The 57,671-nt window shown below is 72.0% G+C and carries 44 protein-coding genes (1 of these 44 running past the window's edge); 21 read left to right on the forward strand and 23 right to left on the reverse strand.

Annotation, left to right across the window (positions count from 1 at the left end; genetic code table 11):
* Positions 1-324: 324 nt before the first annotated feature.
* Genes ACTMTJ_RS33435 through ACTMTJ_RS33455 form a run of 5 tightly spaced genes read left to right on the forward strand, consistent with a single transcriptional unit; the run spans position 325 to position 7,095 of the window.
* Complete coding sequence (locus ACTMTJ_RS33435; protein ID WP_441222652.1) at positions 325-3,093, forward strand: exo-alpha-sialidase; 2,769 nt, start codon at positions 325-327, stop codon at positions 3,091-3,093.
* Between the two features lie 9 nt (positions 3,094-3,102).
* Positions 3,103-3,915 carry a carbohydrate ABC transporter permease gene (locus tag ACTMTJ_RS33440; protein WP_441222653.1) on the forward strand — a complete coding sequence of 271 codons (813 nt, stop codon included), beginning with the start codon at positions 3,103-3,105 and terminating at the stop codon, positions 3,913-3,915.
* Positions 3,915-5,231 (forward strand): ABC transporter substrate-binding protein, encoded by a 1,317-nt coding sequence (locus ACTMTJ_RS33445; protein ID WP_441222654.1) that lies wholly within the window; start codon positions 3,915-3,917, stop codon positions 5,229-5,231. The genes ACTMTJ_RS33440 and ACTMTJ_RS33445 overlap by 1 nt, the downstream gene beginning before the upstream one ends.
* Positions 5,228-6,220: an ABC transporter ATP-binding protein gene (locus ACTMTJ_RS33450; RefSeq protein WP_441222655.1), complete on the forward strand. Its 993-nt coding sequence runs from the start codon at positions 5,228-5,230 to the stop codon at positions 6,218-6,220. The genes ACTMTJ_RS33445 and ACTMTJ_RS33450 overlap by 4 nt, the downstream gene beginning before the upstream one ends.
* A gap of 20 nt (positions 6,221-6,240) precedes the next feature.
* Complete coding sequence (locus tag ACTMTJ_RS33455) at positions 6,241-7,095, forward strand: carbohydrate ABC transporter permease (protein WP_441222816.1); 855 nt, start codon at positions 6,241-6,243, stop codon at positions 7,093-7,095.
* Here ACTMTJ_RS33455 and ACTMTJ_RS33460 read toward each other — a convergent pair.
* Positions 7,058-9,970 carry a tetratricopeptide repeat protein gene (locus tag ACTMTJ_RS33460; protein ID WP_441222656.1) on the reverse strand — a complete coding sequence of 971 codons (2,913 nt, stop codon included), beginning with the start codon at positions 9,968-9,970 and terminating at the stop codon, positions 7,058-7,060. The two genes, ACTMTJ_RS33455 and ACTMTJ_RS33460, sit on opposite strands and share 38 nt — an antisense overlap.
* 214 nt (positions 9,971-10,184) lie before the next feature.
* Here ACTMTJ_RS33460 and ACTMTJ_RS33465 point away from each other — a divergent pair, with 214 nt between their 5' ends.
* Positions 10,185-10,808 (forward strand): LysE family transporter, encoded by a 624-nt coding sequence (locus ACTMTJ_RS33465; protein WP_441222657.1) that lies wholly within the window; start codon positions 10,185-10,187, stop codon positions 10,806-10,808.
* A 68-nt stretch (positions 10,809-10,876) separates the two neighbouring features.
* Here the strand turns inward: ACTMTJ_RS33465 and ACTMTJ_RS33470 are convergent, their stop codons facing one another.
* On the reverse strand, positions 10,877-14,005 hold the full coding sequence (locus ACTMTJ_RS33470; RefSeq protein ID WP_441222658.1) for a penicillin acylase family protein: 3,129 nt from the start codon (positions 14,003-14,005) through the stop codon (positions 10,877-10,879).
* A 61-nt stretch (positions 14,006-14,066) separates the two neighbouring features.
* A complete protein-coding gene (locus ACTMTJ_RS33475; protein ID WP_441222659.1) occupies positions 14,067-14,741 on the reverse strand; it encodes a DNA alkylation repair protein in 675 nt (224 codons plus the stop codon).
* A gap of 28 nt (positions 14,742-14,769) precedes the next feature.
* On the opposite strand from ACTMTJ_RS33475, the gene ACTMTJ_RS33480 reads away from it, so the two are divergent.
* Positions 14,770-15,411, forward strand: coding sequence for an acVLRF1 family peptidyl-tRNA hydrolase (locus ACTMTJ_RS33480; RefSeq protein ID WP_441222660.1), 642 nt, complete (start codon positions 14,770-14,772; stop codon positions 15,409-15,411).
* Here ACTMTJ_RS33480 and ACTMTJ_RS33485 read toward each other — a convergent pair.
* From ACTMTJ_RS33485 to ACTMTJ_RS33500, 4 genes are all read right to left on the reverse strand, one after another.
* Positions 15,401-16,618 (reverse strand): cytochrome P450, encoded by a 1,218-nt coding sequence (locus ACTMTJ_RS33485; protein WP_441222661.1) that lies wholly within the window; start codon positions 16,616-16,618, stop codon positions 15,401-15,403. The two genes, ACTMTJ_RS33480 and ACTMTJ_RS33485, sit on opposite strands and share 11 nt — an antisense overlap.
* A gap of 420 nt (positions 16,619-17,038) precedes the next feature.
* Positions 17,039-18,061: a LacI family DNA-binding transcriptional regulator gene (locus ACTMTJ_RS33490; RefSeq protein ID WP_441222662.1), complete on the reverse strand. Its 1,023-nt coding sequence runs from the start codon at positions 18,059-18,061 to the stop codon at positions 17,039-17,041.
* A gap of 20 nt (positions 18,062-18,081) precedes the next feature.
* Entirely contained in the window at positions 18,082-19,242 is a 1,161-nt protein-coding gene (locus ACTMTJ_RS33495) for an MFS transporter (protein WP_441222663.1), read from the reverse strand.
* Complete coding sequence (locus ACTMTJ_RS33500; RefSeq protein WP_441222664.1) at positions 19,239-20,156, reverse strand: ABC transporter substrate-binding protein; 918 nt, start codon at positions 20,154-20,156, stop codon at positions 19,239-19,241. Before ACTMTJ_RS33500 ends, ACTMTJ_RS33495 begins: the two co-directional genes overlap by 4 nt.
* 187 nt (positions 20,157-20,343) lie before the next feature.
* Here ACTMTJ_RS33500 and ACTMTJ_RS33505 point away from each other — a divergent pair, with 187 nt between their 5' ends.
* From ACTMTJ_RS33505 to ACTMTJ_RS33530, 6 genes are read left to right on the forward strand one after another with little or no spacing between them, the layout of a single operon-like run.
* Positions 20,344-21,561 carry an ABC transporter substrate-binding protein gene (locus ACTMTJ_RS33505; protein ID WP_441222665.1) on the forward strand — a complete coding sequence of 406 codons (1,218 nt, stop codon included), beginning with the start codon at positions 20,344-20,346 and terminating at the stop codon, positions 21,559-21,561.
* The gene (locus ACTMTJ_RS33510) at positions 21,558-22,439 is read left to right on the forward strand and encodes a branched-chain amino acid ABC transporter permease (protein ID WP_441222666.1); all 882 of its coding nucleotides are present in this window, start codon (positions 21,558-21,560) and stop codon (positions 22,437-22,439) included. Before ACTMTJ_RS33505 ends, ACTMTJ_RS33510 begins: the two co-directional genes overlap by 4 nt.
* Positions 22,436-24,190 carry a branched-chain amino acid ABC transporter ATP-binding protein/permease gene (locus ACTMTJ_RS33515; RefSeq protein ID WP_441222667.1) on the forward strand — a complete coding sequence of 585 codons (1,755 nt, stop codon included), beginning with the start codon at positions 22,436-22,438 and terminating at the stop codon, positions 24,188-24,190. The genes ACTMTJ_RS33510 and ACTMTJ_RS33515 overlap by 4 nt, the downstream gene beginning before the upstream one ends.
* Positions 24,177-24,896 carry an ABC transporter ATP-binding protein gene (locus ACTMTJ_RS33520; protein ID WP_441222668.1) on the forward strand — a complete coding sequence of 240 codons (720 nt, stop codon included), beginning with the start codon at positions 24,177-24,179 and terminating at the stop codon, positions 24,894-24,896. Before ACTMTJ_RS33515 ends, ACTMTJ_RS33520 begins: the two co-directional genes overlap by 14 nt.
* Complete coding sequence (locus ACTMTJ_RS33525; protein WP_441222669.1) at positions 24,889-25,986, forward strand: alpha/beta hydrolase family protein; 1,098 nt, start codon at positions 24,889-24,891, stop codon at positions 25,984-25,986. The genes ACTMTJ_RS33520 and ACTMTJ_RS33525 overlap by 8 nt, the downstream gene beginning before the upstream one ends.
* Positions 25,920-26,900, forward strand: coding sequence for an NAD(P)-dependent oxidoreductase (locus tag ACTMTJ_RS33530; protein ID WP_441222817.1), 981 nt, complete (start codon positions 25,920-25,922; stop codon positions 26,898-26,900). Before ACTMTJ_RS33525 ends, ACTMTJ_RS33530 begins: the two co-directional genes overlap by 67 nt.
* On the opposite strand, the gene ACTMTJ_RS33535 is transcribed toward ACTMTJ_RS33530, so the two are convergent.
* From ACTMTJ_RS33535 to ypfJ (ACTMTJ_RS33550), 4 genes are all read right to left on the reverse strand, one after another.
* Positions 26,897-28,846 (reverse strand): molybdopterin cofactor-binding domain-containing protein, encoded by a 1,950-nt coding sequence (locus ACTMTJ_RS33535; RefSeq protein ID WP_441222670.1) that lies wholly within the window; start codon positions 28,844-28,846, stop codon positions 26,897-26,899. The genes ACTMTJ_RS33530 and ACTMTJ_RS33535 overlap by 4 nt on opposite strands.
* A complete protein-coding gene (locus ACTMTJ_RS33540; RefSeq protein ID WP_441222818.1) occupies positions 28,843-29,289 on the reverse strand; it encodes a (2Fe-2S)-binding protein in 447 nt (148 codons plus the stop codon). Before ACTMTJ_RS33540 ends, ACTMTJ_RS33535 begins: the two co-directional genes overlap by 4 nt.
* Before the next feature lie 9 nt (positions 29,290-29,298).
* Complete coding sequence (ypfJ, locus tag ACTMTJ_RS33545; RefSeq protein WP_441222671.1) at positions 29,299-30,300, reverse strand: KPN_02809 family neutral zinc metallopeptidase; 1,002 nt, start codon at positions 30,298-30,300, stop codon at positions 29,299-29,301.
* Positions 30,301-30,604: 304 nt separating this feature from the next.
* Positions 30,605-31,510, reverse strand: a complete 906-nt coding sequence (gene ypfJ, locus ACTMTJ_RS33550; protein WP_441222672.1) for a KPN_02809 family neutral zinc metallopeptidase — start codon at positions 31,508-31,510, stop codon at positions 30,605-30,607.
* Positions 31,511-31,691: 181 nt separating this feature from the next.
* On the opposite strand from ypfJ (ACTMTJ_RS33550), the gene ACTMTJ_RS33555 reads away from it, so the two are divergent.
* A complete protein-coding gene (locus ACTMTJ_RS33555) occupies positions 31,692-33,290 on the forward strand; it encodes an ABC-F family ATP-binding cassette domain-containing protein (protein ID WP_441222673.1) in 1,599 nt (532 codons plus the stop codon).
* A gap of 5 nt (positions 33,291-33,295) precedes the next feature.
* Here ACTMTJ_RS33555 and ACTMTJ_RS33560 read toward each other — a convergent pair whose 3' ends face one another.
* Positions 33,296-34,471: a hypothetical protein gene (locus ACTMTJ_RS33560; RefSeq protein ID WP_441222674.1), complete on the reverse strand. Its 1,176-nt coding sequence runs from the start codon at positions 34,469-34,471 to the stop codon at positions 33,296-33,298.
* 142 nt (positions 34,472-34,613) lie between these two features.
* On the opposite strand from ACTMTJ_RS33560, the gene ACTMTJ_RS33565 reads away from it, so the two are divergent.
* From ACTMTJ_RS33565 to ACTMTJ_RS33580, 4 genes are all read left to right on the forward strand, one after another.
* Positions 34,614-34,841, forward strand: coding sequence for a helix-turn-helix domain-containing protein (locus ACTMTJ_RS33565; protein ID WP_085066491.1), 228 nt, complete (start codon positions 34,614-34,616; stop codon positions 34,839-34,841).
* Between the two features lie 46 nt (positions 34,842-34,887).
* Positions 34,888-35,652 carry an enoyl-CoA hydratase/isomerase family protein gene (locus ACTMTJ_RS33570; RefSeq protein ID WP_441222819.1) on the forward strand — a complete coding sequence of 255 codons (765 nt, stop codon included), beginning with the start codon at positions 34,888-34,890 and terminating at the stop codon, positions 35,650-35,652.
* A 107-nt stretch (positions 35,653-35,759) separates the two neighbouring features.
* Positions 35,760-37,697 (forward strand): ABC transporter ATP-binding protein, encoded by a 1,938-nt coding sequence (locus tag ACTMTJ_RS33575; RefSeq protein ID WP_441222820.1) that lies wholly within the window; start codon positions 35,760-35,762, stop codon positions 37,695-37,697.
* A 20-nt stretch (positions 37,698-37,717) separates the two neighbouring features.
* Positions 37,718-37,906: a hypothetical protein gene (locus ACTMTJ_RS33580; RefSeq protein ID WP_441222675.1), complete on the forward strand. Its 189-nt coding sequence runs from the start codon at positions 37,718-37,720 to the stop codon at positions 37,904-37,906.
* 498 nt (positions 37,907-38,404) lie between these two features.
* On the opposite strand, the gene mug is transcribed toward ACTMTJ_RS33580, so the two are convergent.
* The 6 genes from mug to ACTMTJ_RS33610 all read right to left on the reverse strand — a co-directional run bounded on the left by mug (position 38,405) and on the right by ACTMTJ_RS33610 (position 42,657).
* Positions 38,405-38,950, reverse strand: coding sequence for a G/U mismatch-specific DNA glycosylase (mug, locus tag ACTMTJ_RS33585; protein WP_441222676.1), 546 nt, complete (start codon positions 38,948-38,950; stop codon positions 38,405-38,407).
* A gap of 5 nt (positions 38,951-38,955) precedes the next feature.
* Positions 38,956-39,717, reverse strand: a complete 762-nt coding sequence (locus ACTMTJ_RS33590; RefSeq protein ID WP_441222677.1) for an SDR family oxidoreductase — start codon at positions 39,715-39,717, stop codon at positions 38,956-38,958.
* A gap of 16 nt (positions 39,718-39,733) precedes the next feature.
* Positions 39,734-40,084, reverse strand: coding sequence for a hypothetical protein (locus ACTMTJ_RS33595; RefSeq protein ID WP_441222678.1), 351 nt, complete (start codon positions 40,082-40,084; stop codon positions 39,734-39,736).
* Complete coding sequence (locus ACTMTJ_RS33600; protein ID WP_441222821.1) at positions 40,081-40,926, reverse strand: DUF692 domain-containing protein; 846 nt, start codon at positions 40,924-40,926, stop codon at positions 40,081-40,083. The genes ACTMTJ_RS33595 and ACTMTJ_RS33600 overlap by 4 nt, the downstream gene beginning before the upstream one ends.
* Positions 40,927-41,126: 200 nt before the next feature.
* Entirely contained in the window at positions 41,127-42,062 is a 936-nt protein-coding gene (locus ACTMTJ_RS33605) for a TIGR04222 domain-containing membrane protein (RefSeq protein WP_441222679.1), read from the reverse strand.
* 22 nt (positions 42,063-42,084) lie between these two features.
* A complete protein-coding gene (locus ACTMTJ_RS33610) occupies positions 42,085-42,657 on the reverse strand; it encodes a TetR/AcrR family transcriptional regulator (protein ID WP_441222680.1) in 573 nt (190 codons plus the stop codon).
* A 59-nt stretch (positions 42,658-42,716) separates the two neighbouring features.
* Between ACTMTJ_RS33610 and ACTMTJ_RS33615 the strand changes: the two genes are divergently transcribed.
* Together ACTMTJ_RS33615 and ACTMTJ_RS33620 are read left to right on the forward strand one after the other, a co-directional pair.
* Positions 42,717-43,556, forward strand: coding sequence for a carbon-nitrogen hydrolase family protein (locus tag ACTMTJ_RS33615; RefSeq protein WP_441222681.1), 840 nt, complete (start codon positions 42,717-42,719; stop codon positions 43,554-43,556).
* A 157-nt stretch (positions 43,557-43,713) separates the two neighbouring features.
* Entirely contained in the window at positions 43,714-44,379 is a 666-nt protein-coding gene (locus ACTMTJ_RS33620; protein ID WP_441222682.1) for an HAD family hydrolase, read from the forward strand.
* A 3-nt stretch (positions 44,380-44,382) separates the two neighbouring features.
* On the opposite strand, the gene ACTMTJ_RS33625 is transcribed toward ACTMTJ_RS33620, so the two are convergent.
* From ACTMTJ_RS33625 to ACTMTJ_RS33645, 5 genes are all read right to left on the reverse strand, one after another.
* Positions 44,383-44,634, reverse strand: coding sequence for a DUF2630 family protein (locus ACTMTJ_RS33625; protein ID WP_441222683.1), 252 nt, complete (start codon positions 44,632-44,634; stop codon positions 44,383-44,385).
* Between the two features lie 33 nt (positions 44,635-44,667).
* A complete protein-coding gene (locus ACTMTJ_RS33630) occupies positions 44,668-47,184 on the reverse strand; it encodes an AAA family ATPase (RefSeq protein ID WP_441222684.1) in 2,517 nt (838 codons plus the stop codon).
* A gap of 2 nt (positions 47,185-47,186) precedes the next feature.
* Complete coding sequence (locus tag ACTMTJ_RS33635; RefSeq protein ID WP_441222685.1) at positions 47,187-47,846, reverse strand: hypothetical protein; 660 nt, start codon at positions 47,844-47,846, stop codon at positions 47,187-47,189.
* 145 nt (positions 47,847-47,991) lie between these two features.
* Positions 47,992-50,769, reverse strand: coding sequence for an aconitate hydratase (locus ACTMTJ_RS33640; RefSeq protein ID WP_441222686.1), 2,778 nt, complete (start codon positions 50,767-50,769; stop codon positions 47,992-47,994).
* A gap of 667 nt (positions 50,770-51,436) precedes the next feature.
* A complete protein-coding gene (locus ACTMTJ_RS33645; protein WP_441222687.1) occupies positions 51,437-52,351 on the reverse strand; it encodes a serine/threonine dehydratase in 915 nt (304 codons plus the stop codon).
* An 83-nt stretch (positions 52,352-52,434) separates the two neighbouring features.
* Between ACTMTJ_RS33645 and pulA the strand changes: the two genes are divergently transcribed.
* Positions 52,435-57,671, forward strand: the 5' portion of a protein-coding gene (gene pulA, locus ACTMTJ_RS33650) for a pullulanase-type alpha-1,6-glucosidase (RefSeq protein WP_441222688.1). It continues 58 nt past the right edge of the window; 5,237 of the gene's 5,295 nt are visible here — the first part of the coding sequence; its start codon is at positions 52,435-52,437; the stop codon falls past the right edge of the window.

The following is a 57,671-nucleotide window of genomic DNA, read 5'->3' on the forward strand; positions in this document are numbered from 1 at the left end:
GTACATCGCCCGCGAGCTCTACCAAATCATCACAACAAACGACCCTGACCCCGCCGCTTGACAACCATAGGAGCATCGTCGCGGTAGCCCAAAGGATCTCGGTCTTGGGTGGGTCGGGCTGGCTGAAGCGGCCTGGGCCGGTGGTGACTCGGGATCGTTACATCCCCATCCTTGTACCTCGTGGGTCTTCTCTGAAAGATTGCTGGATAGCGCTGCCAGCGACGGCCGACGATCTCTGCTGCTCGCTGCGCGGCGGCGGCAGCAGGGAAGGGGATCCCGGTGACCCGACGACGTCGTCAGTCTCTCGCAGCTTTCTCGGCCGGGGTGCTGGTCCTCTCGGCCGGCATCGTGGCTCTCCATTACGCCGGTGCGCCGGCCACGCCCGCCGCGGTGACGGGTGAGGCGGAGGCGCCCACCGCGCTCGCCAAGCATCTCGAGCAGCGCCGCCAGGCCATGCCCGGCAACAGTGGCATGGCCCTCGAAGGGCCGGGCTCGGCGGCGGCGGCGGAGTACCTCAAGCGGGCCTACCCCGACAGCGCGGTCGCGGTCACCGAGATCGACGGGGCCAAGCGCGCGTTCGTCACCTCGCACAACCGTGGCTTTCCGCGCGGCAAGGCGAAGAAGGGCACCTGGCTGCCGGTCGGGCCGAGCCAGGCGCTCTACCCGGACACGCCGCTGCGCGACTCCTTCAACTACGTGCCCAACGACTACGTGGCGGGTGGGCGCACCACCTCGATCGCCCTGAGTGACCGGTGCTGGCCGGGCAACTGCCGGGCGTACATCACGCCGGCCGGCGGCGGCATCTGGCGCACCGACGACATCCTGCGCCGGCAGCCGGAGTGGAAATACCTGGCCGGGCCGCTCGACATCAACACCGCGGGCGCGGTGACGATCGACAAGAACGACCCGAGCCGCAACACGGTCTGGCTCGGCACCGGCGAGGCCAACACCTGCGGCTCCGGCTGCGGCGCGGGCGTCGGCCTCTACAAGTCGACCAACGCGGGCCGCACCTGGATCGGGCCGCTGGGCAAGGCGGAGCTGGGCGGCAAGGGCGTCGGCGAGATCGTGATCAAGCCGGGCGACCCGCGCACCCTGTACGTCGCCACGACGACAGCGCTCACCGGCATGTCGAGCGTCTGCTGCACCGGCGTCACCCGGCCCACCCCCGGCGCGGCGAAGTGGGGGCTCTACAAGTCGACCGACGGCGGGCGCACGTTCGCGTTCATCCACAACGGGTCGGTCAACGCGGCCGACTGCACCGGCAGCGCGACCGAGTTCGCCAACGGCTCGACCTGCTCGCCGCGCGGCGTGCGCACCGTCGAGCTCGACCCGGCCAACTCCAACATCGTGTACGCCTCCTCGTACGCGCGGGGCATCTGGCGCTCCAACGACGCGGGCGCGACCTGGACGCAGATCAAGGAGTCGCTCAACCCGGCGATCATCCAGACCCGTCCGGCGTTCGACGTCACGCGGCTGGCCAACGGCAAGACCCGTATGTACGTCTACGAGGGCAACACCGGCACGCCGTACGCGCGGATGCTGCGCAGCGACGACGTGGCCACGGGCGCGCCCACCTTCACCGATCTGACCAGTGCCAACGTCGCCGACCCGGGCTACGCCTGGTACAACCTCTGCGGTGGGCAGTGCTGGTACGACGTGTTCATCCACACGCCCGACGGCCACCCCGACATCGTGTACGCGGGCGGGTCGTACTCGTACGGCGAGACGATCGCCAACAAGCGGGCGGTGGTGCTCTCCACCGACGCCGGCCTCACCGGCACCGACATGACGTTCGACGGCACCGACGAGCTGCACCCGAACGGCCTGCACCCGGACCAGCACGACATCGTCACCCATCCGCGCAACCCGTTCCAGTTCTTCGAGGCCAACGACGGCGGCGTGATGCGCTCCAGCGGCACGTTCGTCGACCGCTCGGCCTGGTGTGACAACCCGCGGCGCGAGCTGACCGCGCCTCAGCTGGTGCGGTGCCGGCAGATGCTCTCCCGCATCCCGTCCAGACTGGACGGCGTCAACTCCGGACTGTCCACATTGCAGTTTATGAGCCTGTCGGTCAGCCCGCACAACCCCGAGCTGCTCCAGGGCGGCACGCAGGACAACGGCACCTGGGAAAACTACGGCAACCGCCGGCTGTGGCTCAACACCATCATCGGTGACGGCGGGCAGTCCGGCTTCGACGTCAAGGTGAAGAACTTCCGGTTCCACACCTACAACGACACGACACCTGAAGTGAACTTCAACAACGGCGCGACGGCCGACTGGATCTACACGGCCGACCCGCTCGCCGGGCAGGCCGGCTCGCAGTTCTACTCGCCGGTGATCAGCGACCCGAAGGTGAGCGGCACGATGTTCGCCGGCACGGGCCGCACGGCGTACCGGACCAAGACGTTCGGGCTCGGCGACCGCAGCCTGGCCGAAGCCAACCGGATCTGCAACACCTGGACCGGCACCTTCGAGGAAGACTGCGGCGACTGGGCGGAGCTCGGGCCCAACCGGCTCGTCGACCCGTTCTGGGGTGACCGGGCCGGCGGGGCGGTCGCGGCGATCGAGCGGACGACGGCCAACACGTCGAGCGCCTGGGCCGCCACGACCACCGGGCGCGTCTTCGTCACGTCCAACGTGGACGCCGAGCCGGCGTCGGCGGTGACCTGGACCCGGGTCGACGACGACGCGCCGGCACCGGGCCGGTTCGTCAGCAGCATCTACGTCGACCCGAAGAACGGCAACCACGCCTGGATCTCGTACAGCGGCTACAACGTCAACACCACGACGACGCCGGGTCACGTCTTCGAGGTCACGTTCGATCCGACCGCGGGCACCTCCACGTGGGTCGACCGGTCGTACGACTTCGGCGACATCCCGGTCACCGACCTGGTGCGCGACGACGTCAACGGCGACCTCTACGCCTCCACCGACTTCGGCGTGCTGCGCAACGCGGCCGGCACGACGACGTGGACGAAGGCGGCGCCGGGGATGCCCAATGTGGAGGTCGCCGGCCTGACGATCCTCCCGGGCAAGCGGATCCTGTACGCGGCCACCCACGGCCTGTCCGCGTGGCGGCTCAACCTTGCCTGATCAGAAAGGATGAGGCTGCGCACCGTCGGGGCGGTAGCCGTCGTCGCGGTGTTCCTGCCGCCACTGCTCATGCTGGTGGCCGGGTCACTCCGCGAGCCGGGGCTGCCGCCCCCGCCGGGTCCGCAGCTCGTCCCCGATCCACTCTCCATGGAGGGGTATCGCCAGGCGATCGACCTCGGCGGCCTCGTGCGCGCCGGCCTCAACTCCGCGGTCGTGGCGGCGATCGCGGTGCCGGTCAGCGTGCTCGTGGCGTCGCTGGCCGGGTTTGCCATGACCCAGCTGCCGCGCCGGGTCACCACCGCCGTGGTAGTCGCCTCGCTCGCCGCCCTGGCGGCACCGGCCACCGCGCTGCTGGTGCCGCGCTTCGCGCTGTTTCGGGCGCTCGGCCTGACCGACACGCTCGCCCCGCTCGTCGCGCCCGCGCTACTGGCCACCTCGCCCCTCTACCCGCTCGTGTTCTACCTCGCCTTCCGGACGCTCCCGGCTGACCTGTACGACGTCTGCCGGCTGGAGGATCTGTCGCCGCTGCGCACCTGGTGGCGGGTGGGCATGCCGCTGGTGCGGCCGGTGACGGCGGCGGTCGCGGCGCTGACGTTCGTGCTCACCTGGTCCAACTTCCTCGACCCGCTCGTGTACGTCTACGACCGCGACCTCTTCACGCTGCCGCTCGCGCTCCGCTCATTGTCCACACTGGACCCGACGAACTTCCCGGTCTTCCTGGCCGGCGCGGTGCTCACCACGATCCCGCCGCTCGTGGTGTTCGCCCTGGTCCAGCGGCACGCTCTCCGCCACCTCCACGTCCACCAGTACCGGGAGACCTGATGCGAAAGCTCACCGCGCTACTCGCCGCGGCCGTCCTCCTCGCCGGGTGCGGTGGCGGCGAGACCGCGGACACCCCGCAGACCGTCCGGCTGCTGGTCTTCGGCGCCCCGGAGGAGCTACAGGCGTACCGCACGCTCGTCGACGCGTACGCCAAGGCGTCGTCCGGCGCGCGGGTGCAGCTCGTCGAGGCGAGCGACCGGGAAGACCTCGTCACCCGCCTCTCCACGTCGATCGCGGGCGGCTCCCCGCCGGACGTGTTCCTGATGAACTACCGGTTCTACGGCCAGTTCGCCGCGAAGAACGCGGTCGAGCCGCTCGACGACCGGTTGGCCAAGTCCACTGTGGTCAAGCTCGCCGACCTCTATCCTCAGGCGACCGAGGCGTTCCGGTGGCAGGGGCGCCAGCTGTGCCTGCCGCAGAACGTGTCGAGCCTCGCCGTGTACTACAACCGCACGCTGTTCCAGAAGTTCGGCGTCGCCGAGCCGAAGACCGGCTGGACCTGGAACGACCTGGTGACCACCGCCACCGCGATGACCCGCAACGCGAGCGGCGCGATCGTGCGCGGCACCGAGTCGGAGGGCGGCAGCGCCCGGGTCGCCGTGCATGGCCTGGGCGTCGAGCCCACGCTGATCCGGATCGCACCGCTCGTGTGGTCGGCCGGCGGCCAGATCGTCGACGACGAGCGCAAGCCGACCCGGTTCACGTTCGACGCCAGCCCGGCCAAGGACGCGCTCCGCGACTTCGTGGCGCTGCGCCTCGCGTACGGGGTGGTGCCGACCGACGAGGAGGTCGAGGCGGAAGACGACGAGACCCGCTTCAGCAACGGCCGGCTCGCGATGCTGCTGTCGTCCCGCCGGGTCACCACGACGTTCCGCACGGTCGAGAACTTCGAGTGGGACGTCGCGCCGATGCCGATGTACGGCAAGCAGCAGGCCGGCATCCTGCACTCCGACGCGTACTGCATCACGAGCGGCTCGAAGGCCAAGGACGCGGCCTGGCGGTTCCTGGAGTACGCGATCGGGCCGGAGGGGCAGCGGACCGTCGCCGCCACCGGGCGGACCGTGCCGTCGAACATCGCGGTCTCCAAGTCGCCAGCCTTCCTCGACCCGGCACAGCCCCCGCGCAACGCGCAGGTCTTCCTGGACGCGGTGCCGACCATCCGGCGGGTGCCGACCATCTCCACCTGGCCGGAGATCGAGGACGTCACGGGCGGCATCCTGGAAAACGCGCTCTATCGCGGTGACCGGCTCGACGACGTGATCCGCCAGCTGGACGAGGAGACCCGGCCCATCTTCGCCCGCGGCGTGGCGCCATGACGGTGGCGTTGGAGGGCGTGCGGGTGGCGCACGGCGCGCGGGAGGTGCTGCACGGCGTCGACCTCACGGTGGCCCGCGACGAGCTGCTCGTGGTGCTCGGCCCGTCCGGCGCCGGCAAGTCCACATTGCTGCGTGCGGTGGCCGGCCTGACGCCGGTGTCGGCCGGCCGGGTGGCGATCGGCGAGCGCGACGTCACCCGGCTGCGGCCGGGCCTGCGCAACGTGGCGATGGTGTTCCAGTCGTACGCGCTCTTCCCGCACCTGACCGCCGTGGAAAACATCGCCTTCGGCCTCGTCGTGCGGGACGTACCGAAGGCGGAGGCGGTCGAACGGGCCCGGCGGGCGGCGGACACCGTCGGCTGTGGACACCTGCTCGACCGCCGGCCGGGGCAGCTTTCCGGCGGCGAGCGGCAGCGGGTGGCGCTGGCGCGTGCGCTGGTGCGCGAGCCGGACGTCTTCCTGCTCGACGAGCCACTGTCCAATCTGGACGCCGAGCTGCGGGTCGAGATGCGCGCCGAGCTGAAGGCGCTGCACGCCCGGGTCGGCGGCGCCACGCTGCACGTCACCCACGACCAGGTCGAGGCGCTCGTGCTCGGCGACCGGATCGCGGTGCTCCGCGAGGGGCGGATCGAGCAGGTCGGCACGCCGGACGAGATCTGGGACGCGCCGGCGACGACGTTCGTGGCCCGCTTCGTCGGCTCGCCCGCGATGAACCTGCTGCCGTCCGACGGTCCGCTGCCCGGCCTCGCCCCGCCGGGCACCCTGATCGGGATCAGGCCAGGCGCGCTCCGCCTCGGCTCCTCCGGCGTCGAGGCACGGGTCGAGCGGATCGAGGTCGTCGGGGAGGACGCGCATGTCTACTTGAGACTGGGCGAGCACTCGGTCGTTGCCCGGGTCCCGGCGACGGAAAGGCCGGGCGGCGAAACGTTCGTCACCGTCAGAGAGGGAGCCGTCCACGTCTTCGACGCCGCCACCGGCATCCGCGTATGAGTCGTCGCCAGCTCGGCTTCATGCTCGCGCCGTACGCCATCGGGCTCGTCGCTCTCGTCCTGCTGCCGGCCGCCGTGACGGTCGCGCTGGCGTTCGCCGACTACGATCTCGTCCAGCCGCCGCGGTGGACCGGCACCGGAAACTTCACCGAGCTGGCCGGTGACGGCATCTTCCGCACCGCGCTGCTCAACTCGCTGGTGTTCGCGGCGGTGGCGGTACCCTTGCGGCTCCTCATCGCCCTGGGCCTGGCCCTGCTGCTGCACCGGCGGGCGCGCGGTGTCGGCACCGCCCGGACCGTGGCCGCCCTGCCCACGGCGGTGCCGGAGGTGGCGTACGGCCTGCTGTGGCTCTGGCTCTTCAACCCGCTCCACGGCCCCGTCAACCAGCTGCTGCGGGTCGGCGGCGAAAACGGCCTGACCGCGCTCGGCCGCACGCCGCCGCAGTGGCTGACCGACCCGACCGACGCCCGGGCCGCGATCATCATCATGAGCCTCTTCACCATCGGCGAGTCGTTTCTGGTGCTGCTCGCCGCGCGGCTGGTGCTGCCGCCCGAGGTGTACGAGCTCGCGGCGGTCGAGGACGCCACGCCCTGGGACGTCTTCCGCCGCGTCACGCTGCCACTCGTCGCGCCGGTGCTCGGGCTGCTCCTGGTGCGGGACACGATCCTGAGCTTCCAGGTGTCGTTCGTGCCGGCGCTGGTCGTCACCGACGGCGGCCCGCCACCGTACGCCACCACGTACCTGTCCCTGTTCGTCTACCGCAACGCCTTCGAGTACCTGCGCTACGGCTACGCCTCGGCGGCCACGGTGGTGATGCTGCTCCTGACCGTCGCGGCGGTCATCCTCCAATGGCGCCTGCTGCGCCGCTGGCGCTGAGCGTGGCGCGCACCTCGTCGGCCTCGGGGACACCGAGTGCCTCGAAGATGGCCAGCGCCCGCCGCCACGCCTCCCGCGCGGTCGAGTGCTCGCCGAGCTCCTCGTGGGTGATGCCCAGCTCGCGGAGGCAGACGGCCGCGCTGCGGCGTTCGTCCACCTTCTCGGCGAGCTCCAGCGCGGTGCCCAGGCGGTCGAGCGCCTCGGTGTGCCGGCCGCGCAGGCGGTGCACCCGGCCGAGCTGGGACAGCACGGTCGCCTGGCCGACCGCGACACCCAGGTCGACGAAGCCGGCGTAGCTCTCCTCGTAGCACGCCTGCGCCTCGGCGTACGCGCCCTGCCGCTCGTACACCTGAGCCAGGTTGCTCAGCACGGCCGCCTGGCTGCGCCGGTTTCCGGTGCCGCGGAAGATGTCGAGCGCCTCGCGCAGGCTATCCACCGCGCGGGCCCGCTCGTCGAGTCCACAGTAGACCTCGCCGAGGTTGTTGAGGCTGATCGCCGCGCTGTGCCGGTCGTCCAGGGCGCGGCTGATGGCGAGGCTCCGTTCCAGGCAGGTGGCCGCCTCGCCGAGCTGGCCGAGGCTGTCGTACACCGTGCCGAGCCCGTTGAGGCAGGCGGCTTCGCCGGGCCGGTCGCCGGCGGCGGCGTAGCGGTCCATGGCCTCGCGCAGGCTGTCCAGCGCCTTCGGGTACTCGCCGCGCACCTCGAACGCCGCTCCCAGGTCGCGGCTCGCGTGTGCCTCCGCGATCGGGTCGCCGGTGCGGCGGGCGACGGTGCGGGCCGCCTCGTTGACCTCGACCCAGTCGTTGAGGTAGCCGCGCACGTGGAAGAACGCGAACAGCGCGCGGGCCAGGCTCGTCGCCGCCGCCGCGGGCAGCGTGGGGGTTTCCGCGACCTGATGTACGGCCGCGAGCAGGTTCGCGCGTTCGGACTCCAGCCAGGCGAGGGCGGCCTCCACGTCGGGGAAGGACGTGCCGCCCTCGGCCCACTCGCCGGCGGTCGCCGGCCGCGCGTCGGCGGGGCGCAGCAGCCGGAACGCCTGCCAGGCCGTCGCCGAGTACCAGCGCAGGAGCCGGACCATCGCGGCCGCGTCCGGTTCGGCGACCGACCGGCCGAACAGCCGGAGCAGGTCGTGCAGGCGGAAGCGACCGGGCGCCGGGCTGGCGAGGAGCTGGCAGTCGACCAGCCGGTCGAGGATCCGCTCGGCCTCGACGAGCGGCAGGTCGAGGAGCGCGGCGGCCGCCGGCAGGCTCAGGTCGGCCGCGTCCGGGAGGGCGATGAGCGGAAACGCCCGGGCCGCCGCGCGGTCGTCCGCCTCCGCGCCGTCGCGCAGCAGCTCGTAGCTGACCTGGAAGCTGGAGCGCACGCCCAGCTCGCCGAAGCGCAGCTCGTCGAGGCGGCGCCGGGTGTCGGAGAGCCGGTCGGCCAGCTCGCGCACCGGCCAGGACGGGCGCGCGGCGAGCCGGGCGCCGGCGATCCGCAGGGCGAGGGGGAGGCAGCCGCACCAGGTGGCCACCCGCTGCGCGCCGCCCGGGTCGGCGGCCACCCGGTCGGCGCCCGCGAGGCGGCTCAGCAGCAGCATCGCCTCGGCCGGCGGCAGCACGTCGAGGTGTACGTGGGTCGCGTTGTCCAGAGTGGACAGCACCGGCCGGCTGGTCAGCAGGACGGCGGTGTGCGGGCCGGCGGGCAGCAGCGGGCGCACCTGCTCGGCGTCGTGTGCGTTGTCCAGCACGACGAGCAGCCGGCGCCCGGCCGCGGCCGCTCGGAAAGCGCCGCTCGCCTCGTCCACTGTGGTCATATCGGTGTCCCGGACACCGAGCGCGCGCAGGAAGCGGCCGAGCACCTCCAGCGGCGGCAGCGGCCGCAGCCCGGCGGTGGCGCCCTGGAGATCGACGTAGAGCTGGCCGTCCGAGAAGTGGTGGGCGAGCCGGTGCGCCAGGTACACCGCGAGGGCCGACTTGCCGATCCCGCCCGGCCCGGCGATCGCGACGAGCGGCGCGGGACGCAGCGGGGTGGCGGCGAGCCGGGAGCGGGCGGCGGTCACCTCGCGGTGCCGCCCGGTGAACGCGGCGATGTCCGGCGGCAGCTGTCGCGGTGCGACCGGTCCGGAGCTTGCGGCCCGGTTTTCCCCGGGCGGGTCGAGTGCCGGGTCGGCGGAGAGGATCTGGCGCTGGAGCCGTTGCAGCGCCTGGCCGGGCTCGACACCGAGGTCGGCCACGAGCCGCCGCCGCAGCTGGCGGAACGTCTCCAGTGCCTCCGCCTGCCGCCCGGACCGGTAGAGGGCGAGCATCGTCAGCTCGTGCAGCCGCTCGCGCAGCGGCTGCTCGGCGGCGGCCGCGGCGAGGGCGGGCAGCGTATCGGCGTGCTCGGCGAGCGCGAGGCGGGCCTGCGCCCAGTGCTCCAGCACGGTGAGCCGCCGCTCGCCGAGGTCGGCCAGGGTGGAGTCGGCCGCGGCGCCGAGCTCCAGCCCGTCGAGGGGGCGGCCGCGCCACAGGCTGAGCGCACGCTCCCACCGGTCGGCCGCGGTTGCCAGCTCGCCCCGGGCCGCCGCCCGGTGCCCTTCCCCGGCGAGCCGGTCGAAGAGCAGCATGTCCAGGTCGTACGGGTCGACCTGGATCTGGTACCCGGGCGGGCGCGCGGTCAGCCCGGTCAGGTGGAGCGAGGTGCGCAGGTTGGAGACGTGCGTGCGGAGCGCACCGGCGGCCGTCCGCGGGGGCTTGAGCGGCCAGAGCGCGTCGGTGAGCGTGCCCACGGCGACCGGCCGGTTGGCGTGGAGGAGCAGCAGGCCGAGCAGGGTGCGCGGCTTGGTAGCGGTGAGCGGCATGGGCCGGCCCTCCGCCCCCTCCACCTCCAGCGGACCGAGAATGCGGAACGTCACCATCCGGCTCCCCTTACCCCTCGACAGGATGCACGCGCGGGGGACGAGATGGTTCAGCGATCAACCATAAAAATTGGTAGCTCTCCGCCAGGAGGTTGACGCAGACTGGCGGCGTGATCGAGCCGAAAACCTTCCGCGTCCCTGTCAGTGCCGTCCTCGCCGGCACGCGACAGCAGCGCGGCGGGCCGCCGGCTGCGATCCCCCACCCACGATCATGACGGGCGCGTTCGTCGACGGCGTGATCGCCGGGTACGGCGTGGCCGTGCCGGTCGGCGCCATCGCGATCCTGATCATGGGGTTGGCGGCACGCACCTCGTTCCGCGTCGGTGCCGCCGCGGCCATGGGCGTGGCCACCGCTGACGGGCTCTACGCGGTCGTCGCCGTGGTGGGCGGGGCGGCCCTCGCCGGCGTGATCGAGCCGGCCGCGACGCCCATGCGCTGGGTGGCCGTGGTCGTGCTGCTCGGGCTCGCGGGGCGCACCGCCTACACGGCGGTGCGGCACCACCGCGACCCGGCCCGCGCGGCCCGGTCCGACGCCGGCCTCGCCTCACCGCTGCGGGCGTACGGCGGGCTGCTGGCGCTCACCCTCCTCAACCCGATGACGATCGTCTACTTCGGAGCGCTCGTGCTCGGCCGGCAGGCGTCCGACAGCCTGAGCGCCGGGGGAGAGGCGCTGTTCGCGGCGGGCGCGTTTCTCGCGTCGGCGAGCTGGCAACTCGTCATCGCCGGCGGCGGCACGCTCGTCGGGCGGTTGCTCACCGGGCCGCGCGGCCGGCTCGCAACCGCCCTGGCGTCGAGCGCGCTGATCGTCGCGCTGGCGGTAGGAACGGCCGCGTGAGCGAGCTTGCGAGCGAACCATCAGGCTCAGGGAAGTCACGCACGACGGCGGCCGCGCCACCAGACGGCCTAAGCAGAGTACACCTCCATCTCATAAAGCGAATAGCCGTAGGAGGTGGCCCGGTCCACGCCGACCATGCGCACGTACCGGGCGTTTCTCGGGGTGAAGGTGTCGTTGTCGGTGCCGCCGTTGCCGGCGGCGGTCGACCACGCCGTGGTCCAGGTGGCCCCGTCGGTCGAGGTTTCGACGCGGTACGCGGACGCGTACGCGGCCTCCCACCGCAGGATCACCCGGGCCACCGTCCTGGTCGATCCTAAGTCGACGGTCAGCGCCTGGTTGTCGGTCCAGGAGCTGGCCCACCGGCTGCCCGGGTCACCGTCGAACGCCCGCGCCGCCGCGTGTGGCGACTGCGTGCCGGTCGCGGTGGCCGGGCGCCCGGCGGCGAGGTTGCCGGCGCCCTGCCCCCGCCCGGTGGGGAACGACACCACCTGCTGGTAGGTGGGCCTGTTCTGCCAGGCGATGATGGGTGAGGTGATGCCGCCGAGCGGCGACTGCACGATCGCGTCCGCGCACCACTGGTCGCCGGCGGCGCAGTGCTCGTCGCCGGGGTACACGGTGGACGCCGGCTGGGCCGCCGCCGCGCGCAGCGTGTCGAGCAGCACCGTGCGGCAGGCGGCCAGGTCGCCGTTGCCGCAGTACGCCCGTCCGAGCCCGCCCTGCACCGGCTCGCCGAGCACCCGCCGGATGTCCTTGTCGACGTAGCCCCACCAGCCGTACTGGAACGAGGAGCCCTTGTGCGGCTGGGACCCCTTGTCGGAGGGCGCCTCATCGATCTGGAGGGTGTTGACCAGCGCTTGGTAAAGGTCGGGACCGAGCCCTGGCTTGAACTGTCCACTCACGAGCAGCGGCCACCACGCGTCGAAGACCCGGATCGCGGTCGCGTGCTGGTACGCCTTCGACCCGGCCGAGGTCTCCTTGCGGGTCGCGCCGGCCTGCTGCCACGCCTTGAGCTGGCTCACCGCGGTGGCGAGACCGGCGTCGGTCACCGGCTGGCTCTCGATGACCCGCAGCAGCTCGTCGAGCACCTCCTTGCCGCGCAGGTCCACTGTGGCCGCGTGCTCCACGAGCCGCACCACGCCCGCCCGGTCGAACTTCTGCCCGGCGTTCAGCGTCGCCTTCACCGGCGTGTCCAGCAGCTCGCCGCGGTGTACCGAGCCGAAGCTGAAGTTGCCGTCCGCCGCGCCGAAGTCGCGGGCCTGCTTGTTGTTCCACGAGACGTAGTAGTCCTGGTCGATCGACTGCGGGTGGGCGGAGGCCGGTGCGAAGCCGGTCCACTCGTACTGCGCGGCCATCGGCAGGTTGGGGTTGGAGTTGGCCGCGCGTATCGGGTTGCGGCCCGAGTTGAAGTACGCCGACTGGGTCGAGTTGACGTAGAACCAGTTGAACGCGTACTCCACGTTGGACGCCGCGGTGAGGAAGGCGTTCGCACTCCCCATCACGGCCGGGTCGTTGTACATCTGGAAGCCGATCGCCGACTGCGCCTCCCGCCCGTACGTGGAGCGGCGTTGGGTGAACGCGTACGGCTGCCCGCCGACGGTGCCCCGCCACGCGACGAGGCCGAGCGCCGTGCGCCAGGCGACAATGCGGTACGAGCCGGCCGGTGTGCTGTCGGCGACGGTCGGGTTCCAGGAGTTGACGTGCGACAGCTCCTCCATCGCCTTGCACTGTCCCTGGTGGAGGTACCGGTTGCTGGCGAGCGTCGGCGCCGAGCCGTCGGTGGTGCACAGCGGCAGCGCGTACGTGTCGGTGATGTCCTGGACGGACGACGTGGCGCTCCAGGCGTAGTCCTGGCCGCGGCCGAGCAGCACGTAGAGGCTGATGCCGGCGAACGCGACGCCCCGGGCGCTGATGCCCGGCCCTTGAAGCTCCTGCATGAGCAGCAGCTGCGGGGAGAAGTAGCCGGTCTGCGGCCCGAAGACCGCGATCGGGTGGCCGCTGGTGGAGTTGCGGCCCGAGATGACGACCGCGTTGGACATGCCGCGGTGCGCGCTGCCGATGGCCAGCTCGGAGAGGGCAACCGCGCCGTCGGTGGCCGAGCCGGTCTGGTCCCGCACCACCGGTTCGGGACGGGCGGAGCCGGCGTCGGGCGTCACCACGCTCGGCGCGTCGTCGGGTGCCGAGCCGTACGGGAAGCTCTGCCCGTCGTGGAGGGTCAGCACGGTCTCCGGGTCGTTCTGCGAGCGGAACGCCCGCCACACCGCGTCACCCTCGGTGGGGCCGTACTTGGCGCGCGCGGCGATGCGCACCAGCGCGGACTGCATCTCGTTGCCGCCGCCACCGCCGAAGAGCCCGCCGACGACACCGGCGATGGCGACGAGGTCGGTCATCGTGAAGCGCTCGGGGCCGCCCGCGTTGGTGATCGCGTCGAGGTGGCCGGTGAGTACGTACTCGCCGGGACAGTTGCGCCCGGCCATGCAGGCGCTGATGTACGCGTTGACGCCCGCGATGTACGCCTCGACGTCCAGGTAGAGCTGCTCGCCGCGGGCGCCCTGCTGGCGCAGCGCGGCGATCTGCGCCTGGAGGTCCGCCTCGGTGTACGGCGAGTTGCGCCAGACGCTCTGCTCCAGCGCGCGGTTGCCCGGCGCGCCACCGGCGAACGGGGTGAGCGTGCCGCGACCCACGTGCCGCAGCAGGTCCATGGTGAAGAGGCGGTCCTCGGCACCGGCGTACCCGGCCCCGAACATGGTGCCGGAGCGAGTGGTGCCGGTGATGTGCGGTGTGCCGGTGGCCTTGTCGCGCACGACCGTCACGTCGGCGCGCGGCTGGTACGTCCGCTCGGCCTGCCCCGCGGGTACCCCGAACGAGGCGTTGTTGAAGTAGGTGTTGATCTGGTCGTCGGTGAGCCCGGCGTAGTTGTAGACGAGGTTGGCGTACTCGTCGATCTGGTCGGCCGAGTGCGCGGGGCGGGTGCCGAGCGCCTGGTGGGCGAGGATCTCGACGAGTGTGGCGTTGCCGTTCTGTCCGGGCGGGAGGATGTCCGAGCACTGCTCGAGGCAGTAGTCGTCGGCCGCGAGGACAGCGGCTGCGGCCTGCGCTTTCGCGGCCGCCGGCACGGGGACGATGAGGGTGGTCGTCGCGGTGAGCAAGGTCGCGGCGAGGACCGGGAGAGTGGCGGGTCTGCGCATGGCGATCCTCATGACTGTTAATATGTGAGGAACATTCGTGTACCGGATAGTAACTTGCCGGACCCCGTCATGCCTAGAGGTTCTTCAATGCCTCTCGCGTGGAGAGCGGCGCCAGCCGGTGCGCGGCGACGTACGCGCGGACCGCGGCCGGGTCGGTCTTGGCGTACTCGCGGAGCGCCCACCCGATCGCCTTGCGGACGAAGAAGTCAGGGTGCCCGGCCTGCCGCGTGCAGTAGCGGAACAGCCGTGCCACGTCGGTCTGCTCCTTGTAGCGCAGCTGGTGCAGGATCGCGGTGCGCACCAGCCACATGTCCTCGTCGTCGATCCAGGCGTCCATCGTGGACACGAGCGCCGGATGCGCGGAGACGAGTGGCCCTACCAGATGCGCCGCGAGCGCGTCCACTGTGTCCCACCACGGCTTGGTCACGACGAGGAAGCGCGCCGTCTCCAGAAACCCGGCCGAGCACACCCGCGCGTGCCGGCGCAGCAGGCCGCAGGCGAAGTACTGGTACTCCCGCTCGGGCAGCGCCCAGCACCCCTCGGCCACGTCGCGCAGGTCGTCTTCGGCCGGCCGGTCGAGCCCGGCGAGCACCTGCCGCGCGAGCACCCGCTGCGCCGGCGACTGGATGCCGAGGAAGGGAAACTTGTCGCGCATGTACGCCGCCATCGCGGGCGCCCGCTCGGGGTCGCGCGCGCCGCCGAACACCCGGGTCAGGCGGCCCAGGACCTCGGTGGCGAGCGGCGTCATGGCCCGATCATGCCGTACCGTCGGGCCCATGGGCAGTCGACCGGCCGCGGGTGGTGGGCGCTGGGTCGACGTCGACCCCGAGCGCCTGACCAGGTGGGTCGACGGCTTCGCGGCCCGGCACGGCTCGATCGAGCCGGCGGTGACCGGTTACGGCGTCTCGCTACGCGCCGACGACGGCGAGACGGCCGAGCTGCACGCGCCGCCCGGCGTCACCGGCTACCGCAACCTCTCGACGTTCGTGGCCGCCGCGATCGCGCCGCGACGCGTGGGTTTGCTGCTGGCCCGCAAGGGCGCCGCCGCGCTCGGCATCGCGGTGGGTGACAAGCTGGAGACGTCCAAGGTGGACACTTCCTACGTGCAGAGCCGCACGGCCGCGGGCGGCTGGTCGCAGCAGCGCTTCGCCCGCCGCCGCGAAAACCAGGCCAAGGCGGCCGCCGGCGACGCCGCTGACCTGGCCGTGCGGCTGCTGCTGCCGGAGGCGGGCGCGCTGGCCGCGCTGGTCTGCGGCGGCGACCGCCGCACGGTCGACACGATCCTCGCCGACCGGAGGCTGGCCCCGCTGGCCGCCCTCCGCGCCGAGCGCCACCTCCACGTCCCCGACCCGAGGCACGCCGTCCTGGTCGACGCCGTACGCGCCGCGCGCGCGGTGGCGATCCACCTCAGCCCGTGAGGACGTCCAAGGATTCCAGGCCGCGGAAGAAGTAGCTCGCGATGTACGTCGGCTCGTAGCCATCCACCAGGCGCAGGCCGGGCAGCCGGGCGAAGAGCGTCTCCACGGCCACCCTGATCTCGGCGCGGGCCAGCGGCGCGCCCGGGCAGAAGTGCAGGCCCCTGCCGAAGGCCACATGACCGCGGACGTTCGGCCGGTCGAGGTCGACGCCGTCCGGCTCGGGGAAGACGCTCGGGTCGCGGTTGGCCGAGCCGAAGAGGAGCAGCAGCAGCGCCCCCTGCGGCAGCAGCGTCCCGCCGAGCTCGACCTCGCGCGTGGTGATCCGAAACAGTCCGCGGTGCGGCGCGTCGCGGCGCAGGGTCTCCTCGATGGCCTTCACGATCGTGCGCGTGGGGTCGGCCGCGAACTGCGCGCGGACCGACGGGTCGCGCAGGGCGATCAGCACGGTCGCGGTGATCGCGTCCCGGGTGGTGTCGAGGCCGGCGACCCGCTTGCCGCGGATGTAGTTGTGCAGGTAGTCGTCGCTGAGCCCGGGAAGGCCCTCGGCGCCGTGTATCAGCGTCGAGATCATGTCTTCACGCGGGTGCGCCCGCCGCTCCTCGATCAGCCCCTGAAGGTACCGCGTGTAGTCGCCGAGCCGCCGCGCGGCGCCAACCCGGTCCTCCACGGGGACGAAATGGTTCCACAGCAGGTTGAGGTCTTCGGTCCAGGCATGGACCCTCGCGTTGTCCTCGGGCGGAAACCCGATCACGGCACCGATGATCGTCTGCACGAAGGGCGCCGCGTACTCGCTGACCAGGTCGGTGGACCCGGTCGAGAAGGCGTCGACCAGCTCGTTCGCCCGCCGGTGCATCAACGGCAGCAGCGCCCGCACCCGCGCCCCGCTGAACGCGATCTCGGTCAGCGCCCGCACATGCTCGTGCGCCGGCGGATCCGTGTTGACCAGCACGGTGGTCTCCGGCACGCCGCCGGCCCTCAGCTCGGCGACCACCTCGGGCGGGTTGTCGTAGATCCACGGCAGCGACGCCGACGAGGAGTACGTCCGCGGGTCGTCCAGAACGGCCGTGACGTCGGCGTAGCGGCTCACCATGTACGCGCCGATGGACTTGCTGAACGCCACCGGCCGCTCCCGCGCCGCCCGGTAGAACAGGTGCGGATCCTCCCGATGCGGGCTGACCATGGGATTGAAGTCGAGCTCGGTCTCCACGGCGGCCCCTTCATCGACGTCCTGTAATTCTCGGCGGCCCCCGCGGCCACGTCCACCTTCCGCATCTGTCCGATCGCTGCTTGCGATCATGCCGCCGAGACGCCCAGCGACCTTCGCGCCCCGAAAGCCCAATTCCAAAGACGTGAGCTACCGCGACGTCCGCGGTGGTCCGGACCGCCGCTCCCGCGGCCTCACCCTCCGCGCCACACAACCAAACCCCCGCGCTGAGGCCACCGCGCAGCGCCCCTCACCGTTCGCGCGTGCCACTGGCCGTCCGTGGCGAATAAGTGCCCTTCTGGGGGCAACAAGTCGCCACGGACGCTCCCGGGCCGGAGGCCGAGACGGGGTAACCGCGACCAGCGGCGAATGGGTGAGGCCGCGGGAGCGACGGACAGCGACCACGACGAACGTCGCGGTAGCTCAAAATCTTTTTGGACGCCCTGTGGAGCCGCGGACGACGAGCGTCAACGGGAGCAGCACCGAGCGCGGGTGGCGATCCGGCTCCTGGATCTCGGCGAGCAGCAGGCGGGCGGCCTCCGCGCCGAGCTCGTAGTGGGGGATGCGCACGGTGGTCAGCGGTGGGCTGAGCTTGTCCATGAAGGGGGTGTCGTTGAAGCCCACCACGCTCACGTCGCCCGGACAGCTCAGCCCGCGCGCGGCCAGCGCGTCGTAGCAGCCGAGCGCGAGCAGGTCGTTGCCCGCCAGCACGGCCGTGAAGTCCACATCGGAGTCGAGCAGCGCGGTCAGCGCCTCCGCGCCGGCGGCCTCCGTCCACGATGCACAGACGACGCGCCGCGCCGGGTCGTCGGGGAGGCCGTGGTCTTGCAGCGCCTGGCGAAACGCGCGCAGCCGGCCCCGCCCGGTGGAGAGGTCTTGCGGGCCGGCCAGGTGGGCGATCCGCTCGTGGCCCAGCTCGACCAGGTGGCGCACGGCCAGCGCCACGCCGGTCGCGTCGTCGGCGGTGACCGAGGGGATCTCGGGGCCGGCGGTGCGGCGGTTGACGAGCACGACCGGACTGCCGGCGGCGGCCAGCTCGGCGAGCAGCGGGTGCTCCAGCCGGGCGGTGGCGAAGACGAAACCCTCCACATTGCGCACCCGCATCGACTCGACGGCGTCGGCCTCGCGGGCCGGATCGTTGTCGGTGTTGACGATCCAGGCGCTGTAGCCGACCGGCCGCAGCACATCTTCGACGCCGCGCGCGATCGGTGGGAAGAGCGGGTTGGTCAGGTCGGGGATGACCAGGCCGATGCTGGCCGAGCGGGAGGTCTTGAGGCTGCGGGCGATCGGGTTGGGCCGGTAGCCGAGCGAGCGTGCCACCCGCTCCACCCGGTCGGCGGTCTCCGCGTTGACGAGGTGGCGGGTGGCCGGGTTGAGCGCGCGCGAGGCGGTCGCCCGGTGCACCTGGGCGCTGTCCGCGACGTCCTGGAGGGTCGGCTGCCGCACTCTGGAATGGTACGAGCCGGTCATGGCGAAACCACCGCGGGCGAGCGCCACCGGGCCCGTGCGGCCGTCGCCAACACCCCGAGGGGCACCAGGAGAGCCGCGGCCACCCCGTAGACGAGGCCGAACCGGCCGGCCTCGACCGGAGGGCCGCCGGCCACCGCGCCGAGCGCGCTGCCGGTGAAGAGGGCGCACGCGAAGAGCGACACCGAGGCCAGCCCGGCCTCCGGCGCTACCTCGGTGGCCCAGGCCTGGAAGGTGGAGTGCATCGAGGCCCAGGCCGCGCCGATCAGCAGGCAGACGACCGCCGCGGCGGCCGGGGCCGCGGTGACGGCGGCCAGCGCGCAGCCGATCGCGGCCAGCGTGGCGCCCGCGGCGATGAGGGCCGCGGCCGGCACGCGGTGCTGTAGGCGGCCGACGATCGGGGCGCAGACGAGCACCGCCACGCCGTACGCCGCGGTGACACCGCCGGCGACCGCGGCGCCGCTGCCGGTCGCGCTTACGGCCGCGGGCAGGAACGTCAGCGCGCCCATCAGGATGCCACCCTCCACAATGGCCAGGAGGAGGAGCGTGCGGGCGGGCCCGGAGCGCAGGACGGCGCGAAACGGGGCGAAGAGGCCGTCGGCGGCCGCGGGCGGGGCCGGCAGCTCGGGCACCCGGCCCAGCACCAGGCAGGCGACCACCGCGATCGCGCCGGTGACGAGGAACGCGGACCGCCAGCCGGCCGTGGCGGCCAGCACCCCCGCGCCGGCGGTCGCTCCGGCCGTGCCGAGGGCGACGCCGGCCATCAGCGCCGTGATGTCGCGGTGCCGCCGGCCCGGCGCCGCGGTGGCGCCGGCGTAGAAGAGGGCGGCGGGCACGGCCGCGCTGAAGCCGCCGCCCGCGACGAGGCGGAAGGCGGCGAGTGACGCGGCGTCGGTGGCCAGCCCGGTGCCGGCGGTGGCGAGCGCCGCCAGGAGCACCGCCAGCCGCAGCGACCGGACCACGCCGATGCGGCTGCTGACGAGGCCCCAGACCGGCTGCATGAGGCCGTACGCGAGGAAGTAGGCGCCGGCCGCGCTGGCCACCCCGGCCACCGGGATGTCGAGGTCGCGCGAGATGGCCAGCAGCATCGGCGGCATCGCGAACCTGTCGAGCGTGCTGGCGAGCGCGGTGAACCGCATCAGCCGGTTGTGCCGCTTCATGCCGGTGACAGTCCACTGAGGAATCGCTCGTCGACGAGGCCGGAGTCGGGTGCGAGCAGCGCGTCGAGCTCCGGACCACCGGCGCCGTGGCTGCTGCGCAGCCAGCAGATCGTCTCCAGCGCCCGGCTGTCGAGGCGGCCGGTGGGCACCAGGCCCTCGCGCGGGTCGGTGAGCGTGCGCAGGTATCGGGCCACGCCGTCCGGGTCGAGGCCGAGGCGGGCGGCGGTGACCTCCGCGGCGGGGCGGGCCAGCCGGCCGGCGACGAGCGCGCGGGCGGTGGAGAGCAGGACCGACGTGAGCGCCCGCAGCGAAGGTCCGCTGGCCTCCACAGTGGAGGCCGGCGCGGCGAGCACGGCGCCGACGTACGGCCCGAGGGCGGAGGCGCGGCCGATCCGGGCGCAGCCGGCGGTCTCGGCGCGCAGGTCGCTGCCGGCGTTGAGCACGCTCATCGTGCACTCGCCGGCGGCCAGGGCGGCGGCCCGGCGCGGTGTGGGGCCGATCGGCCGCACCTCGTAGTCGAGCCCGGCGTGCAGGCCGAGGCGGGCGAGCAGCGCGTAGGCCACGAAGGCGAAGCCGGAGCGCGGCACGTCGACGGCGAGGACCCCGCCGCGCAGGCCGGCGCCCGGGTCGGTGCCGCTGGAGCGGATGCCGGGCCGCGCGAACAGCGACAGCCCCAGCCCGCGGTCGACAGCGGCCAGGATGCGCACGCCCGAGTGCGGGTGGGCGAAGATATTGTCCGGGCTGGTCAGCGCCGCGTCGAGCTCGCCGGAGAGCAGCGCGGCGAACTGCTGGGTCGAGGAGGTGGCCGGCACCTCCTCGACGGCGAGGCCGGCCCGGTCGAGCGCGCCGGTGGCGGCGGCCACGCCGAGCAGCACCGAGGGGCTGAACACCCCCAAGCGCAGCGTGACCCTCACGAGCGACACCCTACCGCAACCGATTGCATCGACGGCGCGCCAATATCTTCAGCGCTATTGACACGTAGTGGCGTGGCTCACATGATGCGAGAGTCGCAATCGATTGCGGTCATCCGAAGTTCCCCGCGCAAACGTGGAGCGCAGCGGAGCGTTTCGTGGGGTGGACTAGTCGGACCAAGGAGGGCCCATGGCTGGCCTGCTGTCTCGCCTCGCACTCGTCACGACCGCCGCGCTCGCCGTCGCCGGCTGCGGAGAGCGGCCCAGCGCCTCCTCCGCCGACTCGGACAAGCCGATCCGGATCGGCATCTCGCTGCCGCTGACCGGCGACTTCTCCCAGCCGGGCACCCAGGCCAAGCGGGGGTACGAGGTCTGGGTCAACATGGTCAACGCCAAGGGTGGCCTGCTCGGCCGGCAGGTCGAGCTCAAGATCACTGACGACGCCAGCAACCAGGACACGGTGGTCGCCGACTACACCCGGCTGATCACGCAGGACAAGGTCGATCTGCTGTTGGGCACGTTCTCGTCGCTGCTCAACTACCCCGCCTCGGCCGTCGCGGAAAAGAACGGCATGCTCTACGTCGAGCCGGCCGGCGGCGCGCCGCGGATGTTCGAGCGCGGCTTCCAGTACCTGATCTACGCCCAGCCCGCGACCGCGCCCAAGCAGGCGGACGTGATGCTCGACTGGGTCAAGTCGCTCCCCGCCGACCAGCGGCCGAAGACCGCCGCCTACCCCACGCAGGACGACCCCTTCACCCGACCGGTCATCGAGACGCTCCAGGCCGGCCTCGAGGCGCTCGGCGTGCGCACCGTCTACTCCACCGTGTACCCGCCGGAGACGACCAACTTCCAGACCGTCGCCAGCGCGCTCGCGGCCCGCAAGCCCGACCTCGTGGCGCAGGGCGCCGTGTTCGAAGACGGCGTCGGGCTGGTCCGCTCGCTCAAGCAGCTCGGCTTCTCGCCCAAGGTGCTCTTCCAGACCTCCGCGCCGAGCAACGCCGGGCAGTACAGCGACGGCGTCGGCGCGGCCAACACCGAGGGCGTCTTCTACACGGTCAGCTGGAACGAGAAGGCCAAGACACCGTTGAACGAGGACTTTGTGGCCGCGTACGGCAAGGCGTACAACGGTGAGACGCCGGCCGAGGACGCGGCGGACGCGTTCGCGGCGGCGCAGGTGCTCCAGGCGGCGGTCGTGGCGGTCGGCAGGATCGACCAGAAGGCGCTCGCCGACTGGCTGCACGCCAACTCCGTCGAGACGATCCTCGGCAAGCTCAGCTGGGACGCGACCGGCGCGCCGCAGAGCCGGTTCCTGCTCGCGCAGTGGCAGGGCGGCAAGGTGGAGATCGTGGCGCCGGCCGACCGGGCGACCACCACGACGGTGATCCACCCGAAGCCGGCCTGGAAATGACGGAGCTGGCGCAAGCCCTGGCGCTCGGCGTGCTGATCGGCGGCGTGTACGCGCTGCTCGCCTCCGGACTCACGCTCATCTTCGGGGTGATGCACGTCGTCAACGTCGCGCACGGCGCGCTGCTCGTGCTCGTCGCGATGCTCACCTGGTGGATGTGGCGGCACACCGGCATCGACCCGATCGTCGCCTCGGTGGTCACGACCCCGTTGATGTTCGGCCTCGGCTGGGCGCTCTACAGAGGACTCGTCGTGCGCATCCGGGGCGCGTCGGCGTCGATGTCGGTGCTGCTCACGTTCGGCCTGGCGCTGACCGTCGAAGGTGTGCTCAACGTGACCGCGGGCAACAAGTTCCGCTCGGCCACCCCCGGCTACTTCGAGGAGTCGTACCGGATCGGCGGGGTCTCGCTGCCCAAGCCACAGCTCTACGGCTTTCTCGCCGCCGTCGCCGTGCTCGCACTGCTCTACGTGGTGCTCACCCGCACCTGGACCGGCCGCGCGATCCGGGCCACCGCGCAAAACCCCGACGGCGCCGCGCTCGTCGGCGTCGGTGCCACGGCGACGGCGTCGCTGGCCTTCGCGATCGGCACGGCGACCACCGGCGTCGGCGGCTCCATCATGTCGGTGCTGTACCCGTTCTTCCCGGCCTCGCACTACGACTGGATCTCCCGGCTGCTCGGCATCATCGTGCTGGGCGGCCTGGGGAGCCTGCCCGGCGCGCTGGTCGGCGCGCTCGTGCTCGGGCTGGCCGAGACGCTCACCGCCACGTACGGCTCGCTGCGCTGGTCCACATTGGTCTTCTACGTGGTGATCCTCGCCGTGCTGCTCGTCCGCAAGCAGGGCCTCTTCGGCGCCCGCCTGCGCGAGGACGTAGCCTCGTGAAGTGGGCGGCCGTCCCGCTGGCGGCGCTGGTGCTGTACCCGGTCATCCGGCCGTTCGACACGTACCAGCAGACCGTGCTGCTGCTCGCCTTCCTGCTCGCCGTGCAGGCGGTCAGCTGGAACATCATCTCCGGGTACGCCGGCTACGTTTCGCTCGGGCACAGCGCGTTTCTCGGGCTGGGCTCGTACACGGCCGGCATCGTCGGCGTCCACACCGGACTCAACCCGTTTCTCGCCGCGCCGTTGGGCGGGCTGGTGGCCGTGCTCGGCGCGCTCGTGCTGGGCGCGGTGGTGCTGCGGGCGCGCGGCCACGCGTTCGTCATCATCACGATCGCGCTGCTGCTCGCCATGCAGGTGGTCGCCACCAACTGGTCGTCGCTGACCAACGGCTCCAACGGCATCACGCTGGAGCTGCCGTTCTGGTCCCGCGACTTCCAGAACGTGCCCTTCTACTACTTCTTCCTGCTCCTGATGTTCGCGACGATCGGGTTCAGCTGGGCGATCCGGCGCACGAAGTTCGGCACCGGGCTGGTGGCGATCCGGGAGGACGAGGGCAAGGCCGCCGCGATCGGGGTGGACACGACGCGGTACAAGATCGTGGCGTTCTGTTGCAGCACGTTCTTCGTCGGCATGGCCGGCACGGGCTACGCCTACTTCCTGACGTTCCTCAACCCGGTCGGCGCATTCGGCATCCTCGGCAGCGTCACGATCGTGCTCGCCGCGCTCGTCGGCGGTCGGGGCACGCTCTGGGGGCCGGTGATCGGCGCGTTCCTGGTGCAGATCGCGAGCGAGGTCGCCACCGTCTACGGTGGAGGGTCGCAGAGCCGGGTGCTGCTCTTCGGCGTGGCGCTGGTGCTCGTCGTGCTCTTCCTGCCGGCGGGCCTGCTGCCGGCGGTCGCCGCCCGCGTGCGCCGGAAGTCCACCGTGGAGTACGTCGACCAAGCGGGAGCCCTGGCCCAGATCTCGACGCCGGCGATAACCCGCGTGGATGGCGACGGCCCCATCCTCGAAGTGCGTGGCGCCGCCAAGCGCTTCGGCGGGCTGGTCGCCGTCGACGGTGCCGACCTCACCGTCCAGCGCGGCACCATCACCGCGCTCATCGGGCCCAACGGCTCCGGCAAGACCACACTCTTCAACCTCGTCACCGGCGCCATGCGGGCGGACGGCGGGGAGATCTGGTTCGACGGGCGGCGGATCGACCGGCTGCCGCCGTGGACCCGCGGACACCTGGGGCTGGGCCGCACGTTCCAGGTCACCCGCCTCTTCAAGAGCATGACCGTGCTACAGAACGTCGTCGCGCCACTGCCGGACGCCCGCTGGCGCACGATGCTGGCCGGCGCGGTGCGCGGGCACGAGGCCGACCGGGCCCGCGAGCTGCTCGGCTTCGTCGGCCTGGCGCGCCTCGCCGACCAGCCGGCCGGCTCCCTCTCGTACGGGCAGCAGAAGCTCGTCGAGCTCGCCCAGGTGCTGATGATGGAGCCCAAGCTCGTGCTCCTCGACGAGCCGGCCGGCGGCGTCAACCCGAGCCTGGTCGGGCGGATCTGCGACATCGTCCGCGGGCTCAACGAGCAGGGCGTGACGTTCCTCGTCGTCGAGCACAACATCCCGATGGTGCTCGGCCTCTGCGACCCGGTGGTGGTGTTCTCCCGCGGCCGGCCGATCGCCGAAGGACCGCCGGCCGCGATCCGCGCCGACCCGGCGGTGCTCGACGCGTACCTGGGGGAGGAGGCGATCGCCGATGCTCTCACTTGACGGTGTCGTCGCCGGGTACGGCGCGGGCGACGTGCTCCAGGGCGTCGACCTGGAGTGCGCGGCCGGCTCGATCACGTGCGTCGTCGGCCCGAACGGCGCCGGCAAGTCCACCGTCCTGCGCGTGGTGAGCGGCCTGATCCGGCCGCGCGCCGGCACCGTGACGCTGGCCGGCCGCCCGATCGGTGGCCGGCCGGCCGACGAGATCCTCCGCCTCGGCGTGACCCAGGTGCCGCAGTCGCAGGCGCTCTTCCCGACGATGAGCGTGCGGGAGAACGTGCTGATGGGCGGCTTCCTCATCCGCCGCGACCGGGCTCTGCTGCGCAAGCGGTACGCGGCCGTGGAGGAGCTCGTGCCGCTGGTGGCCGAGCGCCGGGCCGACCCGGCCGGCAACCTGTCCGGCGGCCAGCGCCGCATGGTCGAGATTGGCCGGTGCCTGATGCTCGACCCGGCGCTGATCCTGCTCGACGAGCCGTCGCTCGGGCTCGACCCGAAGTCCCTCGCCGCGGTGGCGGGGCTCGTCCGGCGGCTGCACGACGGCGGCACCACCGTGTTGCTCGTCGAGCAGAACGTGCGGCTCGGGCTGGGCATGGCGACGCGGGGCGTGGTGATGGAGGGCGGCCGGGTCAGGCTGGCCGGCACCGCCGCGGAGATCCTGCGCCATCCCGAGATAGCCACCCTCTACCTCGGGGGAGTACCCAATGGATGACCTCGTCGCCTCGGCCATCGCCAACTGGGCGCCGCGCTTCACCACCAACGGCGTGGCGGTCGCCGACTTCGAGCGGGTGACCCAGCTGGTCAGGCGCTGGACGGACTGGTGCGCGGCCTGGTCCCGGGTGGCCGCCGAGCACGAGGGCCTCGGGCTGGAGGCGACCGCACAGGAACGGCACCGCTCGGCGGCGCAGCACTACGCGCAGGCGGCCACCTACTACCACTTCGCCAAGTTCCTCTTCGTGCAGGACCCGGCACAGATGCGGGCGGCGCACATGGCGGCCGTGCGCTGCCTCGACAACGCCCTGCCACACCTCGACCCACCCGGGCGGCGGGTCGAGATCCCGTACGGCGGGGCGCGGCTGGTCGGCGTGCTCCGCCTTCCGGCCGGGCCGGGCCCGCATCCGGTGGTCGTCCTGGTACCCGGGCTCGACTCGGCCAAGGAGGAGTTCCGGTCGACGGAGGCGCTGTTTCTGGAGCGTGGTGTCGGCACGTTCAGCGTCGACGGACCGGGGCAGGGCGAGGCGGAGTACGACCTGCCGATCCAGGGCGACTGGGCGGCCCCGGGCGCGGCGATCCTCGACGCGGTGTCCACACAGGAGCGGGTCGATCCGGACCGGATCGGCGTGTGGGGCGTGAGCCTCGGCGGCTACTACGCGCCCCGCGTCGCCAGCGCCGACGGCCGGGTGCGGGCCTGCGTCGCGCTCGCCGGCCCGTACGACTTCGGCGCCTGCTGGGACGGCCTGCCGGCGCTGACCCGCGAGGCGTTCCGGGTGCGCTCGCGCTCCTCCGACGAGCGTGCCGCCCGGGCGGTCGCGCACACGCTGAGCCTCGCCGGGCACGCGCCTGCCATCCGCTGCCCGATGCTGGTGGTGACCGGCAAGCTCGACCGGCTCATCCCGTGGTGGCACGCCGAACGGCTGGCCAACGAGACGGGCGGGCCGGTCACGTTGCTGCTGCTCGCCGAGGGCAACCACGGCTGCATGAACGTGGCCGCCCAGCACCGCCAGCGCACCGCCGACTGGGTCGCCACCCAGCTGAGGGCCGTGCAGAGGAAGACCGCACTGAGGGGGAACGCTCCGCTATGACGCACCACTTGACCGTCGGCTGGATCGGCGCCGGGCGGATGGGGTCCGCGATGGCCCGCCGGCTGGCCCGCGCCGGCTTCGACGTGACCGTTTGGAACCGCACCCGCGCCAAGTCCGAAGCCCTTGCCAGCGACGGGATCCGCGCCGCCGAGCGGGTCACCGACCTGGCCGACCGCGACGTCGTCTTCACGATGGTCTCCACCTCGACCGACCTGGAGGCGGTACTCACCGATCTGTTCGCCCGCACCGACGCGGCACCATCCACTGTGGTCGACTGCTCGACGGTGAGCGCGGAGGCGTCCGCCGCGATGCGGGCCGCGGCGGCCGAGCGTGGCGTCGACTTCCTCGCCGCGCCGGTGAGCGGCAACGGCAAGGTGGTCGCCGCCGGCCGGCTCAGCATCGTCGCCTCCGGACCCGAGGCGGTCTACCACCGGGTCGAGCCGCTGCTGGCCGTGCTGGGGCGGGCCACCACGTACGTCGGCGAGGGCGAGACCGCGCGGCTGGTCAAGCTCTGCCACAACCTGCTGCTCGGCGTCGTCATCCAGTCGCTCGCCGAGATCACGGTGCTGGCCGAGAAGGGCGGCGTTTCCCGGGCCGCGTTCCTCGACTTCCTCAACAACAGCGTGATGGGCTCGATGTTCACCCGGTACAAGACGCCGGCGCTGGTGAAGCTCGACTACACGCCCACGTTCACGCCGGTGCTGCTGCGCAAGGACTTCGACCTCGGCCTGGCCGCCGCGCGGGACCTGGGCGTGCCGATGCCGGTGGCCGCCCTGACCCAGCAGATCATCCAAGCCGTGATCAGCGGCGGCCACGGCGGCGACGACTTCGCCGTCCTCATGGAGCAGCAGGCCGCGGCGGCCGGCCTCGACCTCAAACCCGAGGCCGCCGACGTCGACGACGGCCTGGGCTAGGCGTCGATGGCGGCGACGACGCGCTCGCGGGTCAGCGGGAGGTCGCGGACCCGCACGCCGAGCGCGGCCGCCAGCGCGTTGCCGATCGCCGCCGCCGTGGGGCCCTGTGCGGCCTCGCCGGCGCCGACGCTCGGCTCGTCGGGGCGGTCGAGCAGAGCCACGTCGACGCGCGGCACCTCGCTGAAGCGGAGGATCGGATAGCTCTCCCAGTCGACGCTCGTCACCCGGCGGCGGTCGAAGCGCACCCGCTCCTTGAGCGTCCAGCTCGCCGCCTGCACCGCGCCGCCCTCGATCTGGTTGCGCACGCCGTCCGGGTTGACCACCCGGCCCACGTCGACGGCGATGGCGAGGCGGCGCACCCGGATGTCCTGCTCCGCCTCAACCTCGGCGACCACCGCGCAGTAGGCGCCGCGCTCCTTGTAGCGGGCCAGCCCGATGCCCCGGTTGTCGCCGCCCCAACCGCCCAGCTCGGCGGCGGCCAGCAGCACCGCGCGGGCACGCGGGTCGGTCAGGTGGGCGAGGCGGTGTGCGAGCGGGTCGCGGCCGGCCGCCAGGGCGAGCTCGTCCATGAAGGACTCGATGGCGAACACGTTGAGGAACGCGCCGAGCGAGCGCAGCGACGACGACCGCAGCGGCGCGCGCAGGGCCCGGTGCGCGCGGATCGACCGCTCCGGAAACGCGTAGACGGGGACGGCGTTGCGGGCGATGCCAGCGCCCCGCTCCAGCGGCGGGTCGGCGGGCGGCGGTAGCGGGTGCGGCTCTTCCAGGTGTGCGGCAGCGAGCAGGCCGGGGCTGCCGGCGTATCCGGGACGGGACACGTGCCCCTGGCTCCACACGTCGTACGACCAGGCCGTCACCATCCCGTCACCGTCCACTGTGGCGGCGACGTCGGCGACCATCGCCGAGCCGAACGGCGCCCAGGTCAGCTCGTCCCGCCGGCTCCACCGCACCAGCACCGGCCGGCCGGGCACGGTGCGGGCGAGCAGCACGGCGTCGAAGGCGGCGTCGTCGGCGCCGTTGTGCCCGTACGCCCCGGCGCCCTCCACGTGCGACACCTCGACCCGCGACGGCGGCAGGCCGAGGGCCTGGGCAATCGCCCGGCGCAGCGGATGCGGGCCCTGCGTGTGGCTCCACACCCGGACCCTCTCGCCGTCCCACTGAGCGACGGCGCAGCTCGGCGCGATCGAGGCGTGGGCGAGGAAGGGCCGGCTGTAGGAGGCGCGAAAGCCCCCGGAGACCGCGGCGCCGGCCACCACGGTGGACGTCTCCAGTGGACCCGCACGCAGGAATGACGGCAGCGCGTCCTCGTCGGGGAGCGTGTCCGCCTCGTCCCAGACCGCCGCCTGCGCGAGCGTAGAAGCAGCCCGGTCGGCCTCGGTCTCGGTGGCCGCCACCACGCCGAGGAAGCTGCCGTCGACCACCGCGTCCACGCCCGGTCCTACCGACACCAGCCGCGCGCCGCGCGACGGTGGGCGGACCACGCGGCCGTAGAGCAGGCCGGGCAGGCGCAGGTCGTGCACGTACCGGGGGCGGCCGGCCACCTTGTCGGGCAGGTCGAGCCGGGGCACGCTGGTGCCCACCACGCGCAGGTCGGCCGCGCTCTTGGGACGGGCCGAGCCGTCCGCGTCCCGGTCCCAGGTGGTCGCTCCGGCGGCACGCAGCGCGCGTACCTCCGCACAGGCCTGCCGGAGCGCGGCGCCGGAGTCGGCGACGGAGAGGCTGCCCGCGGTGATCCCTTCGTCCGGGCCTTCGGCAGTGCCGGCGGGGACCATCCGGACCCGGTCGAGCGGCACGTCGAGCTCGTCGGCGGCGATCTGGGCGAGCGCGGTGAGGATGCCCTGCCCCAGCTCGACCTTCCCGACCCGGATCTCGAAGCAGCCGTCCGGCGCGAGGCGTACCCAGCCGGAGAGCCGGGGATTCGCGGCGAGCGACCGGGGGAGGGTCATGGGCCGGCCGCCCGGAGCACCGCGCGGACCATCCGCCCGTGCGCGCCGCAGCGGCACAGGTGGCGGTCGAGCGCGCCCTTGACCGCCGCCTCGTCGGGGTGCGGCTCGCGGGCCAGCAGAGCGGCGGCGCTCACCAGGACGCCGGAGACGCAGTATCCACATTGTGCGGCCTGCTCGGCCAGGAACGCGTCCACCAGCGGGTGCCCGCGCAGGCCCTCCACTGTGGTCACCGCCTTGCCGACCACCGACCACAGTGGAGTATCGCAGGCCGGCGCCGGGTGGCCGTCGAGGAGCACGAAGCAGGCGCCGCACAGGCCCATGCCGCAGCCGAAGCGGCTGCCCACGAGCCCGAGGTCGCCGCGGAGCACGTCGAGCAGCGGCGTATCAGGGTCGGCCTCCACGGAGTGCCGCTCGCCGTTGACGGTCAGCTCATAGCAATCGATTGCGCCAGTCTAGAGGGCGTTGCCGAAGGTGTCGCACCGCTTGGGGTCGCCGGTCTTGTACCCCTGGTCGAACCACTGCTGCCGCTGCTGCGCGCTGCCGTGCGTGAAGGCCTGCTCGTCGACCCGCCCGCCGGCCTTCCGCTGGATCGTGTCGTCGCCGACGGCGGCCGCGGCGGTGAGCGCCTCCCGGATGTCCTGCTCGGTGACGCTGGTGAAGAGCGGCTGCCCGCCGGCGTCGGTGGTCGACGTCGCGGCGCGCGCCCAGGCACCCGCGTAACAGTCGGCCTGGAGCTCCAGCGTCACCGACAGCTGGTTGGCGTTGCCGGGGTCGCGCTGCTGCTGGCGGCGCATCTGCGCCTCGGTGCCGAGCAGCGCCTGCACGTGGTGGCCGTACTCGTGCGCCATCACGTACGCCTGCGCGAACTGCCCCGGCGCCCCGAACCGGCTGGCCAGCTCGTCGTAGAAGGTCAGGTCGATGTAGACGTGGTTGTCACCCGGGCAGTAGAACGGCCCCACGCCCGCGTCGGCGGAGCCGCAGCCGGTGCTCACCGCGCCGGAGAAGTATCGCGTGATGGCCGTCTGGTAGGGCCGGCCGAAGTTCTCCGGGAGCGCGCGCTGCCAGTACGCCTGGATGGAGTTGACGAAGGCCAGGTTGACGCAGGCCGGGTCGTCGAAGCGGTTGACGTTCTGGCGCGAGCAGGTCTCGTCGAGCGGCGCGCTGGTCGCGGTGTCGGTCTCGGTGCCGGTGAGCCCGCCGAGGCTTCCGAGGCCGCCGAGCCCACCGAGGCCGCCCTGCCCCAGGCAGAGGAAGCCGCACAGGCACAGCAGCACGACGGCGACGACCGCGATCCCGGCCTTGCCGGCGGGGAGCTTGATGCCGGGTCCGCCGCTGCCGCCCCGGCCGCCGCCACCCAGTCCGCCCGGGAGCCGGAACCGGCCGCCGCCGCCCCGCCGGCCGCGCATGTCCTCGACCTGGCCGGGGTCGAGGTTGGCGTCCTCATTAAGTTCCACGCGGGTCATGCTAATGGTACAAAAGCCATATATGTCCCGGGTTCGCGTCAGCTGCGGACCGCCGCTCCCGCCGGAGACCGCTCCGGCCGGCGGCGAGCTGGCGCTCGCCGAATCCCCCGACCTCCGCTGCCAGCCCCGCGCGCCAAGCCCACCCCGGCGGCTCGCCCCGGGCCCCAAGAGGGCTGCCCTCTTGGGGCAGGCCGGGACCAACGGCGGAGGGTGAGGCCGCGGGAGCGGCGGTCTGGACCACGACGGACATCGCGGTAGCTCGCATCTGCTTTTCGAATGTGACGATCTAATGGGGTCAGAGGGCGTTTCCGAAGGTGTCGCAGGACTTCGGGTCGCCGGTCTCGTGTCCGCGGCCGAACCACTCCTGCCGCTGCGCCGACGTGCCGTGCGTGAACTGCGACTCGTCGATCCGCCCGCCGGACTTCTTCTGGAGGGTGTCGTCGCCGATCGCGGCGGCCGTGTCGAGGCCCTCCTGGATGTCCTGCTGGCTGATGCTCTTGAAGATCCTTTGGCCGCCCGCGTCCGTCGTGCCGGTGGCGTTCTTCGCCCACGCGCCCGCGTAGCAGTCGGCCTGGAGCTCCAGCATCACCGAGAGCTGGTTGGCGTTGCCGGGGTCGCGCTGCTGCTGGCGGCGCATCTGCGCCTCGGTGCCGAGCAGGTCCTGCACGTGGTGGCCGTACTCGTGGGCCAGCACGTACGGCTGCGCGAACTCGCCCGGCGCGCCGAGCTGGTCGGCCAGCTGCTCGTAGAAGGTCAGGTCGATGTACACGTGGTCGTCCGCCGGGCAGTAGAACGGCCCGACGCCCGAGTCGGCCGCGCCGCACCCGGTGTTCACCGCCTGGCTGAAGATCACCGTGTCGGCCGGCTCGTACGGCTTGCCGAACCGCTCGGGGAGCGCCTTCTGCCAGTACGCCTGGATGGAGTTCACGTAGAGCGTGTTGCGGCAGTCGAGCTGGGCGAGCGCCTGGTCCGCCGCGCACTTCTGCTCCAGGGCCGTGTTGTCGCCCTGCTCGTCGCCGCCGGTGACCTGGTTGAGGCCGAGCCCGCCGCCGGCGAGCGCCACCAGAAGGGCCACGACGAGGCCGATCCACCCACCCTTACCGCTCGGCAGCGGGATGCCGCCGAGACCGCCTCCGCCGCCGGATCCGCGCCGGTCCTCGACCTGGCTGGTATCGATCCGGGCATCTTCGTTGAGTTCCACGCGGAATCGGTACCCAGTGATCTTGATTCTTACTCGGTTGGGGGCCCACGCGGCGCCGGGTAGAATCGCTCCCGTGCTGCTCTGCGAAGGCTGAGCCTCTCCGAGCCGACCGGGTCGATGACCGGCCGGCTCTTTAGCGCGCCCTGAGCCAGCCTTCGACGACGAGAGCGAGTTTGCCACCATGATCACCGCCACGGGCCTGGAGCTTCGCGCCGGCTCCCGGATCCTCCTGTCCGACGCCACGCTGCGCGTGCAGCCGGGTGACCGCATCGGCCTGGTCGGCCGCAACGGCGCCGGCAAGACCACCACCCTCAAGGTGCTGGCCGGCGAGGGCATGCCCTACACGGGCACCGTCGACCGGCGCAGCGCCGTCGGCTACCTGCCGCAGGACCCGCGCACCGGCGACCTCGAGGTCACCGCCCGCGACCGGGTGCTCTCCGCCCGCGGCCTCGACACCCTGCTGGCCGAGATGAAGGCCATGGAGAGCAAGCTCGCCGACGACGAGCGCATGCTGCGTCGCTACGGCGCCCTCGAAGACCAGTTCGCCTCCCTCGGTGGATACGCGGCCGAGGCCGAAGCCGCACGCATCTGTGCCAACCTGGGGCTGCCCGACCGGGTGCTCGCCCAGACGATCGGCACCCTCTCCGGCGGCCAGCGGCGGCGCATCGAGCTGGCCCGCATCCTCTTCCGCGACGCGGGCGAAGACGGCGCCGGCATCCTGCTGCTCGACGAGCCCACCAACCACCTCGACGCCGACTCGATCACGTGGCTGCGCGGATACATGGCCGCGCACAAGGGTGGGCTCGTGGTGATCAGCCACGACGTGTCGCTGCTCGACGCGGTGGTCAACAAGGTCTGGTACCTCGACGCCAACCGCGCGGTCGTCGACGTCTACAACGTGGGCTGGAAGAAGTACCTGGAGCAGCGCGAGACGGACGAGCGGCGGCGCAAGCGCGAGCGGGCCAACGCGGAGAAGAAAGCCGGCGCGCTCATGGCCCAGGCCGACAAGATGCGGGCCAAGGCCACCAAGACGGTCGCCGCGCAAAACATGGCCCGCCGCGCCGAAAAGCTGCTCTCCGGCCTGGAGGACGAGCGGGTCTCCGACAAGGTCGCCAAGGTGCGCTTTCCGACCCCGGCGTCGTGTGGACGCACCCCGCTGACCGCGACCGCACTGTCCAAATCGTACGGTTCGCTGGAGATCTTCACGGACGTCGACGTGGCCGTCGACCGCGGCTCCCGGGTGGCGATCCTCGGCCTCAACGGTGCCGGCAAGACCACGCTGTTGCGGATGCTCGGCGGCCTGCTGGAGCCCGACACCGGCGAGGTCGTCGCGGGGCACGGCCTGCGGATCGGCTACTACGCGCAGGAGCACGAGACGCTCGACGTGGAGCGCACCGTCCTGGAGCACATGCGCAGCGCGGCGCTGGAGCAGTCCGACACCGATCTACGCAAGATCCTCGGCGCGTTCCTCTTCTCCGGCGACGACGTCGACAAGCCGGCCGGCGTGCTCTCCGGCGGCGAGAAGACCCGGCTGGCGCTGGCCACGCTGGTCTGCTCCGGCGCCAACGTGCTGCTGCTCGACGAGCCGACCAACAACCTCGACCCGGTCAGCCGCGAGCAGGTGCTCGACGCGATCGCCCGCTACCCCGGCGCGATCGTGCTGGTCACCCACGACCCGGGCGCCGTGCAGGCCCTGAAGCCCGACCGCGCGATCCTGCTCCCCGACGGCGACGAAGACGCCTGGAGCGACGACCTGCTCGAACTTGTCGAGCTCGCCTGACTGGATCACGGGGTGAGCACCGCCCTGAGCACGATCGCGGCCACCGCGCCGGCGCCCACCAGGAGAAGGGGGCTGCGGACCGAGGGGCCGGCCTGGCGCTCGGGGGCGGTGGCGGCGACCGTGAGCCAGGGAAAGAACGTGAGCCAGGCGTGTTCGACCCCGCCCCGGGCCAGGCCGGCCAGCACGGTCGACAGCACGGCGGCGCCCGCGCCCACCAGGAAGGGCCAACCGGGGGTGTTGCGCGTCTTGCGGAGGCTCGCGACAAGCGCCGGGCCCGCGGCCAGCAGCAGCACGGCCAGGCTGATCACGCCCCACCAGAGCACCGGCCGTTCGCGCTGGGCCGCGAGCAGGCCGTCCACCCAGCGAAACCCGAGCAGCTGCGCCACGCCCACCGGCACCAGCGCGCCCAGGCCGGTGAGGAAGTTGAGAGCCGCCCGCCGGCGCGCGAAATACAGACAAACCAGCGAAAAACCCATCCAGGGTACGGCGAACGAGAACATCGCCGCGACGCCCAGCAGCAGGCCGGCGGTGATCGCCCCGGCGCCCGCCTTCGGGCCGGTGCGGCGGTGGTCGCTGGCCCACGCGCCCGCCGCCACCATCGCCGCGACCAGCACCGCGACAAGGGCGTCGAGGCTGGCGGCCACCCAGATGGCGTACGGCGCGAGCACCACCACGGGCAGGTAGCGGCGGGCTTCCAGATCGCCACAGCCGTTGCGCACGGCTACCAGGACGAGTGGCACGAGCAGGCCGCCGGCGGCGGTGAGCAGCAGCCCCACGGCGAGCGAGTCGGTGACGCCGGCGCGGTGGATCCACCGCAACACGAGAGCCGGGCCCGGTGGTTCGCCGGAGTGATTCGCCGGACCATACAAGCCGTGAACACCGTTGACAATGGCCAATGCGACGGTCCACATTAGGCCCGCGAGATAGCCGGTGAGCAGCACAATCGGCCATGGGGCGCGGTCCCACCAGCCGCGCGCGGCGACGGTGAGCGTGACCGCGGCGACCGCTGGTGCGAGCAGAGAGTTCGGTCTGACGTTAGCGGTGTACGTGCCGAGGAAAGGCGCGGCATCCGTGCCGAGTGGTGACGCGAACCGTACCGCCAGCCAGGTGAACGCGAGTCCGGCGGCGGCTAGAGCCAGCCACACGAACAGGTCCCACCGCGTCACCCGCGCTTCGCTCATCACGGCGCACCACGGTATCGGGTAGGCGACAAGGTGTGCGTGTCGCTTGGCGAAGGGTTGATATCTAGCGCATGATCGTTCGAGGCGGTCTAATAGACAGGACCGCAAAGAAACCGCACAGTCTGGGACGTGAGGAATCAACATGGCAGCCACCGGCACAGCCACCAGCACTGAGAAGGGTCGCCGGATCGTCGGGGCCGAGCGGCAGACGCTCGCTAAAGACCTGGTCAAGCGGTATACGTCCGGCGAGAGCATTCGTGCTCTGGCGGCCTCCACCGGCCGTTCGTACGGGTTCGTACACCGGGTACTGACCGAGTCGGGCGTGCAGCTCCGCCAGCGCGGCGGTGCGCGTCGCCGCAAGAAGGCGTGAGAGCCTTTCGCCTGTTCGGCACCCTGCCGCTGTCGGAAACCCCCCGATGACCGACGACAGCGGTGTTCGGCTGGAATGCGCCGGGCCGGTCGCGACTCTGACGTTGTGCCGGCCCGACGTGCTCAACGCGCAAACGCCGGCGATGTGGACGGCGTTGTCACACTTCTCCCGCGACCTGCCCGGTGATGTGCGGGTCGTAATCGTACGGGCCGAGGGACGGGCCTTCTCCTCGGGGTTGGACCTTTCGCTAGTGAGTGGTGAAGGGACGAATTCTTTCACGGAGATGGCCCGCCTCACCCCAGAGGAAAGCGTGGATCGCATTCACGCCTTTCAAATGGGATTCACGTGGTTGAGGCGTCCTGACATCGTTAGCATCGCCGCCGTCCAGGGTCATGCGATCGGCGCCGGATTCCAGCTCGCCTTGGCGTGTGATCTGCGCGTACTCGCCGACGACGCACAACTGTCCATGGCCGAGGTGACGCTCGGTCTCGTACCCGATCTGGGTGGCACCAAACGCCTCGTCGAGCTCGTCGGATACGGACGCGCTCTGGAGATCTGCGTCACCGCGCGCCGCGTCGGCGCGGCGGAGGCCGAGCGGATCGGCGTCGCCAACCTCGTGGTGCCCCGAGCCGACCTGGACGGCGCCGCGCGCGACCTCGCCGCCGCCGTGCTGGCCGCCCCACGCGACGCGGTCGTCGAGCTCAAGGCGCTGCTCGCGGGCGCCGCCGACCGCACGTACGCGGAGCAGGACCTGGCCGAGCGCGAGGCGCAGGTGCGCCGCTTCCGCGACCTCGCCGGGCTGGGCGAGTGAGCGGGTAAGGGGCCGGCGGGAACACTCCGCTTACGTGACGAGTTCTGTCATACCGGAGTAGCAGACTTGTCCCGGGACTGACGCGGAGGTGACGCGTGTCGTATGGCATGGGGGGTTGGGAGACCTTGCGGGCGATGCGCGCCCGCGACAAGGTGGCCGGCCACCGGCTTGCCCGCGGCACGGCCAAGCGCATCCTGGCGTTCGCGCGACCCTACCGGGCCGACATCGTGGTGTTCCTGATCACGGTCGTGATCGCGGCCGCCATCGGGGTGGCCACTCCGGTCCTCGCCGGCGACGTGATCAATACGATCACCCGCGGCGGCCCCGACGCCGACACCGCCGTGGTGCGGATCGCCTTCCTGATCGCCGGCCTGGCGGTCGCCGACGCGCTGCTCTCGCTCGCCCAAAGGTGGTATTCGGCGCGTATCGGCGAGGGCATCATCCTCGACCTGCGCACCAAGGTCTACGACCACGTGCAGCGGATGCCGCTTCAGTTCTTCACGCGTACGCAGACCGGCGCGCTGGTCAGCCGGCTCAACAACGACGTGATGGGCGCCCAGCGGGCGTTCACGTCGACACTCTCCGGCGTGGTGAGCAACGTGATCCAGCTCGTGCTCACCGCCGCCGTCATGTTCACGCTGTCGTGGCAGATCACCGCGCTCTCGCTGGTGATGCTGCCGGTCTTCATCATCCCGGCGCGGCGGGTCGGCAAGCGCCTGGCGGAGATCACCAAGGAGAGCTACGACCTCGACGCGAAGATGAACGCCACGATGACCGAGCGCTTCGGTGTGGCGGGCGCGCTGCTGGTCAAGCTCTTCGGGCGGCCGGACGCCGAGGCCAAGCGCTTCGGCGAGCGGGCCGAGCGGGTGCGCGACATCGGCATACAGACCGCGATGTACTCGCGCACGTTCTTCGTCGCGATGCTGCTGGTCGCGTCGCTGGCCCAGGCGCTGACCTACGGGCTCGGCGGCTGGCTGGCGGTCAACGGCACGGTCAGCGCCGGCACGGTCGTCACGCTCGCGCTGCTGCTCACCCGCCTGTACGGTCCGCTGACCGCGCTCTCCAACGTGCGGGTCGACGTGATGAGCGCGCTCGTCTCGTTCGACCGGGTCTTCGAGATCCTCGACCTCACCCCGTCGATCGCCGAAAAGCCGGACGCGGTCGCCATCCCGGCCGGCTCCGGGCGGCTGGAGTTCCGCGACGTGCGCTTCCGCTACCCGGCGGCCGCCGAGGTGTCGCTCGCCTCGCTCGAAGACGTCGTGACGCTCGACCGCACGGTCTCCGAGCCGGTGCTGCGCGGCGTCTCGTTCAGCGTCGAGCCGGGCGAGATGGTGGCGCTGGTCGGCCCTTCCGGCGCCGGCAAGAGCACCACGTCGATGCTGGTCTCCCGGGTGTACGACGTGACCGACGGCCAGGTGCTCGTCGGCGGCGTCGACGTCCGCGACGCCACGCTGGAGTCGCTACGCGACACGATCGGCGTGGTCACCCAGGATTCGCACCTCTTCCACGAGACCATCGCGGAAAACCTGCGCTACGCCAAGCCCGACGCCACCGACGACGAGCTGTGGTCCGCGCTGCGCGGCGCCCAGGTCGAGGAGCTGGTGCGGGCGCTGCCCGACGGCCTGGAGACGATGGTCGGCGAGCGCGGCTACCGCTTCTCCGGCGGCGAAAAGCAGCGCATCGCGATCGCCCGCCTGCTGCTCAAGGCCCCCTCGATCGTCATCCTCGACGAGGCCACCGCCCACCTCGACTCCGAGTCCGAGGCCGCGGTGCAGCGCGCCCTGTCGGTCGCCCTGGCCGGCCGCACCGCGCTGGTGATCGCCCATCGGCTCTCCACCGTCCGTGACGCCGACCAGATCCTGGTCCTCGACGAGGGCAAAATCGTCGAGCGCGGCCGCCACGACGAGCTCGTCGCGGTCGGCGGGCTGTACGCGGAGCTCTACCGCACCCAGTTCGCCGTGGCCGACTCGCCCGCGCCCTACACCGACACCGACCACCCCGAGCCGGTCACCGTCCCACCCCGCGACTACGCCGCCGACTCCTGAGCCGCCTGAGCCGCGCGGAGATGGTCGCGCTGGTCGAGCTCCTCCAGTCGGGCGCCGGCGGCGACGACGAGGCGTCGGCCTGGCTGGAGGCACTGGAGCGCTCGATCCCCAACCCCCACGTCAGCGACCTGATCTTCCATTCACCGAAGGACCTGACGGCCGAGCAGATCATCGATCGCGCGCTGGAGCACCGCCCCTTCGCGCTCTAGAGACCTTCCGGATCAGGGTGACGCCGTCGTGCTGGTGTTGCCCGGGTTCGTGTCAGCTGCGGACCGTTGCTCCCGCCGGAGTACGCGCGGGTCGGCGGCTCGCCAGGGCTCGCCGAGATCCCCGACCCGCGCTGCCAGGTCCGCGCCGCAAGCCCACGGGGGGCCTTGTCGCACGCTGCCCGAGGGTCGGTGCGCCGCTTGGTGACACGGTGTCACCGGCCTGGACAGGTGCTTTCGGATCTAGAACGGTCAGGGCGCCATATCAGCCCTAAGTCTCCTAGATCTCACAGTCCGGCTCCCGACGCTGGTGACGTTACGTCGGGATGTCACAGGTGGCGCCTGCGACTGGACCCGAGGGCTTGTCGCGCGGACCCGGCAGCGGAGGTCGGGGGTTTCGGCGAGCCCTGCGAGCCGCCGACCGGAGCGGTGCCCGCGGGAGCATGCGGCCCGCAGGTGACGCGGACGCGGGCAAATCTGCCTGAAGAAACCGGTGGGCGCTTACCTCGCGTGCGTGGCTTCGCGGAGGAGGGCGAAGGCCGCGGCGAGGGAGTCGGGGGTGTAGTGGGCGTTGAGGCCGCTGGGGTTGGGGAGCACCCAGATCTTCGTCGTGCCGATCGTCTCGGGCTGCGCGCCGAACACCGCCTTGGGCCGGCGAAACGCGGTGCGGTACGCGGTCACGCCGACCACCGCCAGCCACCGCGGGCGGAAGCGGCGGACCTTCGCCGTCAGCAAACCGGCGCCGGCGACCAGCTCGGCGGTGCTCAGCTCCTCCGCGCGGGCGGTGGCTCGGGCCGCCACGTTGGTGATGCCCAGGCTGTAGCCCAGCAGCTCCTCCTGCTCGTCCGGCCGCAGCTGCCTGGGTGTGAAGCCGGACCTGTGCAGCGCGGGCCAGAAGCGGTTGCCGGGGCGGGCGAAGTGGTGGCCGGTGGCGGCGGAGTACAGGCCGGGGTTGATGCCGCTGAAGAGCACGGCCAGGCCGGGCGCGATCACGTCGGGGATGGTGCGGTCGGCCGCGGCGGCAAGCTGGTCCTTGGTGGGCTTCACGGCGCTTAGAGCGACCGCACCGCGCCGCCGTCGACCGGGACCGACAGGCCGGTCAGGTAGCTGGCGGCCGGCGAGAGCAGGAACGCCGCCACCCGCCCGAACTCGGCCGGCTCGCCCAGGCGGCCCAGCGGGATGGCCGCCTCCGCTTCCCGCCGGGCGCGTTCGGGGTCGCCGGTCGCCGCGAACAGCTCCTGGTTGCGGTCGGTGAGGATGCGGCCGGGCAGGAGGCTGAAGACGCGGATGCCGCGCGGGCCGTACTCGTCGGCCATCTCCTTCGCTACGCCGGCCAGGCCGGGGCGCAGCGCGTTGGAGAGGCCGAGCCCGGGGATCGGGCTGCGCACGGAGGTGGACAGGACGAAGCCGATCGCGCCGTCGCGCCCGATGGCCTCCGCCGCGTCGCGGGCCAGCCGCACCGAGCCCAGGAACACGGTCTCGAACGACTCGCGCCACTGCGCGTCCTCCACGGTGGTGGCGCTGGCGCGGGGTGGCCCGCCGACGGAGATGAGCGCGCCGTCGATCCGGCCGAAACGTTCCCGGGCCGCCGCCACGAGGCGCTCGGCGGCCAGGGGGTCGCCGAGGTCGGCGGCCACGCCGATCACCCGCTCGGGCGCGCCGAGCCGTTCGACCGCGGCGGTGACGCCCTCCGGGGAGCGCGCGGAGACGACGACGTTGGCGCCGTCCGCGACGAGGCATTCGGCGGTGGCGTACCCGAGACCGCGCGACGCACCGGTGAGGACATAGACGCGATCCGCAAGCCCCAGATCCATACCGCCGATCCTGCCATCACCCCCGCCGGAACACGCGGCGGAGGAAACCGGGGCGGAGCGCGGCCTCGCGTTCGGCGAGCTCTTCGGCCGCCGCGCCGGCCAGGGTCAGCGAGCGGGCCAGCGCCAGCCCGTCCTGGAAGGAACCCTGCGTGGGGCGGCCGTCGGCCCACTCGGCGAAGACCGCCGGCCATTTGGTGCCGAACGAGGCGGCGAGCAGCGGCCAGTGGCGGGCGACCTCGCCGGAACGCTTACGCAACAAGGCCTGCCGCGCCGTGTCGATCAGCCGGGGGTCGAAGCCGTCGGGGATCGGGGCACCGGCGACCAGGGCCGCGACGAGCGCGGCTTGGCGCTCGGCCAGGGCGCTCATGTCACCACCGGGTACCCGGAGGCGGCGGCGATGGCGTCCAGCTCGGTGCGGAGGGTGTCGGCGGGCGGGTAGTGGCCGTCGCGTTCGAGCATCAGGGCCGGCGGGCGGTGGCGTGCGCACAGCTCGGCGACGAGGTCGAGCACCTCGCGCGGCACCGCGTCGGTGTGGGTGTCGTGGTAGATGCCGTCGTGCTCGGCGCCGCCGGCCACGTGCACGTACGCGACGCGCTCCAGCGGCAGCCGGTCGAGCAGGTCGGTGGGCTCGGTGCCGCGGTTGCGGGCGTTGGCGTAGACGTTGGCGATGTCGAGCAGCAGCAGCGCGCCGGTGCGGTCGAGGATCTCGGTGAGGAACGCGGCCTCGTCCAGCTCGTCGTCGGGCCAGTCGAAGATGGCCGCGATCGGTTCGAGGGCGATGGGCACGGGCAGCTCGGCCTGGGTGCGGGCGACGTTCGCGACGACGGCGTCGACCGCCTCGCGGCTGCGCGGGAGGGGGAGCAGGTGGCCGGCTTCGAGGCCGCCGGCGCGGACGAACGCGATGTGCTCGCTCACCAGCGGGGCGTCCAGCTGCCGGGCGGCGGCGGCCAGGTGGGCGACGCGGGCGGGCTCGACGGGCTCGGCGCCGCCCAGCGAGAGCCGCACGCCGTGCGGGATGACCGCGGCGCCGGCGTCGCGCAGGGCGGCGAGGGGAGCCGGCACCGGCCCGGAGGCCGGCACCGACTCGGCGATCACCTCGGTGAAGCTGAGGCCGGGCAGCGCGGCCACGAAGCCCGCGATCTCCGGCCGCCACCCGATCCCGACCCCGAACGGGCCACCGCCCGGCGCACCCGCGCCGCCGGTCCCCAGCTCGCCCTTTCCGGCGCCGCCGCGGTCGTCGGGCCGCCCGAGGTTCGTGCCGGCCGCGGAGCCGCCGCGGTCGTCGGGCCGCTTGAGGTCCGTGCCGGCCGCGGAGCCGCCGCGGTCGTCGGGCCGCCCGCGGTCCGTGCCGGCCGGGGAGCCGGCGGCGGCCGTGGAGCCGCCGCCGTCGACGGCATGGGGCGGGACCGTCATCCGCCGCAGCCCCCGCCACAGCCGCCGCCGCAACCACCACCGCCGCCGCCGTCGCCGCCGGAGTCCGAGCCGCCGGAGCTGCTCGAGCCGCTGGAGTCGCCGCCGTAGGAGCCGCCGGTGCTCGCGGACGACGCGTACTGGCGCTGTATCTCCGCCTCCTCGGCGAAGGCGGCGTCGGCCTGCCAGAGCGAGGCCGCACCGTATAGGCCGACGCCGAGCGCGAGGCCCGCGGCGCCGTAGGTGGCCCAGGCGGGACCCATCGAGGGGGAGAGGTAGGCGTGCTGCCGCCGCAGCTCCTCCAGCGCCCGCCGGGCGGCCCGCGTGCGGGTCGGCACCTTGGCGAGGAGGGTCAGCGTGACGATCGTCCACGCGATCAGCAGCACGACAAGGAGGATCACCGGCTTGTCGTTCATCACGCCGGCGACCACCCGCACCACGCCGAGGCCCAGCAGCGCCAGCATCAGGAACGGCACCGCACGGGCGGCGGCTCGGGCGCCCTCGCTCGGGGCGAGGCCGCGCTGCTGGAGGTCTTCGCGGAGCGAGGTGAGCGCCATCGCCACCCACTGCTGGTCCGCCACGTCGCGGGCCCGGACGCGCTGGCCGGCGGCGTTGTAGACGGCCTGGTCGAGCGGGGTGGCGCCGGCCGGCATCGGTCCGGAGGTGGTGAGCGTGCGGCCGGGCCCCACCTCGATCGCGCCGGCGCCCTTGAGGCCGGCCAGGGACGAGTAGACGGCGAGCTTTTCGCCGCCGTTGAGGAACGCGACCTGCTGGGGGCCGAGCCGGTCGACCGGCGTGTGGTGGCCGGCGAAGAGCACGGCCCGGTGGATCAGCGCGGCGATCACCAGTGCGGCCGCGGTGGCCGCGAAGAGCGCCAGGAAGGAGGACCCGGGGATCCCCCAGGTGTCACCTTGAGCGGCGAGAACCGTCTGCATGCGCTCAGTGTGGACCAAGCTGTCACGCCTTACGGACAGCCTCTTCGACAAGGTCGAGCACGCGCCCGAGGTCGCCCGGCGGGCGACCGGTGGCGAGGTGCAGGACCAGCCCGTCGTACGCCAGCTCGAGGAACTGGGTCAGCAGGTCGAGCGGCACGTCGTCGCGGAGCACACCGGCCTCGCGCTGGCGGCGGAGGCGCTCGTGGGTGGCGTCGGTGATTGCCTGCGCGCGCTGCGCCCACCGCTTGGCGAACGCCGGGTCGGTGCGCAGCCGCCGCGACACCTCCAGCTGGCTGCCCAGCCAACCGGCCGTCTCGGTGGAGTCGGCGCGGGCGAGCAGGTCGCGCATGACCTGCACCAGACCGTTGCGCGCGACGGTCTCCACCATCGCGGCGGCGTCGTCTTCGGCCACGGCGAGGAAGAGCGACTCCTTGTCGCGGAAGTGGTGGAAGATCGCGCCACGGGACAGACCGGTCTCTTCCTCCAGCCGGCGGACCGTGGCACCCTCGTATCCGTGCCGAGCGAAACAGGCGCGAGCGGCCGCGAGGATCTCCTGCCGCCGCGCGTCGAGCTGGTCCTGGCTCACTCTCGGCACGTGACCGATCGTGTCACGGTGACGGGTGGCGCGGCAATCCGTACGTACGGCTTGGTGGCATGCGACCACTCACCGTAGCCGCCGTGCAGGCCGAGGCGGTCCCCGGCGCCGTGGCAGCCAACGCCGCACAGGCCGCCCGCTTGGCGGGACTCGCTGCCGACCGGGGCGCCACGGTGCTCGTACTCCCGGAGCTTTTCCTGACCGGCTATCACCCGCCGGCGCTGCGGGCGAGCCCGGCCACGACGGACGTGGCGGCCGACGACGGCGGGTGGGTGGCCGACGCGCGCCTCGACCCCCTCCGCGCGGCCGCCGCCGACCGCGGGGCCGTCATCGTCGTCGGCGCGGCCGTCCGCCGCCCCGACGGCCGCCGCACCTGCGCGGCGCTGGTGGTCGACCGCCGCGGCCGGGTCGCCGCGCCCTACGACAAGCAGCACATGTGCGGGCCCGAGGAGAAGGAGCTTTTCGTCCCGGGTACGCGGGGCGCGACGCTCGACGTCGACGGCTGGCGCCTCGGGCTCGGCGTGTGCTACGACGGCTGCTTTCCCGAGCACGCGCGGGCGGCCGCGGTGGCGGGTGCGCGGGGTTACCTGTGCCCGAGCGCGTACCTGGTGGGCTCGGCGCACCGGCGCGACGTGTACTACGCGGCGCGGGCGCTGGACAACAGCATCTACGTGGTGTTCGCCAACCCGGTCGGCGGCGCGGCGCCGTGGCGCTTCAACGGCGGTGCCGCCGTCTACGACCCGGAGGGGCGCCCGGTCGCGCGTGGTGCCGACGAGGGCGAGGCGGTCGTGGTGGCGACCCTCGACGCGACCGAGGTCGAGCGGGTCCGAGCGGCCCACGAGATGCTCGCCGAACACCGCACCGACCTCGGCGCCGACCGGGTGGTTTTGACTGCTTAATCAGCGAACTCTTTTCAACGCGGACCGCGCGTTGCTGGCGCCCGATTCGACCTTGACCACCGCGGGCCGCAAGGGGCGTTGAAAAAGGTTCGTATTGCCTCCCTTGTTTACGATGCGGGTCTGTTCGGGGGTGCGTCCGGTCACGTAGGGTGCGCGAGTGCCCCTCCTGCTCCTCGATCTCGATAACACCCTGCTCGATCGGGCCGGGACGTTTCGCGCGTGGGCACAAGACTTTCTGGCGGAGATCGGGGCCCCGCCGGAAGACCTCCAGTGGCTGCTCTCCATCGACGCCGACGGTTTGACCGACCGGTGGGACGTGGCCGACGCGATCCGTGACCGCTACCGGCTGCGCGTCTCCTCCATCGACCTCGTCGACGAGCTCACCGAGGGCCTGGTGGAGCGGCTCACGCTCGACCCGTTGGTGGCCTGCGCGCTGCGGATCGCCGACGACTCGGGCTGGGTGCCGGTCGTGGTGACAAACGGGACGACCCGGCAGCAGGACATCAAGATCCGGCGGACCGGCCTCGACCGCTACGTCGCCGACTGGGTGATCTCCGAGGATGCCGGGGTGAGCAAGCCCAACCCGCGCATCTTCGCGATGGCCGCGCAGCGGGTGCGCATGCGCTTGCAGGGTGCCTGGGTGGTCGGCGACAGCCCGGAGGCCGACATCGGCGGCGCGGCCGCGATGGGGCTGCCGAGCGTGTGGCTGCACCGGGGGCGCAGCTGGATGGAGGAGCGTTTTCGCCCGACGCGCACGGCCGAGGGCATCATCCCGGCCGTGGCGACGGTGCTGGCCGCGGCCGGGGTAGCCCGGTACGCGTAAGGCCTACTGCAAGTAACCCTCTACTTCGGACTTCGGGCGGCTCTGCGTGGCCTCCGGGTCGTGGCCCGCCTCGCGCGCGGCGCGGCGCTGGCGCAGCAGATCCCAGCACTGGTCGAGCGACTCCTCGACCTCGCGCAGCCGCGTCCGCTCGTCGTCGGACGAGATCTGGCCCTTCTGCACCTGTGAGCGGAGCCGGTGCTCCTCCTCGACCAGCTTGTGGATCTCGGACAGGATCGTCGTGTCTTCCATGACCATGAGCCTACGAGAGTCCGGCGGCCCGCCGGTGGCTCAACGCTCGGTAGCCGGGTCGGCCTCGGGCTCTGTGGCCCCGGGGTCGTCGCCGGCCGCCGGCCCGCCGCCGTTCGGCGACTCGGCGGCCTCGGCCGGCTCCGCCCCGTTCGGGGTCGCGGTGATCGCGGCCGGCGGGCGCCACGCGGAGTCGGGCGTCGGCGTGGCCGTGGGGACGAACGGGAGCGTGACGCTCACCTTGGCGTGTCCGCGGTGCGCCACGACCGCGGCCCGGTGGTAGTCCTCGATCTCGCGCAGCAGCTCCTCCCGCTGGTACACCGTGCCGTCGACAAGTGGACCCGGCCGGCGCTCCAGCACCGCCACCACGTCTTCGCCGGTGAGCGTCTTGTGCGTCTCCAGCGCGTGGGCGAGCGTCAGGATCTCGCGGCGGTTGGCCTTGAGCAGGTCGACCACGCGCTCCAGGTGGGCGGTGAGGTTGTCTTCGATCCGGTCGGCCAGGGCGCGGCGCGCCACGTCTTCCGGGTCTTCGCGGTTGCCCGGGCCACGGCCGCCGGGCGCGCCGGTGCCGATCTGGGCCGACGTCGCGTACGACGAGATCGTCGAGCCCATGCCCCAGAAGCCCTCCATCTGCGTGGCGACGATGGTGGCGTGCTCCAGGTCGCCGGAGACGCCGGAGGAGCTGTCGCCCTCGAAGAACATCCGTTCGCCGGCGAGCGACGCGAGCGAGACGTAGATGTCCGCCTCGTGCTCCGTGCGCCACCGGTTGAACTGGTCCTCCGGCTTGATGCTCGCCACCATGCCGAGGTACTCGGCGCCCTTTTCGATCGTCGCGATGTCGATCTCCATGTGGTAGCGGGTGCGGTACGCGGCAACCGCGTGGCACGCCTCGTGGACCGCGACGGCGTGCCGCTCGCGCTCGATGTACTCGACGTCTTCTGGCGGGCCGAGCTGCTTGAGGCGCTTGGCCTGCATCACGTCGCGCCACTCGATGACCTCGCGGTCGTCGCGGATCGCGGTGATCAGCGCCTCGTTGACCAGATCCTTGATCGTGGCGCCGGTGGCGTACGGCGTGATGACCGCCAGCTTGTCGATCTGCTCCTCGGTCAGCTCGTGCCGCACCTTGTCGAAATAGCCTTGGTATGTGCGCATCCGCCCGGCCTTGCTCGGGTAGCCGACCTTGTAGATCCGGTCGATGCGGCCCGGCCGCAGCAGCGCCTCGTCGAGCGCCTCCGGCAGGTTGCTGGCCATCACGGTGAGGATGCGGTACTTCGGCGGCGGCTTGGGGCGCATGCCGAGCAGCCGCCGCACGTAGCGGTTGACCAGGCCGCGCGGCTTCTTCAGGCCGGACAGCTCGCTGAGCAGGGCCTGTAGCGTGCCCATGTCGCCGCCGCCACCGCCCATCATGTTGCCCATGACGACCCTGTCGCGCCCGGCGCCCGGCTGGTCCGGCGCCGGGCTGGCGCTGGCCATCGCCATTTGGGTGAGGCGCCACTGGGTGTCCTTCGAGAGGTACGAGAAGCCGTGGCAGCCGTCGCCGAACACGGCCGGCCGCAGACCGCGCGGGAACCCCGGCCCGCCCTGCGCGAGCGCGCCGCGGCGGCCCAGCGAGTCGGCCTCGTCGAAGAAGACGATCACCCCGCCGTACCGGAGCGCGAGCTTGCGCAACTTGCGGAAGAGCGACTTGACCTTGAGGATGCCGACGCCCATGAACATGTTGGTGAAGGCGCCCGGGTCGACGAACACGTACGGCCGGCCGGTCTCACCCGCCATCGCCTCGGCCATGAGCGTCTTGCCCGTGCCGGGCGGTCCCCACAGCAGGATGCCGCCCGGTACGTAGCCGCCCTTGGCCTCGATCGCGTCCGGCTTCTCCAGGAAGAGCAGGTTTTCCCGGATGCGGTCGAGCACGTGGTCCTGGCCCCAGACGTCGGTGAAGCGGGTCTTGATGTCGTCCGGGTAGTACGTCTCGATGCCGCCCCGGGACAGGAACCAGAACAGCGCGACGAACTGGAGGATCAGCACGAACATCAGCAGCACGATCTGCACGATCAGCGGCAGGAACTGCCAGATGAGCGCCGGTGCCTGGAAGAGCGCAAGGAACGGTGAGGTGTCCAGCGCGGCGCCCGCCACCAGCGCGAACACGACGATCCAGAACGCCCACTTGATGGCCCGCGCGATGCGGAAGCGGGTCCAGTCGCTGAGCCGCCGGTGGGTGACCCGCTCGATGCCGCCGAAGAAGCGGTGCGTCCAGAAGTGGTGGTAGCCGCTCCACCGTTCACTGATCAGGAAATGGATCTGCCGGAGCACCTCGATGCCGATGAGCACGAAGATCCAGATCGAGTCGCGCGCCTCGATGCGGGCCGCGTCGTCGAACGGCAGCAGCGGGTTGTCGGCCATTGCGGCCCAGACCAGGATCAGCCACAGCAGCGCGAGCAGGATGACGAACTTGACCCGGTCCCACATCGGCAGCTTGGGGCGGGTGGGCCGGCGGTCGTCGCGCGGTCCTTCGTCCGGCGGGCGGAGGCCCTCGACGGGAGCGACGGTGTCCTGCTCTTTCATGGTCAGCTCCTCACGGTGAAGGACGTGACGACCTCTTGGATCTCGTCCATGCGGTCCGCGTAGCAGCCGGCGGAGCAGCGGAGGAAGAGCATGTAGAGAAGACTCGCGTCGTCGTTGACCAGCGCTGTCAGGTCGAACGTGTGCAGCTGCCCCAGCAGCGCGTAGTTGAAGACGACCCGCACGCCGTGCAGGCCCTTCTCCGGGGTGATGACGTCATCCTTCAGCAGCTCGAAGTCGGTCAGCGTCGAGCCCGCCGCCGCGGCCGCTTCACGGGCGTCTTCGGTGACCGGCATGACCGCGTTGCGCAGCGCGTCGAACGAGACACCGTCGCTCTGCTCGGGGAGCAGCCGCTCGACCTTCGCCCAGGCCACCGGCTCAGGCGTGGGAAACAGCCCGTACACGTGGGAGACGGCGGGCTCGTCGTCCGCGTCGTACGCCACGGTCCACATCAGCTGATCGCGGATCTTGGCGGTGGCGGAGTCGGGGTCGGCGCCGGCCGCCCACTGGTCGAGCGCCTTCTGGTCGACCTTGCTCCAGGAGCTCGGCACCTTGAAGTAGGTCTGCTGCTCCGAGTTCTTGACGTACTCGTACTGGGGGGCGCCGCAGGCTCCAACGAGCAGCGCGACCGCGGCGAATGGGATTACCAACCGTTTCACCAGCATCGCGCCCCCTGTCGGTAGGCCCAGCGTGCTGGTCAGTATGGATCGTTACTGTTACGAGACATAGCGTTCGAAGGGATCTATTTGCCGGCTCAAAAGGCTATGCCCCGGCCGCTGTCCACGGCCGGGGCATTTCTGCTCGTTTAGCTTAGCTGGCCAGCATTTTCCGCAGTACGTACTGGAGGATGCCGCCGTGCCGGTAGTAGTCGGCCTCGCCCGGGGTGTCGATCCGCACCACCGCGTCGAACTCCACACCGGCGTCGGTGGTCACCTTGACCGTGCGCGGCGTGGTGCCCTCGTTGAGCCGCTCGACGCCCGTGATGGTGAACGTCTCGGTGCCCTCCAGCCCGAGCGTCTCGGCGGTCTCGCCGGTCGGGTACTGAAGCGGGAGCACGCCCATGCCGATGAGGTTGGAGCGGTGGATCCGCTCGTACGACTCGGCGATGACCGCCCGCACGCCGAGCAGCATGGTGCCCTTCGCCGCCCAGTCCCGGGACGAGCCGGAGCCGTACTCCTTGCCGGCCAGGATCACCAGCGGGATGCCGGCCTCCTGGTACGCCACCGAGGCGTCGTAGATCGTGGTCTGCTCGCCGGTGAGGTGGTTGACCGTGAAGCCGCCCTCGACGCCCTCGACGAGCTGGTTGCGCAGCCGGATGTTCGCGAACGTGCCGCGGATCATCACCTCGTGGTTGCCCCGGCGGGAGCCGTACGAGTTGAACTCGTGCCGGGCGACCCCGTGCTCCGCCAGGTACTTGCCGGCGGGCGAGTCCGGCTTGATCGAACCGGCCGGCGAGATGTGGTCGGTAGTCACCGAGTCGCCGAGCCGGGCCAGCACCCGCGCCCCCGCGATGTCGGTCACCGGGGTCGGCTCCGGCGCCATGCCCTCGAAGTACGGGGGCTTGCGCACGTACGTCGAGTCGCCGTCCCACGAGAACGTGTCACCGGTCGGCGTGGGCAGCGACTGCCACCGCTCGTCGCCGGCGAAGACGTCCGCGTAGTCACGGGTGAACATCTCGCTCGCGATCGCCTTGGCGATCACGTCTTCGATCTCGGTGGGGCTCGGCCAGATGTCGTTGAGGAACACCGGCTGCCCGTCCGAGCCCAAGCCGAGCGGCTCGTTGGCCAGGTCGATGTCCATCGTGCCGGCCAGCGCGTACGCCACCACGAGCGGCGGCGACGCGAGGTAGTTCATCTTCACGTCGGGGTTGATGCGCCCCTCGAAGTTGCGGTTGCCGGAGAGTACCGACACCACGCTGAGGTCGGCCTCGTTGACCGCCGCCGAGATCGCCTCGGGCAGCGGGCCGGAGTTGCCGATGCAGGTGGTGCAGCCGTAGCCGACCAGGTGGAAGCCGAGCTTTTCCAGGTAGGGCGTGAGGCCGGCCCGCTCGTAGTAGTCCATGACCACTTTGGACCCGGGAGCGAGCGTGGTCTTCACCCACGGCTTGCGGTTGAGTCCTTTGTCGACCGCGTTGCGGGCGAGCAGCGCGGCGCCGAGCATCACCTGCGGGTTGGAGGTGTTGGTGCACGAGGTGATCGCGGCGATCACCACCGCGCCGTGGTCGAGCTCGAACTCGGTGCCGTCTTCACCGGTCACCCGCACCGGGTTCGAGGCGCGACCGTTGGCGCCCGCGGCGGCCGAGATGAGGTCGCGCGGCTGGTCGGCGGGGTCGTCCACGTGGCCGTAGGTGGGCGGGTCGCTGGCCGGGAAGGACTCCTCGGAGGCCTCGTCGGCCGAGCCGCTTTCCTGCACGTAGCTCGTCAGCGCGCCCCGGAACAGCGTCTTCGCGCTGCCCAGCGGCACCCTGTCCTGCGGGCGCTTGGGGCCGGCGAGCGAGGGCTCGATCGTGGAGAGGTCGAGCTCCAGCCGCTCCGAGTAGCTCGGCTCGGTGTTGGGGTCGTGCCACATGCCCTGCCGCTTGGCGTACGCCTCGACGAGCGCCACCTGCTGCTCGCCGCGGCCGGTCAGCTGGAGGTACTTGATGGTCTCCTGGTCGATCGGGAAGATCGCGACAGTCGACCCGTACTCCGGCGACATGTTGCCGATCGTGGCCCTGTTGGCCAGCGGCACGGCGGCCACGCCCGGACCGTAGAACTCCACGAACTTGCCCACTACACCGTGCTTGCGCAGCATCTCGGTGATCGTGAGGACGAGGTCGGTGGCGGTGGTGCCGGGAGGTGCCTCGCCGTGCAGCTTGAAGCCCACCACGCGGGGGATCAGCATGCTGACCGGCTGGCCGAGCATCGCCGCCTCGGCCTCGATGCCACCCACACCCCAGCCGAGCACGCCGAGGCCGTTGACCATCGTGGTGTGCGAGTCGGTGCCGACGACCGTGTCCGGGTAGGCCTGGCCACCGCGCTCCATGACGGTGCGCGCGAGGTACTCGATGTTGACCTGGTGGACGATGCCGGTGCCCGGCGGGACCACCTTGAACTCGTTGAACGCCGTCTGTCCCCACCGCAGGAACTGGTAGCGCTCGCGGTTGCGCTGGTACTCCAGCTCGACGTTGCGCGCGAACGCGTCCGCCCGCCCGAACAGGTCCGCGATGACCGAGTGGTCGATGACCAGCTCGGCCGGCGCCAGCGGGTTGACCTTGGCGGCGTCGCCGCCCAGGTCGCGCACGGCCTCGCGCATCGTGGCCAGGTCGACCACGCAGGGCACACCGGTGAAGTCCTGCATCAGCACGCGCGCGGGCGTGAACTGGATCTCCACGCTCGGCTCGGCGGCGGGATCCCAACCGCCGAGTGCCCGGATGTGGTCGGCGGTGATGTTGGCGCCGTCTTCGGTGCGGAGGAGGTTTTCGAGCAGGATCTTCAGGCTGTAGGGCAGCCGTTCGTGCCCGTCCACCTTGTCGACCGCGAAGATCTCGTAGCTCGCGTCACCGACGTCGAGCCGGTCCTTGGCACCGAAACTGTCGAGACTCGCCACGTCGTACTCCCTCCTGCCGTGTCGTCCACTGACCAGTCTTTCGCACAGGGGTGCCCGCCGCTGCGGTAAGGCAACCCTTAGAAACCGTACGTCCGTCTTGTTGCCGACCCCAGCCTACCTTGCCGTCGCGCCGGCGTCGCCCCGGGGTTGTTTTGAAGATTTGAGCTACCCGACGTCCGCCGTGGTCTATGCCGTTGCTCCTGCGGACTCACCGTTCGCTGTTGGTTGCGGTTACCCCTTAAACCTCTGGACCATCAGGAGGGCGCGGGCGCGTGGTGGGCCGTGCCGCCGTCGGTTTCGGGCGAACGATCATCACGCGGGTCAGGCTGCGCGGCCGTCTAACGCAGCGTTAGCGAATCGGGTGAGACATAGCGACCAACCACGACGGTCACCAGTCACAGCAACGGATCGTGGTACGGAATTGCCCCCAGAGGGGCAAACAAATACCACGATCTTTTGAGGCGGCGCCCATCAGGTTTGGACAAGCGGACAAATCAGCGGAGATCTTCCACTACTCAGCGCAACAGCCGGCCGGCGCGCCCCCACCCCACCTCGCCTGCCACCCATCCTGATGGTCCGGAGGCTTGGAAGGGGTAACCGCGACCCCAAAACCAGGGTGAGGCCGCGGGAGCAACGGAGAGCGACCACGACGGACGCCGCGGTAGCTCTAGAAAGGACTCCAAGGCGCGTTGGCGCCGCAGAGGATCAGGCACGGGTGGTCGCCGGGGATGTCGCCGGCGAGCCAGGCGGCGAACGGAGCCGCCGCCGCCGGCTCGACCGCCAGGCGGAACTCGTCCCACAGGCGGTCGCGGGCGGCGAGGATGCGCTTGTCCTCGACCAGGGCGAGGTGCAGGTTGGCGTCGCGGAGGATGGCGTACGGGATGCGGCCCAGCCTCGTCGCGCCCAGTGCGGACGCGGCCACCGAGTCGACCGGGCTGTCCACGGGTTCGCCGGCGGCGATCGCGGCGTGGAGGCAGGCGCAGTGCTCGGGTTCGACGCCGGCGATCGCGGTGCCGGGTGGGGAGGCCACCGCGATGCCGGAGATGAGGCCGCCGCCGCCCACCGCTACCGCGACGGTGTCGCATTCGGGGGCTTGGGTGGCGATTTCCAGCGCGATGGTGCCCTGGCCGGCCACCACGTCCGGATCGTCGTAGGCCGGCAGGTAGCGCAGGTCGTCGCGGGCGGCGTGTGCCCGTGCGGCGGCTTCGGCCTCGGCGTACCGGCTGCCGTGGTAAACCACGTCGGCCCCGGTGGCGGCGATGCGCGCGGCCTTGTCCGGTGGGACGGTCTCGGGCACGTAGATGGTGGCGCGGACGCCTAGCCGGGCGGCGGCGGTGGCGACCCCGATGCCGTGGTTGCCGCCGGAGGCGGTGACGACCGGTGCGGCCGCGCCGGAGCAGAGCAGCGCGTTGAGCGCGCCGCGGACCTTGAACGAGCCGGTGAGCTGGAGGTGTTCCAGCTTGAAGGTCACCGGCCGTCCATCCACGACGGCGGGAAAGACGGGCGTGCGCCGGATGTACGGCCCGATCCGCCCGGCGGCCGCCGCGATGTCGCCGGCTACGGGCAGTACCAACTCGATCACTTCAGGCACTCCTTGCAACATCTTGCAGAATCTTTCTGCAAGGGCTAGCGTGCGGGCACCCCGCGAACCCAGGAAGGCCGTCGATGAAACGCACCGTCCTGCTGTCCGTCGCCGCACTCCTCCTCGGCACCGCCCCGGCACCAGCCCAAGCGACCACACCACCACCAGCCAAGCACGAGATCACCACGAAAGCCGAGCAGTTCTACTTCATGCTTCCCGACCGCTTCGCCAACGGTGACCCGCGCAACGACCGCGGCGGGTTGGCGGGCGACCGGCTCGCCACCGGGTACGACCCGACGGACAAAGGGTTCTACCACGGTGGTGACCTGCGCGGCGTGATCGACAAGCTGGACTACATCCAGGGGCTGGGCACCACCGCGATCTGGATGGCGCCGGTCTTCAAGAACCGGCCCGTCCAGGCGGACAGCGCCGGCTACCACGGCTACTGGATCACCGACTTCACCGACCTCGACCCGCACTTCGGCACGAAGGCCGACCTGCGCGAGCTGATCCGCAAAGCACACGGGCGTGGCATAAAGGTCTACCTGGACATCATCACCAACCACACCGCCGACGTGATCCGGTACGCGGAGGACCGGTACGGCTACGTCGACAAGGCGACCGAGCCCTACCGGGACGCGCGGGGCCGCCCTTTCGAGGACCGCAACTACGCGGACGGGACGCGGACGTTTCCCGAGGTCGACCGGAACGCCGGCCCATACACCCCGGTCTTTCCCACAAAGGCCGACGAAACAGTCAAGGTGCCGGCGTGGCTGAACGATCCGACCATGTACCACAACCGGGGCGACTCGACCTTCTCCGGTGAAAACAGCGAGTACGGCGACTTCTTCGGCCTCGACGACCTGTGGACCGAGCGGCCCGAGGTGGTCGAGGGCATGACGAAGATCTACGCCGACTGGGTCACCTCGATGGGCGTCGACGGCTTCCGCATCGACACCACCAAGCACGTCAACATGGACTTCTGGCCGCGCTTCGTCGACGGGATCGACAAGGTCGCGGGCGACGGCTTCTTCATGTTCGGCGAGGTTTTCGACGCCAACCCGGCCGTCACCTCCCGCTACGTCCGCGAGGGTGAGCTGCCGGCCACGCTGGACTTCCCGTTCCAGGAGGTGGCCCGCGGCTACGCGGCACAGGGCGCGCCGGCGCGGACGCTGGCCGACCTGTACGCGGCCGACGACCTCTACACCGCCCGCGACACCGGCGCGACCCGGCTGCCCACGTTCTTGGGCAACCACGACATGGGGCGGATCGGCTCGTTCGTCGCCGGCGGCGGCACCGACCCCGCCACCCACCTGCGCCGGGACGTGCTCGCGCACGAGCTGATGTTTCTCACCCGCGGGCAGCCGGTGATCTACTCCGGCGACGAGCAGGGCTTCACCGGGCCGGGCGGCGACAAGGACGCGCGGCAGGACATGTTCGCCTCGCGCACGCCCGACTACCTCGACGACGACCTGCTCGGCACCGGACGCACCCACGGCACCGACCAGTTCGACACCGCCCATCCGATCTACCGCGCCATCGCCGACCTGTCCAAGCTGCGCCGCGACCACCCCGCGCTGCGCGACGGTGTACAGGTCACCCGCCACGCCGACGACGGCGCCGGCGTCTTCGCGTTCTCCCGCGTCGACCCGCGGGAGCGGGTCGAATACATCGCGGCCGTCAACAACGCCACCACCGCGCGCACGGTCACCGTCGACACGTGGTCCAGCTCTTTCACGACGGTGTACGGGCAGGGGAGCGCGACCGGTGGCGGACGACTGACCATCACGGTGCCACCGCTGTCCTCCACCGTTTTCCGCGCTACCGCGCCGATCCCGCCCGGCGCCGCCCCGACGGTCGCGCTCACCGCGCCGGCCGCCCCGGTCGCCGGCCAGGCCGAGGTGGTGGCCGAGGTCACCGGTGACCCGCTGGCGACGGTCTCGTTCGAGGCGCGGGTGGACGATGGTCGGTGGACGGATCTCGGCACGGCCCGGCGCGCGCCGTACCGCGTCCGCCACGACCTCGACGGCCTGCCCGCCGGCGCGAAGCTGGAGTACCGGGCGACCGTCCGCGACAGCGAGGGGAGGACGGCGTCGGTGCGGTCCCGGGCGAGCGTGGCCACACCCCCGCAGGGTGGCGGCCGCGACTGGCTCGTCGTGCACTACAACCGCCCGGCCGGTGGGTACGACGACTGGGGCCTCTACGCCTGGGGCGACATCGACCCGGCCTGGCAGACGCAGTGGCCGGCCGGGCAGCCGTTCGCCGGCGAGGACGAGTACGGGCGGTTCGCCTGGGTCAAGCTCAAGCCGGGCGCGAAGAGCGTCGGTTTCCTGGTGGTCAGCGAAGACGGCGTCAAGGATGTCGAGGCCGACCGGTTCGTCGACGTCACCAAGCACGGCGAGGTGTGGCTGCGCCAGGGCGACCCGGCGGTCGAGACGAGCCACGACAAGCCGCCCGTGGAGGAGGGCGTGGCGATCCTCCACTACAGACGGCCGGCCGGAGACTACGACGGCTGGGGGCTGCACGTGTGGGACGGCGCCGCCAGCCCCACCGACTGGGCCAGCCCGCTCCAGCCGGCGTCGCGGGACGCGTTCGGCGTGACGTTCGAGGTGCCGCTGGCCGCCGGTGCTGGCGGGCTGAGCTATATCGTCCACAAGGGAGACACGAAGGACCTGCCGGATGACCAGCGACTCGACTTCGGCAGCGCGGGGCGGGAGGCGTGGCTGCTGGCCGCGACCCCGCGGCGGCTGCTTCCCGTGCCGGTGACCGCCGGCGGCGACAAGGACCTGTCCAAGGCGCGGGCGCACTGGATCGACAAGGGCAGCGTCGCCTGGCAGATCCCGTCGACCGACGGCAAGCGGTACGAGCTGGCGGTCGCGCCGGCCGGCGGGCTGTCCATCGTGGACGGCGAGCTGGCCGGCTCGTTCGCGCGGATCCCGCTCACCGCCCGGCGCAACGGGCTGACCGAGAAGCAGCGCGACAGGTTCCCGCACCTGTGGCAGTACACGGTGCTCGGCCTGTCGAGGAAGGACCAGGCGAAGGTCGAGGACCTCCTGCGCGGGCAGGTCGTGGTGACCGAGCGCGACCACGAAGGCACGCTGCTCGCCGCGACCGGCGTGCAGCTCCCCGGCGTGCTCGACGACGTCTACGCGGGCCGGGCCACCACGGCCACGCTCGGCCCGACCGTGAAGGGCGACCGGGCGACGCTCGCGGTCTGGGCGCCCACCGCCCGCTCGGTGTCGCTGGAGCTGTACGACACCCCGTCGGGCAGCCCGAGCGTCACGCCGATGCGCCGCGACGGCAGGTCCGGGGTGTGGTCGGCGACCGGCCCGTGGAAGGGGAAGTACTACAAGTACCGGGTCGAGGCGTGGCAGCCGGCCGCGCAGCGGGTCGTCACCGCCTCGGTCACCGACCCGTACTCGGTCGCCCTCGCGGCTGACTCGACGCACAGCCTCGTCGCCGACCTGGCTGACCCGGCGCTCAGCCCGGCGGGGTGGGAGCGGCTGCGCAAGCCCGCGCCGGTGCCCGCGACCCGTACCCAGATCACCGAGCTGTCGATCCGCGACTTCTCCATCGCCGACGAGACCGTGCCTTTGGCGCAGAGGGGCACCTACGCGGCCTTCTCCGGCGGCGCGGGCGCGACCCACCTCGCCAGGCTCGCGGACGCCGGGGTGACGCACGTGCACCTGCTGCCGGCGTTCGACTTCGCCACGATCCCGGAGCGCCGGGCCGACCAGGCCACACCGCCGTGCGACCTGCCCGCCCTGCCGCCGGACTCGGACAAGCAGCAGGCCTGCGTCGCCGAGGTCGCCGAACGCGACGGCTACAACTGGGGCTACGACCCGCTGCACTACACCGTGCCGGAAGGCGGGTACGCGGTCGATCCCTCGGGCGCCGCGCGGACCCGGGAGTTCCGGGAGATGGTCGCCGCGCTCAACCGCGACGGCCTGCGGGTCGTGATGGACGTGGTCTACAACCACACGTCGGCGTCCGGTGTGGACGACCGCTCGGTGCTCGACCAGATCGTGCCCGGCTACTACCACCGGCTGCTGGCGGACGGCGCGGTCGCCAACTCCACCTGCTGCGCCAACACCGCACCCGAGCACGCGATGATGGGCAAGCTGGTGGTCGACTCGGTGGTCACCTGGGCCCGGCAGTACAAAGTGGACGGCTTCCGCTTCGACCTGATGGGCCACCACCCGCGGGCCAACATGCTCGCGGTGCGAAAGGCGCTCGACGGGCTTACGCCGAGGCGCGACGGCGTGGACGGCAAGGCGATCCTGCTCTACGGCGAGGGCTGGGACTTCGGCGAGGTGGCCGGGGGAGCGCGCTTCACGCAGGCGACACAGGCCAACATGGCCGGCACCGGCATCGCCACCTTCAACGACCGCCTGCGCGACGCGGTGCGCGGCGGCGGCCCGTTCGACGCCAACCCGCGGCAGCAGGGCTTCGCTTCCGGGTTGTACACCGATCCGAACGGCGACCCGGTCAACGGCTCCACCGACGAGCAGCGCCGCCGCCTGCTGCACCAGCACGACCAGATCAAGGTGGGGCTCACCGGCAACCTCGCCGGTTACCGCTTCACCTCCTCGTCTGGTGCGGTGGTCACCGGCGCGCAGGTCGACTACAACGGCTCGCCGGCCGGCTACACGGCGGCGCCCGGCGAGGCGGTCACGTACGTCGACGCGCACGACAACGAGATCCTGTACGACGCGCTGGCGTACAAGCTGCCGCAGGCGACCGGCCCGACCGACCGGGCGCGCATGCAGGTGCTCGCGCTCGCCACGGTCGTGTTCGGCCAGGGCATCGGCTTCGTGACCGCCGGCTCGGAGCGGCTGCGCTCGAAGTCGCTCGACCGCAACTCGTACAACTCGGGCGACTGGTTCAACCAGATCCGGTGGGACTGCGCCGGCGGCAACGGCTTTGGCGCCGGGCTGCCGCCGGCCGCCGACAACCAGGACAAGTGGCAGTACGCCCGCCCGCTGCTCGCCGATCCGGCGCTGGTGCCGGACTGCGCGGCGGTGGGGCTGGCCGAGGCGCGGTACGCCGAGCTGCTCCGGGTGCGGGCCTCGTCGCCGCTGTTCTCGCTCGGCACGGCGGCCGAGGTGCAGAAGAAGCTGTCGTTCCCACTCTCCGGGCCGGGGGAGACGCCCGGCGTGATCACGATGGAGCTCGGCGGCGGCGCGGTGACGGTGGTCTTCAACGCCACGACCTCTACCGCCACCCAGACGGTGCCCGGCATGCGCGGGGTGGACGCCGCGCCGCACCCGGTGCTGAGGCGGTCCGCGGACCCGGTGCTGCGGACCGCCTCGTACGACCG

It is taken from the genome of Phytohabitans sp. LJ34 (genome assembly GCF_052068095.1).
Taxonomy (GTDB): Bacteria; Actinomycetota; Actinomycetes; order Mycobacteriales; family Micromonosporaceae; genus Phytohabitans.

Coding starts and splice junctions, on each gene's coding strand:
- ACTMTJ_RS33440 (WP_441222653.1), top strand. CDS start 3,103: ATGAGGCTGCGCACCGTCGGGGCGGTAGCCGTCGTCGCGGTGTTCCTG.
- ACTMTJ_RS33445 (WP_441222654.1), top strand. CDS start 3,915: ATGCGAAAGCTCACCGCGCTACTCGCCGCGGCCGTCCTCCTCGCCGGG.
- ACTMTJ_RS33450 (WP_441222655.1), top strand. CDS start 5,228: ATGACGGTGGCGTTGGAGGGCGTGCGGGTGGCGCACGGCGCGCGGGAG.
- ACTMTJ_RS33455 (WP_441222816.1), top strand. CDS start 6,241: ATGCTCGCGCCGTACGCCATCGGGCTCGTCGCTCTCGTCCTGCTGCCG.
- ACTMTJ_RS33465 (WP_441222657.1), top strand. CDS start 10,185: ATGACGGGCGCGTTCGTCGACGGCGTGATCGCCGGGTACGGCGTGGCC.
- ACTMTJ_RS33470 (WP_441222658.1), bottom strand. CDS start 14,005: ATGAGGATCGCCATGCGCAGACCCGCCACTCTCCCGGTCCTCGCCGCG.
- ACTMTJ_RS33475 (WP_441222659.1), bottom strand. CDS start 14,741: ATGACGCCGCTCGCCACCGAGGTCCTGGGCCGCCTGACCCGGGTGTTC.
- ACTMTJ_RS33480 (WP_441222660.1), top strand. CDS start 14,770: ATGGGCAGTCGACCGGCCGCGGGTGGTGGGCGCTGGGTCGACGTCGAC.
- ACTMTJ_RS33495 (WP_441222663.1), bottom strand. CDS start 19,242: ATGAAGCGGCACAACCGGCTGATGCGGTTCACCGCGCTCGCCAGCACG.
- ACTMTJ_RS33505 (WP_441222665.1), top strand. CDS start 20,344: ATGGCTGGCCTGCTGTCTCGCCTCGCACTCGTCACGACCGCCGCGCTC.
- ACTMTJ_RS33510 (WP_441222666.1), top strand. CDS start 21,558: ATGACGGAGCTGGCGCAAGCCCTGGCGCTCGGCGTGCTGATCGGCGGC.
- ACTMTJ_RS33520 (WP_441222668.1), top strand. CDS start 24,177: ATGCTCTCACTTGACGGTGTCGTCGCCGGGTACGGCGCGGGCGACGTG.
- ACTMTJ_RS33525 (WP_441222669.1), top strand. CDS start 24,889: ATGGATGACCTCGTCGCCTCGGCCATCGCCAACTGGGCGCCGCGCTTC.
- ACTMTJ_RS33535 (WP_441222670.1), bottom strand. CDS start 28,846: ATGACCCTCCCCCGGTCGCTCGCCGCGAATCCCCGGCTCTCCGGCTGG.
- ACTMTJ_RS33555 (WP_441222673.1), top strand. CDS start 31,692: ATGATCACCGCCACGGGCCTGGAGCTTCGCGCCGGCTCCCGGATCCTC.
- ACTMTJ_RS33560 (WP_441222674.1), bottom strand. CDS start 34,471: ATGAGCGAAGCGCGGGTGACGCGGTGGGACCTGTTCGTGTGGCTGGCT.
- ACTMTJ_RS33565 (WP_085066491.1), top strand. CDS start 34,614: ATGGCAGCCACCGGCACAGCCACCAGCACTGAGAAGGGTCGCCGGATC.
- ACTMTJ_RS33570 (WP_441222819.1), top strand. CDS start 34,888: ATGACCGACGACAGCGGTGTTCGGCTGGAATGCGCCGGGCCGGTCGCG.
- ACTMTJ_RS33575 (WP_441222820.1), top strand. CDS start 35,760: ATGGGGGGTTGGGAGACCTTGCGGGCGATGCGCGCCCGCGACAAGGTG.
- ACTMTJ_RS33580 (WP_441222675.1), top strand. CDS start 37,718: ATGGTCGCGCTGGTCGAGCTCCTCCAGTCGGGCGCCGGCGGCGACGAC.
- ACTMTJ_RS33590 (WP_441222677.1), bottom strand. CDS start 39,717: ATGGATCTGGGGCTTGCGGATCGCGTCTATGTCCTCACCGGTGCGTCG.
- ACTMTJ_RS33595 (WP_441222678.1), bottom strand. CDS start 40,084: ATGAGCGCCCTGGCCGAGCGCCAAGCCGCGCTCGTCGCGGCCCTGGTC.
- ACTMTJ_RS33605 (WP_441222679.1), bottom strand. CDS start 42,062: ATGCAGACGGTTCTCGCCGCTCAAGGTGACACCTGGGGGATCCCCGGG.
- ACTMTJ_RS33615 (WP_441222681.1), top strand. CDS start 42,717: ATGCGACCACTCACCGTAGCCGCCGTGCAGGCCGAGGCGGTCCCCGGC.
- ACTMTJ_RS33625 (WP_441222683.1), bottom strand. CDS start 44,634: ATGGTCATGGAAGACACGACGATCCTGTCCGAGATCCACAAGCTGGTC.
- ACTMTJ_RS33630 (WP_441222684.1), bottom strand. CDS start 47,184: ATGAAAGAGCAGGACACCGTCGCTCCCGTCGAGGGCCTCCGCCCGCCG.
- ACTMTJ_RS33635 (WP_441222685.1), bottom strand. CDS start 47,846: ATGCTGGTGAAACGGTTGGTAATCCCATTCGCCGCGGTCGCGCTGCTC.